General features: G+C 62.8%; 55 protein-coding genes and 1 tRNA gene (1 of these 56 running past the window's edge). 31 read left to right on the plus strand and 25 right to left on the minus strand.

Annotated elements, in window-relative coordinates; translation table 11 throughout:
* On the minus strand, positions 1–1,017 hold a 1,017-nt coding region (locus KF857_06175; protein ID MBX3111579.1), incomplete at its 3' end, for an alkaline phosphatase family protein.
* A gap of 71 nt (positions 1,018–1,088) precedes the next feature.
* Between KF857_06175 and KF857_06180 the strand changes: the two genes are divergently transcribed.
* Positions 1,089–3,563 carry a phospholipase C, phosphocholine-specific gene (locus KF857_06180; GenBank protein ID MBX3111580.1) on the plus strand — a complete coding sequence of 825 codons (2,475 nt, stop codon included), beginning with the start codon at positions 1,089–1,091 and terminating at the stop codon, positions 3,561–3,563.
* A 19-nt stretch (positions 3,564–3,582) separates the two neighbouring features.
* Here KF857_06180 and KF857_06185 read toward each other — a convergent pair whose 3' ends face one another.
* Genes KF857_06185 through KF857_06195 form a run of 3 tightly spaced genes read right to left on the minus strand, consistent with a single transcriptional unit; the run spans position 3,583 to position 6,368 of the window.
* Positions 3,583–3,999: a VOC family protein gene (locus KF857_06185; GenBank protein ID MBX3111581.1), complete on the minus strand. Its 417-nt coding sequence runs from the start codon at positions 3,997–3,999 to the stop codon at positions 3,583–3,585.
* 35 nt (positions 4,000–4,034) lie between these two features.
* On the minus strand, positions 4,035–4,433 hold the full coding sequence (locus KF857_06190; GenBank protein MBX3111582.1) for a helix-turn-helix transcriptional regulator: 399 nt from the start codon (positions 4,431–4,433) through the stop codon (positions 4,035–4,037).
* Between the two features lie 27 nt (positions 4,434–4,460).
* Complete coding sequence (locus tag KF857_06195; GenBank protein MBX3111583.1) at positions 4,461–6,368, minus strand: ATP-binding cassette domain-containing protein; 1,908 nt, start codon at positions 6,366–6,368, stop codon at positions 4,461–4,463.
* A 32-nt stretch (positions 6,369–6,400) separates the two neighbouring features.
* On the opposite strand from KF857_06195, the gene KF857_06200 reads away from it, so the two are divergent.
* The 3 genes from KF857_06200 to KF857_06210 all read left to right on the plus strand — a co-directional run bounded on the left by KF857_06200 (position 6,401) and on the right by KF857_06210 (position 9,016).
* Positions 6,401–7,300, plus strand: a complete 900-nt coding sequence (locus tag KF857_06200) for a DMT family transporter (protein MBX3111584.1) — start codon at positions 6,401–6,403, stop codon at positions 7,298–7,300.
* On the plus strand, positions 7,297–8,277 hold the full coding sequence (locus tag KF857_06205; protein ID MBX3111585.1) for a Gfo/Idh/MocA family oxidoreductase: 981 nt from the start codon (positions 7,297–7,299) through the stop codon (positions 8,275–8,277). The genes KF857_06200 and KF857_06205 overlap by 4 nt, the downstream gene beginning before the upstream one ends.
* A gap of 94 nt (positions 8,278–8,371) precedes the next feature.
* Positions 8,372–9,016, plus strand: coding sequence for a PEP-CTERM sorting domain-containing protein (locus KF857_06210; protein MBX3111586.1), 645 nt, complete (start codon positions 8,372–8,374; stop codon positions 9,014–9,016).
* A 240-nt stretch (positions 9,017–9,256) separates the two neighbouring features.
* On the opposite strand, the gene hppD is transcribed toward KF857_06210, so the two are convergent.
* Positions 9,257–10,345 carry a 4-hydroxyphenylpyruvate dioxygenase gene (hppD, locus tag KF857_06215; protein MBX3111587.1) on the minus strand — a complete coding sequence of 363 codons (1,089 nt, stop codon included), beginning with the start codon at positions 10,343–10,345 and terminating at the stop codon, positions 9,257–9,259.
* Positions 10,346–10,544: 199 nt separating this feature from the next.
* Here hppD and KF857_06220 point away from each other — a divergent pair.
* From KF857_06220 to KF857_06235, 4 genes are all read left to right on the plus strand, one after another.
* Positions 10,545–10,619 (plus strand) — tRNA-Thr (locus tag KF857_06220).
* Positions 10,620–11,516: 897 nt separating this feature from the next.
* Positions 11,517–11,858, plus strand: coding sequence for a hypothetical protein (locus KF857_06225; GenBank protein MBX3111588.1), 342 nt, complete (start codon positions 11,517–11,519; stop codon positions 11,856–11,858).
* 74 nt (positions 11,859–11,932) lie between these two features.
* Entirely contained in the window at positions 11,933–12,859 is a 927-nt protein-coding gene (locus KF857_06230; GenBank protein MBX3111589.1) for a hypothetical protein, read from the plus strand.
* Positions 12,856–13,284: a hypothetical protein gene (locus KF857_06235; protein MBX3111590.1), complete on the plus strand. Its 429-nt coding sequence runs from the start codon at positions 12,856–12,858 to the stop codon at positions 13,282–13,284. Before KF857_06230 ends, KF857_06235 begins: the two co-directional genes overlap by 4 nt.
* 94 nt (positions 13,285–13,378) lie before the next feature.
* Here KF857_06235 and KF857_06240 read toward each other — a convergent pair whose 3' ends face one another.
* Both KF857_06240 and KF857_06245 read right to left on the minus strand, forming a co-directional pair.
* Complete coding sequence (locus KF857_06240; GenBank protein ID MBX3111591.1) at positions 13,379–14,494, minus strand: glycosyltransferase family 4 protein; 1,116 nt, start codon at positions 14,492–14,494, stop codon at positions 13,379–13,381.
* Positions 14,452–15,180: a polysaccharide deacetylase family protein gene (locus KF857_06245; protein MBX3111592.1), complete on the minus strand. Its 729-nt coding sequence runs from the start codon at positions 15,178–15,180 to the stop codon at positions 14,452–14,454. Before KF857_06245 ends, KF857_06240 begins: the two co-directional genes overlap by 43 nt.
* 85 nt (positions 15,181–15,265) lie before the next feature.
* Here KF857_06245 and KF857_06250 point away from each other — a divergent pair, with 85 nt between their 5' ends.
* The 3 genes from KF857_06250 (at position 15,266) to KF857_06260 (ending at position 20,627) form a co-directional block, all read left to right on the plus strand.
* Entirely contained in the window at positions 15,266–16,279 is a 1,014-nt protein-coding gene (locus KF857_06250; protein ID MBX3111593.1) for a L,D-transpeptidase, read from the plus strand.
* 86 nt (positions 16,280–16,365) lie between these two features.
* The gene (locus KF857_06255; protein MBX3111594.1) at positions 16,366–19,662 is read left to right on the plus strand and encodes a PD40 domain-containing protein; all 3,297 of its coding nucleotides are present in this window, start codon (positions 16,366–16,368) and stop codon (positions 19,660–19,662) included.
* Positions 19,663–19,730: 68 nt separating this feature from the next.
* Positions 19,731–20,627, plus strand: a complete 897-nt coding sequence (locus KF857_06260) for a hypothetical protein (GenBank protein MBX3111595.1) — start codon at positions 19,731–19,733, stop codon at positions 20,625–20,627.
* 8 nt (positions 20,628–20,635) lie between these two features.
* Here the strand turns inward: KF857_06260 and KF857_06265 are convergent, their stop codons facing one another.
* Both KF857_06265 and KF857_06270 read right to left on the minus strand, forming a co-directional pair.
* Entirely contained in the window at positions 20,636–20,791 is a 156-nt protein-coding gene (locus KF857_06265) for a hypothetical protein (protein ID MBX3111596.1), read from the minus strand.
* Positions 20,792–20,911: 120 nt separating this feature from the next.
* A complete protein-coding gene (locus tag KF857_06270; protein ID MBX3111597.1) occupies positions 20,912–22,183 on the minus strand; it encodes a serine hydroxymethyltransferase in 1,272 nt (423 codons plus the stop codon).
* Positions 22,184–22,280: 97 nt separating this feature from the next.
* Here KF857_06270 and KF857_06275 point away from each other — a divergent pair, with 97 nt between their 5' ends.
* The 3 genes from KF857_06275 to secD all read left to right on the plus strand — a co-directional run bounded on the left by KF857_06275 (position 22,281) and on the right by secD (position 26,669).
* Positions 22,281–23,264: a sugar phosphate isomerase/epimerase gene (locus tag KF857_06275; GenBank protein ID MBX3111598.1), complete on the plus strand. Its 984-nt coding sequence runs from the start codon at positions 22,281–22,283 to the stop codon at positions 23,262–23,264.
* A gap of 103 nt (positions 23,265–23,367) precedes the next feature.
* On the plus strand, positions 23,368–24,069 hold the full coding sequence (locus KF857_06280; GenBank protein MBX3111599.1) for a hypothetical protein: 702 nt from the start codon (positions 23,368–23,370) through the stop codon (positions 24,067–24,069).
* A 71-nt stretch (positions 24,070–24,140) separates the two neighbouring features.
* On the plus strand, positions 24,141–26,669 hold the full coding sequence (gene secD / locus KF857_06285) for a protein translocase subunit SecD (protein MBX3111600.1): 2,529 nt from the start codon (positions 24,141–24,143) through the stop codon (positions 26,667–26,669).
* Between the two features lie 42 nt (positions 26,670–26,711).
* Here secD and ispH read toward each other — a convergent pair whose 3' ends face one another.
* Positions 26,712–27,659 carry a 4-hydroxy-3-methylbut-2-enyl diphosphate reductase gene (gene ispH, locus KF857_06290; GenBank protein MBX3111601.1) on the minus strand — a complete coding sequence of 316 codons (948 nt, stop codon included), beginning with the start codon at positions 27,657–27,659 and terminating at the stop codon, positions 26,712–26,714.
* A 14-nt stretch (positions 27,660–27,673) separates the two neighbouring features.
* Entirely contained in the window at positions 27,674–28,051 is a 378-nt protein-coding gene (gene folB / locus KF857_06295) for a dihydroneopterin aldolase (GenBank protein ID MBX3111602.1), read from the minus strand.
* 203 nt (positions 28,052–28,254) lie between these two features.
* Here folB and nusA point away from each other — a divergent pair, with 203 nt between their 5' ends.
* The 4 genes from nusA to KF857_06315 are packed head-to-tail and all read left to right on the plus strand — an operon-like array spanning position 28,255 to position 32,443.
* Entirely contained in the window at positions 28,255–29,304 is a 1,050-nt protein-coding gene (nusA, locus tag KF857_06300) for a transcription termination/antitermination protein NusA (protein ID MBX3111603.1), read from the plus strand.
* Positions 29,305–29,360: 56 nt separating this feature from the next.
* A complete protein-coding gene (locus KF857_06305) occupies positions 29,361–29,558 on the plus strand; it encodes a DUF448 domain-containing protein (protein ID MBX3111604.1) in 198 nt (65 codons plus the stop codon).
* An 11-nt stretch (positions 29,559–29,569) separates the two neighbouring features.
* Positions 29,570–31,522 (plus strand): translation initiation factor IF-2, encoded by a 1,953-nt coding sequence (gene infB, locus KF857_06310; protein MBX3111605.1) that lies wholly within the window; start codon positions 29,570–29,572, stop codon positions 31,520–31,522.
* 39 nt (positions 31,523–31,561) lie between these two features.
* Entirely contained in the window at positions 31,562–32,443 is an 882-nt protein-coding gene (locus KF857_06315) for a hypothetical protein (GenBank protein MBX3111606.1), read from the plus strand.
* Positions 32,444–32,513: 70 nt separating this feature from the next.
* Here KF857_06315 and KF857_06320 read toward each other — a convergent pair whose 3' ends face one another.
* Positions 32,514–32,963, minus strand: coding sequence for a hypothetical protein (locus tag KF857_06320; protein MBX3111607.1), 450 nt, complete (start codon positions 32,961–32,963; stop codon positions 32,514–32,516).
* 70 nt (positions 32,964–33,033) lie between these two features.
* Here KF857_06320 and ispG point away from each other — a divergent pair, with 70 nt between their 5' ends.
* A complete protein-coding gene (gene ispG / locus KF857_06325; protein ID MBX3111608.1) occupies positions 33,034–34,278 on the plus strand; it encodes a (E)-4-hydroxy-3-methylbut-2-enyl-diphosphate synthase in 1,245 nt (414 codons plus the stop codon).
* Positions 34,279–34,280: 2 nt separating this feature from the next.
* Here the strand turns inward: ispG and KF857_06330 are convergent, their stop codons facing one another.
* Entirely contained in the window at positions 34,281–34,721 is a 441-nt protein-coding gene (locus KF857_06330) for a cyclic nucleotide-binding domain-containing protein (protein MBX3111609.1), read from the minus strand.
* A 165-nt stretch (positions 34,722–34,886) separates the two neighbouring features.
* Between KF857_06330 and groES the strand changes: the two genes are divergently transcribed.
* Positions 34,887–35,177: a co-chaperone GroES gene (gene groES / locus KF857_06335; protein ID MBX3111610.1), complete on the plus strand. Its 291-nt coding sequence runs from the start codon at positions 34,887–34,889 to the stop codon at positions 35,175–35,177.
* Positions 35,178–35,232: 55 nt separating this feature from the next.
* Here the strand turns inward: groES and KF857_06340 are convergent, their stop codons facing one another.
* On the minus strand, positions 35,233–36,516 hold the full coding sequence (locus KF857_06340; GenBank protein ID MBX3111611.1) for a hypothetical protein: 1,284 nt from the start codon (positions 36,514–36,516) through the stop codon (positions 35,233–35,235).
* A 117-nt stretch (positions 36,517–36,633) separates the two neighbouring features.
* On the opposite strand from KF857_06340, the gene KF857_06345 reads away from it, so the two are divergent.
* A complete protein-coding gene (locus KF857_06345) occupies positions 36,634–37,335 on the plus strand; it encodes a PEP-CTERM sorting domain-containing protein (protein MBX3111612.1) in 702 nt (233 codons plus the stop codon).
* 48 nt (positions 37,336–37,383) lie between these two features.
* Here KF857_06345 and KF857_06350 read toward each other — a convergent pair whose 3' ends face one another.
* Positions 37,384–39,135: a hypothetical protein gene (locus tag KF857_06350; GenBank protein MBX3111613.1), complete on the minus strand. Its 1,752-nt coding sequence runs from the start codon at positions 39,133–39,135 to the stop codon at positions 37,384–37,386.
* Positions 39,136–39,366: 231 nt separating this feature from the next.
* Here KF857_06350 and groL point away from each other — a divergent pair, with 231 nt between their 5' ends.
* The 3 genes from groL to KF857_06365 all read left to right on the plus strand — a co-directional run bounded on the left by groL (position 39,367) and on the right by KF857_06365 (position 41,543).
* The gene (gene groL, locus KF857_06355; GenBank protein MBX3111614.1) at positions 39,367–40,995 is read left to right on the plus strand and encodes a chaperonin GroEL; all 1,629 of its coding nucleotides are present in this window, start codon (positions 39,367–39,369) and stop codon (positions 40,993–40,995) included.
* Between the two features lie 88 nt (positions 40,996–41,083).
* A complete protein-coding gene (locus KF857_06360) occupies positions 41,084–41,323 on the plus strand; it encodes a DUF4160 domain-containing protein (protein MBX3111615.1) in 240 nt (79 codons plus the stop codon).
* Complete coding sequence (locus KF857_06365; protein ID MBX3111616.1) at positions 41,301–41,543, plus strand: DUF2442 domain-containing protein; 243 nt, start codon at positions 41,301–41,303, stop codon at positions 41,541–41,543. The genes KF857_06360 and KF857_06365 overlap by 23 nt, the downstream gene beginning before the upstream one ends.
* Positions 41,544–41,618: 75 nt before the next feature.
* On the opposite strand, the gene KF857_06370 is transcribed toward KF857_06365, so the two are convergent.
* Positions 41,619–42,263 (minus strand): hypothetical protein, encoded by a 645-nt coding sequence (locus KF857_06370; protein ID MBX3111617.1) that lies wholly within the window; start codon positions 42,261–42,263, stop codon positions 41,619–41,621.
* Positions 42,264–43,244: 981 nt separating this feature from the next.
* On the opposite strand from KF857_06370, the gene KF857_06375 reads away from it, so the two are divergent.
* Complete coding sequence (locus tag KF857_06375) at positions 43,245–43,484, plus strand: hypothetical protein (protein ID MBX3111618.1); 240 nt, start codon at positions 43,245–43,247, stop codon at positions 43,482–43,484.
* A gap of 67 nt (positions 43,485–43,551) precedes the next feature.
* On the opposite strand, the gene KF857_06380 is transcribed toward KF857_06375, so the two are convergent.
* From KF857_06380 to KF857_06390, 3 genes are read right to left on the minus strand one after another with little or no spacing between them, the layout of a single operon-like run.
* On the minus strand, positions 43,552–43,770 hold the full coding sequence (locus tag KF857_06380; GenBank protein ID MBX3111619.1) for a type II toxin-antitoxin system HicB family antitoxin: 219 nt from the start codon (positions 43,768–43,770) through the stop codon (positions 43,552–43,554).
* A complete protein-coding gene (locus KF857_06385) occupies positions 43,767–43,964 on the minus strand; it encodes a type II toxin-antitoxin system HicA family toxin (GenBank protein ID MBX3111620.1) in 198 nt (65 codons plus the stop codon). Before KF857_06385 ends, KF857_06380 begins: the two co-directional genes overlap by 4 nt.
* A gap of 27 nt (positions 43,965–43,991) precedes the next feature.
* On the minus strand, positions 43,992–44,636 hold the full coding sequence (locus tag KF857_06390) for an alpha/beta fold hydrolase (protein ID MBX3111621.1): 645 nt from the start codon (positions 44,634–44,636) through the stop codon (positions 43,992–43,994).
* A gap of 87 nt (positions 44,637–44,723) precedes the next feature.
* Here KF857_06390 and KF857_06395 point away from each other — a divergent pair, with 87 nt between their 5' ends.
* Both KF857_06395 and KF857_06400 read left to right on the plus strand, forming a co-directional pair.
* Positions 44,724–45,116, plus strand: a complete 393-nt coding sequence (locus KF857_06395; GenBank protein ID MBX3111622.1) for a hypothetical protein — start codon at positions 44,724–44,726, stop codon at positions 45,114–45,116.
* 183 nt (positions 45,117–45,299) lie between these two features.
* Positions 45,300–45,908: a PEP-CTERM sorting domain-containing protein gene (locus KF857_06400; protein ID MBX3111623.1), complete on the plus strand. Its 609-nt coding sequence runs from the start codon at positions 45,300–45,302 to the stop codon at positions 45,906–45,908.
* Between the two features lie 72 nt (positions 45,909–45,980).
* On the opposite strand, the gene KF857_06405 is transcribed toward KF857_06400, so the two are convergent.
* The 4 genes from KF857_06405 to KF857_06420 form a co-directional block, all read right to left on the minus strand.
* Positions 45,981–46,748 carry a matrixin family metalloprotease gene (locus tag KF857_06405; protein ID MBX3111624.1) on the minus strand — a complete coding sequence of 256 codons (768 nt, stop codon included), beginning with the start codon at positions 46,746–46,748 and terminating at the stop codon, positions 45,981–45,983.
* A gap of 206 nt (positions 46,749–46,954) precedes the next feature.
* Complete coding sequence (locus tag KF857_06410) at positions 46,955–47,722, minus strand: matrixin family metalloprotease (protein ID MBX3111625.1); 768 nt, start codon at positions 47,720–47,722, stop codon at positions 46,955–46,957.
* 268 nt (positions 47,723–47,990) lie between these two features.
* The gene (locus KF857_06415; protein ID MBX3111626.1) at positions 47,991–48,773 is read right to left on the minus strand and encodes a matrixin family metalloprotease; all 783 of its coding nucleotides are present in this window, start codon (positions 48,771–48,773) and stop codon (positions 47,991–47,993) included.
* A 122-nt stretch (positions 48,774–48,895) separates the two neighbouring features.
* The gene (locus KF857_06420; GenBank protein ID MBX3111627.1) at positions 48,896–50,476 is read right to left on the minus strand and encodes a mechanosensitive ion channel family protein; all 1,581 of its coding nucleotides are present in this window, start codon (positions 50,474–50,476) and stop codon (positions 48,896–48,898) included.
* An 86-nt stretch (positions 50,477–50,562) separates the two neighbouring features.
* Between KF857_06420 and KF857_06425 the strand changes: the two genes are divergently transcribed.
* On the plus strand, positions 50,563–51,966 hold the full coding sequence (locus KF857_06425; protein MBX3111628.1) for a M20/M25/M40 family metallo-hydrolase: 1,404 nt from the start codon (positions 50,563–50,565) through the stop codon (positions 51,964–51,966).
* A gap of 78 nt (positions 51,967–52,044) precedes the next feature.
* Here the strand turns inward: KF857_06425 and KF857_06430 are convergent, their stop codons facing one another.
* Together KF857_06430 and KF857_06435 are read right to left on the minus strand one after the other, a co-directional pair.
* Entirely contained in the window at positions 52,045–52,380 is a 336-nt protein-coding gene (locus KF857_06430) for a hypothetical protein (protein MBX3111629.1), read from the minus strand.
* 162 nt (positions 52,381–52,542) lie between these two features.
* On the minus strand, positions 52,543–53,142 hold the full coding sequence (locus tag KF857_06435; GenBank protein MBX3111630.1) for a GNAT family N-acetyltransferase: 600 nt from the start codon (positions 53,140–53,142) through the stop codon (positions 52,543–52,545).
* A 63-nt stretch (positions 53,143–53,205) separates the two neighbouring features.
* Between KF857_06435 and KF857_06440 the strand changes: the two genes are divergently transcribed.
* The 3 genes from KF857_06440 to KF857_06450 form a co-directional block, all read left to right on the plus strand.
* Positions 53,206–54,681 carry a D-aminoacylase gene (locus KF857_06440; protein ID MBX3111631.1) on the plus strand — a complete coding sequence of 492 codons (1,476 nt, stop codon included), beginning with the start codon at positions 53,206–53,208 and terminating at the stop codon, positions 54,679–54,681.
* Between the two features lie 74 nt (positions 54,682–54,755).
* The gene (locus KF857_06445) at positions 54,756–55,370 is read left to right on the plus strand and encodes an outer membrane beta-barrel protein (protein ID MBX3111632.1); all 615 of its coding nucleotides are present in this window, start codon (positions 54,756–54,758) and stop codon (positions 55,368–55,370) included.
* A 274-nt stretch (positions 55,371–55,644) separates the two neighbouring features.
* Positions 55,645–56,078 carry the beginning of a hypothetical protein gene (locus KF857_06450; GenBank protein ID MBX3111633.1) on the plus strand. 721 nt of this gene lie beyond the right edge of the window, so only the first 434 of its 1,155 coding nucleotides appear in the window; the start codon lies at positions 55,645–55,647; the stop codon falls past the right edge of the window.

Below are 56,078 nucleotides of genomic sequence, written 5' to 3' on the forward strand. Positions count from 1 at the left end.
CACGATCGCGACATTGTCGATCCCGCCGGGGACTTGCTTGTCGAGCAAATTGAAGAGGCGGGAGAGACGCCGGTCGGTGACGGCCCAGATCTCCATGGCCTCGGGGCTGTTCGGGCCCCAACTGTGACCGACGTAGTCGTTCGAGGCGAGGTTCAAGACCAGCATGTCCGGTGTGGCGTGTTGGCCGAGCTTGTCGGCGACGACGGCCTTCTCCGTCAAGTCAAAGATGACGTTTTGTCCGTCGGCGCTCGCGACGACGCTGGTGTAGTACTTCTTCGACTTCTCGGTCGGGTGAGTGTGAGTGAACATTTTCGGGCCCTTCTCGTGGGGGGCGTTCCGAGCGTTGGCAAACGCCGACTCGGGAAGGGTGGGTTTCCAGTCCTTGCCTAAGAACGAGTCGATCTCGCGGCTCTTGTTGAACTCGTCCGCCCAAGCGGGGAGGCTCGGCGCAAAGTAGGTGCTGGTGACAAAGTTGCCGACCCCATAGTCGAACCAGACGACCTCGTCCGCGGCATGGCCGGCCATGAGGATCGAGGCACGGTCCTTGAAGGAGATCCCCACGACCTTACTGCGTCCGTTCGTCGCCATCTCCAACTCGTCTCCAACGGTCGTGACCTTGAGGGGGCGGGCGGTCTGGGCGGTCATCGTCCCGCCGACGGTTTGGTAGGCGTCGTCTTCGGTGCTGTAGTGCTCCTTGCCCTTCTCGCGGTCCCACCACTGGTTTCCGACGATGCCGTTGATGGCGGGGACCGACCCGGTGGTCAAGACGGAGTGCCCGACGGCGGTAAAGGTCGGCACGTGGTGGTGGTGGGCGTCGGTGTAGCGGACGCCGGTCTCGCTCAGCCACCGGATACCGCCGATCGTCGACCCCGACATCGGCGGCAGGTAGATGTCGGAAAAGCGGTCGATGTAGTCGGCGCGGCCCTGGTCGATAGAGATCACGACGACGAGCTTCGGCGCGTCTGTCGGCAAGACAAGGGGTTGGAGCAAGGCGAGAGCGGCGATACAGACACTCATGAGCGGCAGATTACTGCACCTTGACGTTATCGCGCGGACGCGTTCGTGGTACGGTCAGGGAAGGCTTGGCGATGGAAACGAGACGGGACTTACTCAAGAAAGCGGCGATGTTGACAGGGGCGGCGGCGTTCCGCTCGATGCCGGACTCGATCAAGCGGGCTCTGGCGATCAGCCCCGACCCAGGGACGACGTTCCTTGACGCGGAACACATCGTCATCTTGATGCAAGAAAACCGGTCGTTCGACCACAGTCTGGGGACACTCCGCGGCGTCCGTGGCTACAACGACCCGCGCGCCCATGTCCTGCCGAACGGTAACCCTGTCTGGCTGCAAACCAACGTCGACGGCGAGGTCTTTGCCCCGTTCCGGCTTGATATCAAGAAAACCAACGTCACCTGGATCGGCGGTCTGCCCCACACGTGGGGCAACCAGGTCGACGCGCGGAACGACGGGGCCTATGACAAGTGGCTGATCGCCAAGCCGTCGGGTTACAAGGGATATGCGAAGAAGCCGATGACCCTTGGCCACTACACCCGTGAAGACATCCCGTTCTACTACGCCTTGGCCGACGCGTTCACCGTCTGCGACCAACACTTCTGCTCCTCACTGACCGGTACGACGGCTAACCGGTTTTATCTGTGGAGCGGCACGGTAAGGGAGGCACCGCACCCGGACGCAAAGGCCCGGCTCTACAACGAAGAGATGGACCACGGACATTTGGTCGATTGGCCGACGTTCCCCGAGCGGCTGGAAGACGCGGGTGTCTCGTGGAAGTTCTATCAAAACGAGATCGACATCAGTACAGGCCTTACCGGAGAAGAGGGCTATTGGCTTGCCAATTTTGGCTGCAACCCCCTAGAGTATGCCGCCAAATACAACGTCCGGTTCTCCCGGCGTCACCGGCGACACCTTGCTGCCAGGGAGAAAGCCATTCCGGGAGAGATCGCTGACCTTGAAGCCAAGCCCACCAGATCTAAAGATGAAGAGGCGAAGCTCACCAAGCTCAAGAACGAACTGAAATCCACTAAGTCGGCCCTTGCGAAGTGGACGGAGGAGAACTGGCGCAAACTCTCTGACCGGGAGCGGAGTCTCCACGAGCGGGCCTTCGTTTGTAACGACGGCGACCCCAAGTTTCGGGAGCTCACGACCCTTACCTATGACGACGCCGGCACGGAGCGGACGATGAAGGTCCCGGGCGGAGACATCTTCCACCAGTTCCGCAAGGACGTCAATGAAGGCAGGCTCCCGACGGTCTCTTGGTTGGTCAGTCCCCAAAGCTTTTCTGACCACCCCTCGTCAGCATGGTTTGGCGCCTGGTACGTCTCTGAAGTCCTCGATATCTTGACGAAGAACCCGGAGGTTTGGAAGAAGACGATCTTCATCTTGACCTACGACGAGAACGACGGCTACTACGACCACGTCCCGCCGTTCGTCGCCCCGAACCCCTATAAGCCCGAGAGCGGCAAGGTGTCAGGGGGGATTGACGCCCGGGTGGAGTTTGTCAGCAAGGAACAAGACCTGAAGTTCCGACCCCGCTACAAACCGCGCGAGAGTTCGATCGGCCTGGGCTACCGAGTGCCCTTGATCGTCGCTTCACCATGGAGCCGGGGTGGTTGCGTGTGTTCCGAGGTCTTCGACCACACATCAGTCTTGCAATTTCTTGAGAGTTTCCTGACCAACAAGACCGGAAAGAAGGTCAGGGAGTCGAACATCAGCTCGTGGAGAAGGGCGGTCTGCGGGGACCTGACTTCCATCTTCCAAAGTTACGACGGGCAGGACATCGACCTGCCGACGTTTGTCGAACGAGACCCCTTTGTCGAAAGCATCCACCGCGCCCGCTTCAAGAGCCTGCCTACGAGCTTCAACAGCGTCAGCGCCGAAGACGCCGCCGAGATCAGGGCGGGCCGGAAGAAGGTGCCCAATGCCGGTTCCCAAGAGCCGGGCACCAAGCGCTCCTGCCCGTTGCCCTACGAACTCTACGTTGACGGCGGCCTCAGTAAGGACGGATCCCGGCTCGAGGTGCGGTTCCGCGTGGGCGACCGGCGCTTCGGCAAGCGCTCCGCCGGGTCACCGTTCAACGTCTACTCTTACCGGCGGACGGACGACATGCAGTTCCGGGCCTATGCGGTCGAGCCCGGGTCAGAGGTCTTCGACGTTTGGAACTTGACCGATTTCGCCGACGGGCTTTACAACGTCCGCGTGGACGGCCCCAACGGGTTCATGCGTGAGTTCCGGGGGCACATGGGCGAAGGGGAAGTGCAGGTGACCGCCACCTATCCCGACGGGGCACGGACCGTCGAACTCGCCCTGTGGAACCGCGGCACCCAAGGCCATCAGGTCGAGGTCCACGACAACGCCTATGGAGCCCAAACCAAAGTCATGCGACTTGACGCCGGTCAGAGTGTCAAGGTCCGGGTCGACGCTAGCGAGAGCAAGGGGTGGTACGACCTCAGCGTGAGGGTGGGTGGGTCGGCCACGTTCCTTCGGCGCTTGGCCGGGCGGGTCGAGACGGGCGCATGGAGCGTCACGGACCCGGCCATGGGATGAGGCCGGGTCTCGGTTTGGCTCAGTGCTCCTTCGGGGTGGTCAGGCTGAACCAGTTTCCAAAGGGGTCCGACATGATGGCCTCCGTGCCGTAGAACTGTTCTTCAGGCTCGCTCTTGAACTTGACGCCCTTGGCGCTGAGCTCGGCGAAGGTGGCGCGGCAGTCGTCAGTGTGGAAGACCCCGGCGCCCATGGCTCCCGACGCGACCAACTTCTTGAGCGCGGCCGCTTGCTCCTCGTCGAGGGACATACCGGCCTCAATCTTCATGATCGTGATCTCAAGGTCAGGTTGGCCCGATGGACTGACGGTCAGCCAGCGGAACCCGTTGTCCATGGTGGCGTCGGTGTTGACGGTGAACCCAAGTTTGTTGACATAGAAGTCATAGGCTTGGTCCATGTCGGTGACCCAGACCGGTGTGTGCGAGAGGCGGGTGATCATAGGCCCGATTATCGCCCTCGTCTACCGCCCCGTGGTTATCCAAAATTGCCAAATCGGAGAAAGCAGGCGGGGATGCGGCTCAGGTCGTCGGGCTTCCACCCCAGCCAAAAGCGCTGCTGGGCGGCCCGGTAGGCCAGGGGCGTGGAACCGTAACGGCTCCGAAACAGCCGGGTGAAACTCGGGACGCTGCCGTAGCCCACGCTGAGACACACGTCTTGGACGGACATCTCGGTGTGGGCGAGGAGCCTTCTAGCCTCGTTCAGGCGCATGGCCTCGACAAACTCGCGCGGAGTCAGTCCCCAGGCAAGGCGAAATTGGCGGAGAATGGCCGTTTCGGAATAGTGCCACTCGTCGCGCAACTGCCGCAACTCGACAGGACGGCGATAGTTCTCCGCCAAGAAGTCACGGACTTCACGGGCCAGTCTGGCAGCCACAAGTCGATTGTACAAGGGGAAGCCAGATCAGGGCCGGGGGCCCTGCAACGCGGCGAGTGCTTCGAGCCGCCGGGTCTGCTCTTCCCAGGCCGACATGCGCCCCGCGAGCTCCTCTTGGACTTGGCCGTGCCGACGGGTGAGCGCGAGGATGTCGGCGTTGGCGGGCAGGGAAGCAAGTTGGGACTCGACGTCTTCCAACTCCTTCTCGCTGGCCGACACCTGGTCAAGGAGGTCTTCTACCAGCTTGGTCAGGCGGCCGATCTCTTTGCTCAGTTCGCGGGGAGACAGGGCCGGTTCAGCTGGCGCCTCGACGTCCTTCGCCTTCGGCACCGGCGTGCCCGTCTCTTGCCGACGTTGCCAGTCGCGGTACTCGTTGTAGGAGCCTGGGTACTGGACAGGCCCGCTGCGGCGGACGTCAAGGATGTGGTCGGTGACTTGGCCAAGGAGCCAGCGGTCGTGGGAGACCAAGACCAGGGTGCCGGTGTACTCCTTGAGCACCTGGGCCAGGGCGTCACGCGACGCCATGTCCAGGTGGTTGGTGGGCTCGTCCAAGACAAGCAGGTTGGGGGACAGGTACGTCAGCAGGGCAAGGACGAGTTTGTTCTTCTCGCCCCCGCTGAGGGTGCCGACAGGCCGGTAGACGTCGTCACCGCCGATGAGGAACCGCCCGAGCAGGTCCCTGGCTTTGGCCGCCTCCAAGTTGGTCTCGTCGACGATGAACTCGAGAGGTGAGACTTCGGGGTCGACTTCGGCGGCGTCTTGGCTGAAGAATCCGGGCTCGACCCCAGAGCCGACCCTTGACTTGCCGCCGAGTGAGGGGATCTGGCCGAAGATTGTCTTGACGAGGGAGGACTTTCCGGCCCCGTTCTCGCCGATGACTCCCCAACGCTCGCCGTACCGGACCGTCCAGTCGAGTCCGTCGATCAGACTCAGGCCAGGGTAGCCGACTTGGAGGCGTTCGGTGACAAGGACGTTGTCGCCGCTGCGGCCGGTCTTTTTGAACCCGGCCTTCATGCCCTTGTCGTCCTTGGGGGCGGCGACCTTGGTCGCGACAAGTCGGTTCATGAGCTTGAGGCGCCCCCGGGCTTGGGCGGTGCGCTGGCTGTTCATGAACCGACGGACATACTCGTCGAGCTTGGCGATTTGATCGGCCTGCTTCTCGGCGAGCCGGGCAAGCCGGGCGTCTTCTTCTTCCCGGAGCCGGAGATATTGTCGGAAGTCGCCCGGATAGGACTTCAGCTTGCGGTCGCGGAGCTCGACGACGCGCTGGGCGGTGTTTTCCAGGAACGTCCGGTCGTGACTGATGAGGAGGACGGCGCCGTGGTAGCCACGTACCCAACCTTCGAGCCATTCGGTCGCCTGGAGGTCGAGGTGGTTGGTCGGCTCGTCGAGGATTAGGAGGTCTGGTTCTTCCAGGAGGAGCCGGGCGAGGGCCAGGCGGGTCCGTTCCCCCCCGCTCAATGCTGATGTCGGCCGGTCAAACTCGTCCTCCGTGAAGCCCATGCGCTTGAGCACGGCCCGGACGTCGCTCTCGACCGAGTAGCCTTCTGCCTCCAGGAAGTGTTCGTGAAGGAGCGCGTACTCCTCAAGGTCGTCTGGACTGGGGTCGCCTTGAAGCCGGGTGTCAAGTTCGGCGAGGCGGGCTTGCATCTCCCGCTTGTCATGCTGGCCGCTCTGGGCTTCTTCCAATAGCGTCGTGTTGGGGTTGACCTGGGCTTCCTGCCGCAGGTAGCCGACCTTGGCGCCCCGGGCGACAAGAACGGTGCCGGAGTCGGGCTCTTCGAGCCCGGCGATGATCTTGACGAGCGTCGTCTTGCCCGTGCCGTTGCGTCCGACGAGGGCTACCTTTTCCCGACGGTCGACCCGCAGGCTGACCCCTTCCAAGACGATGTCCACGCCGTAGAGCTTGCTGACGTTGCCGACGGTGAGGACCACGGGCTCAAGTGTACTGGGGCTAGAATCCTCGGGTGACTTGGCCCCGACGATGGCCCCACCCCGCCCTGGTCTTCGTCGTCCTCGCCTGGGGAGTCAACTTCAGCGTCATCCGGGAGTCCTACAAGTCCTTCACCCCCGAGGCCGTCGCCGTCCTGCGCTGGACGGGCATGGTGCCCTGGATGTTTGTCCTCGCCAAGCTGGGTAGGCAAGACCTTTCGATGGACCGTGCGCTGCGGTGGCGTGTGTGGCTGGCGGGCTTCTTGTCGAGCGGGGTCTATATGGCGGTGTTTGTCGCCGGAATGGCGCATACCAGCGCCACCCAAGGGTCGATCGCCTTGGCGACCGCGCCGATCTGGATCACCTGGTTTGCCATGGCCCTGAGGCAAGAGGCTTTCCGTTGGTCGGCGGTCTATGGGCCGCTCGTCGCGTTTGGCGGGGTGGTGCTGGTCATCAGCAAGTCAGGACCGGTCCAGGGCACGGTGCAAGGCACCCTGCTGTGCCTGCTCTCTGCCGTGATCTGGGCGGTGAGCGTCGTCTATCTGCGGCCGATCCTGCGCGAGGAACCCGCCCTCAAGGTCATGACGGTGTCCTTGCCCGCCGCGGGACTTGCTCTACTCCCCTATGGTGGCGCCGCCGTGCTGAGGGTCGACTGGGCGCATGTCGGAGCGGTGGGTTGGGCCTGCATGGCGTACCTGGTGCTCGTCGCCGGCTCCTCGGCGTACGTGGCCTACTACAAGGCCATCGAGGACCTCGGGCCGTCACGGGCCGGGACCACTCAGTTCCTCGTCCCGCCGACCGCCCTCGTGGTCGAGTCCTTGTTCCATTGGCGGGCACCGGTCTGGACTCAGGTCGTGGGTGTCGCCGTGGTGCTCTTCGGGGTCTGGCTGAGTACGAGGCAGCCTACGGCGAAGCCGGTAAGATGGACCCCATGAGAGTCGGCGTGGTCGGTGCGGGGGGGATGGGAGCCGTCCACTGCCGGCATTGGACGGCGGTGGACGGGGTTTCCCTCGTGGTCTACGACTTGGACAAGGACAAGCGCGACGCCCTCGCCCGGGCCAACGGCGCGTGTGCCGCCGCCGATCTTGAAGCCCTTGTCGACGACGCCGACATCGTGGACGTCTGCGTCCCGACCGACCTCCATGGGGACGTCGCCTGCCTGGCCTTGTCCAAGGGAAAGGCGACGCTGGTCGAGAAACCTTTGGCCCGGTCTCTCGAAGAGGCTGGTCGGATCGCCGCCGCGGCCAAGGCCTCCGGGGCTCCTCTCGGTGTCGGCCATGTCGCGCGCTACTTCCCCGAGCACGAAAGCATCAAGCACGCGATCGCGCGCGGCGTCGTCGGCAGGCCGGCGGCGGTTCGGGTCCGCCGGGGCGGCGGCCTGCCCCGCAATTACGACGGCTGGTTCAGCGACCCGAACCGGTCCGGCGGTGTGCTTCTCGACCTTGCCATCCACGATTTCGACTGGATCATCTGGGCGCTGGGCCCGGTGGACAGTGTTTACGCCCGGTCTGTCTCGCTGGGCAAGCCGGTGGCGGGTGCCGACATCAGGGGAGACTACGCCTTGGCGACGTTGCATTTGGCGAGCGGGGTTGTCGCCCACGTGGAGGCCACCTGGATGGACCCGGCCGGTGGACGTGCCACCGTGGAGGTCGCCGGCAGTGAAGGGGTGATCGAGTACGACTCGCGGAACTATCCCACCGTCCGCACGGCGACGGCCGACGGGGCCCGGGCCGAGGCTCCCCACGGGCCGGGAGCGGACCCCTACTTCCGCCAACTCAAGGCGTTCCATGACGCCGTCAAGGCGGGTGGCGCGTCACCAGTCGGCATTGACGACGGGATCGCCGCCCTCAAAGTGGCCCTTGCCGCCGTCGAGAGCGCAAGGACCCTGCAGACGGTCCGTATATCCGCCTGACTTCGACGGTATTGCTGACAGGATCTTCTGTCCGGGCCGTCACTGGCCCGAAAAGTGTCGTCACATCTCTGGCGAGTCCATCGCTGGAGTGCAAATGAAGAAAACCCTGCTACTGATCCCTCTTGCCGCCCTGGGCGGCTTTGCCCATGCGGGCATCAACGCTGTCACGGGCGCCGCGACCGTCGTCGCCGCCCCGGCGAGTGTCCTCGACGACGCGACCGAGAGCAACACCCAAGCGATCGTGTTTTCCGAGCGGACCAACGTCCAACTCGGCGCCGCTTTGGACGTCGACGCCGTCGCGTCCGGCCTCTACAACGGTGCGGGCGACCTGAGTGCGAACACCATTGCCGCGGGCACCTGGGTGAACAGCTACTTCCTGCACAGCGACCCGGTCAAGAATCCGGTCAAGACGTATGAAGGCAGCTTCACCTTCGACGAGAAGATCCTCGGCGTGGTCGCCACCCGCGCCCATCTGAACGCGAGTGACCCCGTCCTCGGCAACCCGGGAACCACGTATCCGACCGGTGCCCCCCTCCACAACGCCCGCGAGTACGAGCTCAGCGCCAACGAGTGGTTCAGCATCAGCCCGGACATGAAGACGATCACGTTCAAGGCGAACACGAGTACGGAAATGGACCAGCTCCGTGTCGTCACCGAGTCGGTGCCTGAGCCGGCCTCGATGGCCGTCCTCGGACTCGGCGTCGCCGGCCTTGTGCGCAAAGCCCGCCGCAAAGCCTAAGCCTTCTCGACCCGACCCACCGAGCCGCCGTATCTCCCGAGGGGAGGTGCGGCGGCAATCTTGTGGCCCCCGTATAAATGCGGGTTTCTTGGTTCAGTCCTTGGCGTCAGGTCCATTTTGTCGGATGATGACGGGGCGGGTGTTTGCCCGGTGGAACTATCTTCCTTGCCCTAGTCCTCAGTGGCCGCCGCACCTCCCGGGAGGGGGATGCGGCGGCCCACTTCTATATCGAAGGCTCCTTCAGAGGGTGCCGCGCAGCGCTTGTTCGCGTTCGATAGACTCGAACAGGGCCTTGAAGTTGCCCTTGCCAAAGCTCGTCGCGCCCTTGCGGTGGATGATCTCATAGAACAAGGTCGGTCGGTCCGTCACTGGCTTGGTGAAGATCTGGAGGAGGTACCCCTCGTCGTCGCGGTCGACGAGGATTCCCAGTTGGGCAAGCTCTTCGATGTCTTCGTCGATTTTGCCGACCCGGTCGGGCAGCATGTCGTAGTAGGACCGCGGCACAGCGAGGAACTGGACACCCCGGGCCATAAGGCGCGAGACGGTGTGGACGATGTCGTCCGTCCTCATCGCGACGTGCTGGCAACCGGGCCCGCCAAAGAACTCCAGATACTCGTCGATCTGGCTTTTCCTTTTGCCCGGAGCGGGCTCGTTGATGGGAAACTTGACCCGGCCGTTGCCGTTCGACATCACTTTGCTCATAAGTGAGGTGTAGTCCGTCGAAATGTCCTTGTCGTCGAAGCTGATGAGGTTTTTGAACCCCAGGACGTCCTCGTACCACTTGACCCAGGTGTTCATCTTGCCCAGCTCGACGTTGCCGACGCAGTGGTCGACTTCGATGAGGCCGATGGGGTCGCCCGGCTGGTCTTCGGCGCGAAAGCCCGGCAAGAAGGGGCCGGTGTAATGGTCGCGGTTGAGGAAGCTGTGCACGGTGTCGCCGTAGGTCTTGATCGCGGCGTGGCGGACGCGGCCGAAATCGTCTTCCAGGGTCTCGGGCTCGATGCTCACCTCCGCTCCGCGGGCGACCGCCGTTTTGAACGACCAGTCCACGTCATCGACTTCGAAGGCGATGTTCTGCACAAAGTCGCCGTGGCGGGCGATCTTCTCTGCCATCGGGTGGCCAGGCCGGAGGGGCGCGGAGAAGACCAACTTGAGGTCGTTCTGTCGGAGCATGTAATCGACCTGGTCGCGGTGTCCGGTCTCAAGGCCGCGGAACGCCTCGATGCTGAACCCGAAGGTGTGCTGGTAAAAGAAGGCCGACTGGCGGGCGTTGTTGACGAAATGCCGGATGTGGTCGACCTTTCGGATGGGGAAGTTATCGGTGCTCATCGTTGTGTCCTGCTGTTGCACGCCCCAATTTCGTCCTCGCGGGCGAGGTTGAATACGGTCGTTACGGGCAACGAAAAGCTCTCTTAAGATTATGACGTCGTCAAGGCCTGGTCTAGACTTGGTCCTTGCGCCACGGAAGCGGCGGGCAGGCTGGGTCCGTTGCAGACTCGGAGCCGTCTGACCCATAATCTCCGGGCAGGCCGATGTAGCTCAGTGGTAGAGCAGCTGTTTCGTAAACAGCAGGTCACCGGTTCGAATCCGGTCATCGGCTCCAGGAATTAGGTTCAAAAAGCTCCCAGCGGGGAGCTTTTCTGTGTCTGGAGAGGGTGCGTGTAGAGAATCATGTAGAGTTTCAAGTCGTTCGACAAACCCAAGACTCATCAGCCCCCGGAGCCGAGTGTTCACCCTAGTGGTTGAGCCGAAGTAGCGCTCGAGAATCTGGTCACGAGAGAGCACGTGGCTAAGGGCGAGGTCCCTGATCAGGGCGATGTCGCGCCTGGTCAGCTTCACAACCATCCCTCCAAGCTGTCATCGTCGGCGCGGTCTCTTTGATAGGAGCGGTCGGGCTTGCAGGCACGGTCACGCCGGTCGCTTTGAAAACCCGTGTCACGGGCAGCTTCCGAGGGCACGTACGGCGGAGTTAAGGTGTGGATTTGCCTGAGTAGCCGACGGGCGGCAGGCGACCTGTGCCCGACATCCTCGATGAGCGGCGCGTTGACCTCGATGTGGACCGGGCTCTGTCCTCGTCGCCAAAGAACGGCTTCTCCAACCGGCATTGAGGCCAGGTCGAACGCCCTTGGATCACCAGCTATATCGCGGTTCAGAAATCGCGTTACGACTGCCGTCAATGGTAATGTGCTCTCCACTGTTGTATATTCTCCTGATGGCCTGAGAACACAACGGAGCATGTCAACGGCGATAGGCGCCGACTGGGTGAATTTCTCGCATGAGAGATCCAATTACGATTTGAGAGGCAAACCTGTGACCCATGTTAATTTTGGTATGAAGGGTACGGTTGTGCAGAATGTACAGACAAATGTTAGTACATTCGACGCGGAGGGTAATGTCACTTCGCGGTTGGTGGATTCCAAGCCCGTGACTCTAACATATGGAGGTGAGGCGAAGATACTAACCGAATTTCATTACGGCCAGCAGCCTACGACCTTATCCTATGGATGGCGCCGGGAGGAAGGTGACCTCGATTTCGGGCGCTGTAGTGTCCACATTCCAGTATGACGTGTGTGGGCGACTGGCAACGATCTCCGTTGGCCCGGGCTACACAACATACAGTTATGATGCTCGCGGAAAGCTTGCCTCCAAGGTTGGCGGCGCTCTCAGAACGACTCTGACATGCAACGATCTTGGTGAGTCGCAGTTGACGATTGCGCCGGACGGAGCTCGGACGACCTATGTGTACAATGGTGATGGTCGTCGCGTAGCCCAGGCGCAACCAGGAGGCTCACTGACGACTTTAGTATACGTCGGTGATGACTTGATAGAGGAAATCAGCTGATGTCTACTGTGTCGTACTTGTACTCCGGACCTGGCCAGTTGGCCGGGCAAAACAGCGGTTCATCGACTTGGGCCGTGCAAGGCGACGGCGGCGGCTCGACAAGCCAGCTAGTGTCCCAAGGCGGCACGGTCACCGACACTTTCTCCTACACTGTCGCGGGCGATTTGCTTTCTCGGACGGGCACTACTGTCATCCCTTGGCAGTTTGGGGCGCAGGATGGGCTCTACACCCCTACTGACGACGACGCTTTGCCGACGGGCCTGTACGCCGGAGTGCTGACTGACGGTGGAGACGGCTGGGATCCGGACGCCGGTTCGTACGCTGTGACCCCAGAGCAGCTAAACGCGGCGATCGGGTTCATGTTCGGCGGGATCGTCGGTATTTTGCCGCGTAACAACTTTGTCGAGCGGTCACTTAATATAGATAAGTTGTCCGCATGCATCGGCTGTTGCGGCCTAAAGATGTTAGCGGATACGCCTGGTGCGAAAACTGTATCCTGGCTAGCAGCACTTTTTGGCGGATCGGTCAAATGTGACTCTTATGACGTCGACCTTGAACCATTGAAGCTCCAGACGCCTGCAAAAGTGTTGTGGAAGACTCTAAGTGAGAAGCTCAAAGTAAAGATTGGTGGCAGGTCATATACGCCGGACGATCTTCCTGACGCATTCAAGGATGCAGCACTAGAAGAGCTACGGTCTAGGCTTGATCCAGAGATTCAAAAGAGTCTGGAAGAATACGACAAATGGAACAAGGATGCAAAGAAGGTGCTCGGTGGGTGGGGTTGCATTGATCCTGGAGCGTGCATAAGTGGATGTGCCGTGGGGTTTCTTCTTCAGGAAGAGCAAAATAGGTCAATATATCCTTGGCAAACATGTGGCATCGGTACTGACTTACAGGGGTGCTATGAGTGCTGCGAGGAGAGAAGGATTGCAGGCAAAATGAGTGGAATTGGATTTAGCCGGTGCTATGTAGGCTGCAGAATGGCTGGTGAATCAGAATGAGAAGAGGGCTATTGCATGTTGCGGCTTTCATCGTTCTTCTTCTTCTTCTTTTTCTTGTGCCGTCCGGCTGCCGGGGAAGACGGGACGCTTATCTTGACGAGGTCTTGCATAAGTGGAGTTTGGCCAACATTAGAGATGTTGACTTACAGTTCCATCCAAAGCTAGAAATCGGCGCACCAGATTGTGTTGTGCTGAGGTCGCCTTATGACGCAGGAAAAGTATTAGAGAAATTTGAATCCTATGCTCGCGATTTGGGAGAACTTAAGCCTAAGTGGCGGATGAAGAAACTCGATATCGGTTACCAAGAAGAATTTCAAGTGGCGCGAGATAAGGCCTTGGTAGTGCTAGTCGCTCCTGACAGAGACTTGGAAAATGGAGGAAAGCCAACCGGGATGACTGTGATAACCTTGTTTCAACTGAAATAGGGTGCCGGAGTTCGTGTTTTTAGGGGACCCAAGTTCGAATCCGGTCATCGGCTCCAGTGCGCCGCACTAGGCGCAGCGACCCGGCCACTGTTTCTCAATGAGCCCGACGGGTCGCGAGCATCTGGTGGTAGACCCCTTCGGTTTTTGCCGCCATCCTTGGCGAACTGAACTCGTCGACGACCAGGCCGTAGGCCTGACGCCCGGTCTCGGCACGGAGCTCCGGCTGGCGGAGCAATTCGGCCGTACGGTCGGCCATCGAGACCGCCTCGCCCGGTGCGACCAAATAGCCCGTGCCTTCGCGGACGACTTCGGGCACGCCGCCGACATCGTTGGCGACCACGGGCACTCCGGCCGCCATCGCCTCGACCAAGGCGATTCCCATCGCCTCCTTCAGTGTCGGGAACACAAAAACGTCCAGCGCGGGCAAGAGGTCGCGCACGTCGGGCCGGTATCCAGCGAACAACACGTTGTCCTGCAGCCTGAGCGAGGCGGCCAAGTCTTCGTATTCGGCCCTCGACGACCCGTCACCAAAGACCACGAAGACGGCGGAAGGGATGTCGTCGACGACCCGACGGGCGGCATGGAGGGCTTGGTCGATCCCCTTGAGCGGGGTCAGGCGTGCGGTCGTGCCAAAGGTGGGGACGCCGGGCTTCAGCCCGAGGGCGGCCCGGGCCGCGGCCCTCACCTCCGGGGTCGGCATCGGCCCGACCGGGATACCGTTGTGCACCACCGACATCCGGGTCTCGCTGAGCCCTTGGGCGACAAGGTGCCGCCGGACTTCGCCGCTGACGGCGATAAGGTGGTCTGAGGCGACAAAGGACAGCTTTCCGCTCAGCCCATGGACAGTGGAGACGCTGGGCACCCGGGCCAGCTTGGCGGCCAGGCTACCGTTGGTCGCTGAGGTCGACAGGTGGCAATGGACGATGTCAAACCGTTCCTGCCGAAACCACCGCGCCATCCGCACGATGGCGAAAGGGTCGACCTTAAGGCGGACGGGGAACTCCTGGACGGGATAGCCCAGGGCCCGGACATGGTCACCAAGGCCACGTCCCCTGAAGGTCGCGAACGAGACGCCATGCCCGCGCAAGCCCAGTTCATGGCAGAGCGTCATCATGCTCGCCACCGCGCCATAGGTGGCGTTGCGGGCGGAGCAGACCTGGACTACTTTCAGCGTGCCGTCGAACGAAGGCGTTCGCGCATGAGCTTCCAAAAGAGGACCGGCGTGCTGGTGTCTCGTCGGACGTTGATCCTGCGCCATAGCATCCTGTCAGTCTGGCTGTCGTTCAGTCCTTTGGCCACCGTCGTGGCGCAGACGTATCCGGCTTGCTCGGCCGCGTCCCGCACCCTACGGTCGACAGCACCGTAAGGATAGCAAAATGACCGGACCTCGTGTCCGACCAGTGCCTCTAGGGTCTCCCGGCATCGCGTCAGTTCTGACCGTAAGTCGTCGTCATTGAGATTTGGGAGCCGGGCATGGGTCACCGAGTGCCCCCCGATCTCCATCCCCGCCCGGTCGGCGGCGACGACCTCTGCGGCCGACATAAGCGGCTCACGCACGTCGCCGTTCCGGTTGTCCCAATCGTTGTGGCCGCCGAGCAGGCCGGACACGATGAACAGGGTGCCGGGCCAACCCTGGGCGGCAAGGACAGGGACGACATCTTGCGCCCAGTGGGCGTAGCCGTCGTCGAAGGTGAAGACGACCGGCTTGGCAGGCAGGCCGGGGCCGCCGTTGAACGCGGCCAACACCTGGGCGGTGCTGACCGCCGTGTGTCCTGTTTTGGCTAGCGCGGTGACATGGCGGCGGAACCGCGCCGGGTGGACGTAGTGGTTCGGGACGGTCGTCCCCGCCGGGAGGGGGGCGATCCGGTGATACATCAGGATGGGGACGCGAGGCATTTGGATGGCCGAAGCCGCTTCATACCTGGGTCCCGGGGCCCTTTTCACGAAAGGCCCGGCCCGTGCGTCTCCATAATATATGTCTGTGAAGCTCTTACAGGCTTGTTTAGTGTTTGGGGTCTGCGCGATTGGCGCGGTCGTTTGGGGACAAGAAACCGGTCAAGCACAGGATCCGGGCAAAACCCAAGACCCGGCCCAGTCGACGCCAGAGAAGCCGCTTACGGAAAAGCCGAAAGTCGAGGTCACCCCTAAGCCGCTTGAAAAGTTTGAGGCGGTCACTTTCGCCGACAAAAAGGGCAAGGTCTATCTGGACCTCCACGAGGTCGCCAATTTCTTCAACCGTCCGCTTAGTTACGACGACGCGACGAAGTACACCACGATGGGCGGCGTCGAGGTCGACCGTTCCAAGCTGCGCCAACTGTACGACGGCACGTCACTCATCGACACCGCCGAGCTAGAGAAATACGGCATCGTCTACGCAGAGGGGGTGGACGGGGTCGCACGGGTGAGCGACGAGGCAGGCTCCTTACCGGTCGTCGTCCCGCCCAAGGCGGTCGAGGTGAGCGTCTCTCGGCAGACCTTGCGGGCCTGGCAGGGAAGCCGGCTGATCATGAAGACCAACGTCAGCACGGGAAAACCCGGCCACGACTCACCACTTGGTAGTTTCAAGACGGGCGGCAAGTACGCGATGAAACTCTCGACGCTCTACAACAACGCGGAGATGCCGTTCGCGGTGCAGGTGGTCGGGGACATTTTTGTCCACGGGTACACCAGCGTCCCGCACAATCCGGCGTCCCACGGCTGCATCCGCATGCCGCTGAGGCCCGAGAACGCGGCCCGGTTCTTTTTCAATTGGGTGGACCAAGGCGTGTCGGTCCGGATCCTGAAGGATTGGACCGAAGCCGCCCAGGAGCTGATCAAGTTGGAGCCAGGCGGGGAAGAAGAACTGGCCACGCCCGGGCACGTCAAGAACGTCCGGTCGGGTTCGGCCTACGGCGTCCGCAAACCGAAGCCCGCCCCGGCGAAGCCCAAGCCCGCCGCGCCGGTTTACGGGCCGCCGATCCCCACGACGCGAGGCGGCGGAAAGACCGGCCGTTGACGAACTAAGTTCCGGTCGGTCCTAATTTTTGCGATTCTGAAAACGCATGTTGCATGTTGGCCTGTATTAGGGCTAGGATGCCTCATATGCGCCTGATATCGCCCGTGGCTTTGCTGCTTGTCGCAGCGCCGGCGTTCGCATTGGACAGCGGCCCGCTCTTGATGCGGGAGCCGACTGTGAACGCCACCGACATCGTGTTTTCATTTTCTGGCGACCTTTGGCGCGTGCCGCGGTCGGGCGGCGTCGCCGTCCGTCTCACGTCTTCGACGGGGACGGAGTCGCACCCGTTCTTTTCGCCCGACGGCAAGTGGATCGCCTTCACCGGCCAGTACGACGGCAACGCCGATGTCTACGTCATGCCGTCCGAAGGCGGTTCGCCGAAGCGGTTGACCGCCCATCCGTCACCCGACGTGGTTTCGGGGTGGACTCCCGACGGAAAGTCTGTCGTGTACACGAGCACGATGTATTCGAACACCGATTACACTCGGATGTTCACCGTGCCGGTCGGCGGCGGATTCCCGACGCAACTGCCGTTCCCCGCCGGGCAGATGGGTGCGATCTCGCCCGACGGGAAGCAGATCGCCTATGTGCCCAATATCAAGTGGGAAGAGGCGTGGAAGCGCTACCGCGGCGGTCAGGCCTATCCGATTTGGCTCGGTCGTCTCAGCGACAGCAAGGTCACCAAGTTGCCTCGGAAGACCGAGAACATTTACAACCCGGCTTGGTTCGGCGACAAGATCTACTACCTCTCTGACGCCAAGGGCCCGGTCGGCCTGATGAGCTATGACCCGGCGAGCGGGCGGACTCAGGAAGAAGTGAAAGGCGAGGGATTCGACCTCAAGGCCGTGAGTGCCGGCCCAGACGTGATCGTCTACGAAAAGCTCGGCGGCATCTACCTTTACGACCCGGCAAAGAAGGAGTCGACCAAGGTCGACATTGATGTCCGCGGCGACTTTCCGGAGATGAGGCCTCAGTTCAAGAACCTCGCCCCCTACATCTCCGACGTCTCCATCTCGCCGACTGGCCAACGGCTCGTCGTCTCCGCCCGTGGCTACATCTTCACGGTGCCGGCGAGCAAGGGCGACTGGCGTATCGTGAACGAGGCCCAGGGGCTCCACCGGCGAGAGGGGTCTTGGTCGCCGGACGGCAAGACGATCGCCTACATCACCGACCCGCAGATCACCGAAGAACTCGAACTCTACGACGTCCAGACTGAGCAGACCCGCAAGCTTAAGCTTGGTGGCTTCACCAGCACGTTCAGCAACTTGTCTTGGTCGCCGGACAGCAAGCGGATCGCGTACCTCGACTACAACAAAAACATGTGGGTCACGGAGGTGGAGAGTGGCAAGACCGTCAAGATCGACCACACCACCTACAACGACCCGCAGTACACGACTAACCTGACCTGGTCGCCAGATTCGGCGTGGATCACCTACGCCCGCGACTTGGACAACCACCTGCACGCGGTGTTCCTCTATGAGGTCGCCACGGGCAAGGTCACCCAGGTCACCGACGGCATGGCCGACGCTTTCGAGCCTGCCTTTGACCGGTCGGGCAAGTACATCTTTTTCGCCGCGTCGACCCAGGTCGGTCAGGCGGCCAGTTGGCTCGACTTGACCAGCCTCAACCAGCCGAACATCCCGGCGTCGCTTTACATGGTGGTGCTTGACAAGGACGGTGGCGACCCGCTGGCCCCCGAGAGCGACGAGGAGCCAGTGAAGGAAGCCCCCAAGGAGGGTGGTGAGAAGCCTGCCGCCGCACCTCAGGGCGCTCCCCCAAAGGCGCGCACCTCGACCATCGACCTGGAAGGCATCCAAGACCGGATCGTCGCCCTTCCCGGCACCTTGACAGGGGTCAGCCGGATCGTCTCCGGCCCGGCAGGGACGTTCTTCGTGCTCGTCCCGGCCAAACGGGCCACGGGCATCTCGTTTGACGGTGCCCCGACGCTCCTCAAGTACACAATGCATGACCGGAAGTTGGCTCCGTTCGCGCAAGGTGTCCAACAAGTCAAGGTCTCGGCCGACGGCAACAAGCTTGTGCTTCTGGCCGGCGGTGTCTCCATCGTCCCGGCAGCCGCACCAGCCGCCGCCCCGGGCCAGGGTGCGGTGAACTTGGACGGACTGACCGCCAAGATCGACCCCAAGGTGGAGTGGGAGCACATGGTGCACGAAGCGTGGTACCACGAGAAGGTCCAACTCTATGACCCTGGAGTCCACGGCATCGACACCGAGGCGATGGCGAAGAAGTACAGCGCTTTTGTGCCGAACCTCACGTCGCGGGAAGACCTGAACTACCTCTTTGTCGACATGATGGGCGAGGTCAGTGTCGGGCACATGTTCCCGGGCGGCGGTGACTCGCCGGCCGGCCCCGCGCCCGTCCCGGGTGGTCTGCTGGGCGCCGACTACACGTTTGACAACGGCCACTACAAGATCGCCCGGGTCTACACCGGCGAGAATTGGAACGGCACCCTTCGGGGCCCGTTGGCCAAGGTCGGTGTCGACGCCAAGGCCGGCGAGTACATCCTCGCCATCGACGGCAAAGAACTCACCCAGGCAACCGACATCTATGTCGCCCTGGAGAACAAGGCGGGCAAGCAGGTCCAGGTGAAGATCGGGCCGAACGTGGACGGGACGGGTAGCCGGACCGTCACGGTGGTCCCGACGGCCAGCGAGACTGGTCTGCGCCAGTGGGCGTGGCGTGAGGACAACCGGCGTTACGTGCTGGAGAAGACCGGGGGCCGCGCGGGCTATGTCCACATTCCCGACACCCAGGCGGGCGCTTGGTCGCAGTTCACCCGCTTCTTCTATGCTCAGACTGACAAGGACGGCATGGTGGTTGACGAACGGTTCAACCACGGTGGCTTGATCGCCAACTTCCTTGTCGACGTGCTGGGCCAGAAACTGGACGCGGCCTACTACCCTCGGGCAGGCAAGCCGTGGCCGTCGCCGGGCGGCGCGATCTTCGGGCCGAAGGTGCTCCTCGCCAACGAGATGTCGGGAAGTGGCGGGGACATGTTCCCCTGGCTGTTCCGCCATCGGAAGATCGGGCCGATCATCGGCAAGCGGACATGGGGAGGCCTGATCGCGGCGTTCGGGTTCCAACTCGCCGACGGCGGGCAGGTCAACGCCCCGGACTGCTCGTTCTTCAACCCCCACACCGGAAAGTGGATGGTCGAGGGATGGGGTGTCGACCCCGACATCGACGTCGACCTTGACCCGTACCTGTGGCGGCAGGGCCGCGACAGCCAGCTGGACCGGGCGATCGAGGAGATCAACAAGGCCCTGCGCGACTACAAACCGATCCCGCTCACCAAGCCGGCCTATCGCGACAAGTCGAAAGTCAGCGACGACGGCCAAGGCAAGGCCCGCGAAGGCGGGGAGTAGGGGACGACGGGTGGCCCGCCGCAGGTGCGACGGGCCACATTTCCGATTTCCGACATAGAATGAGTGACATGGTCCAAGCCGCCGTTTCCGCGTTGCCGGGCCGGGCGGGCCTGCGGATGCTCGTGGCCGGCCAGGGCGGCCTTCTGGCCGCCGCGGACTTGAACGGAGGGCTCCGGCTCTATGCGGACCGCCAGGAAGTCTGGTGTCGAGAAGACCTCGACCGAGACGGCAAGACAAGCCAAGCGGCCCGGGTCACCGACATGGAGTTCGATTTGGACGGCCGCCTCTTGGTCGTTGTGGGCTCGCACGGGGTCATGTGCGTCGACACCTCAAATGGCGCGACCCGATGGCGGCAGAGAAGACGCTGGGAGTTCGGTCTGTTGGCCGACCTGCCCTTGACAGTCTGCATCGGGGCCGACGGCGACTTTGTCGTGTCATTTGCTTCCGGGCGTGTCGAGCGGCTCACGATGTTGGGCCGCAAGAAACGGCATTGGCATGACCACTCCGCGCCGCAGTCCATGTCGTTTGACCTTGAGAGCAAAACTCTCTTTGGCGCGGACGGGCAGGGAGTCCGGTCGTGGGACGCGTCTGTTTGGCCACCGGTGGAGCGTGCCGCCCTGGTGGGCCGCTGGGTGAAGGTCGTCGCGGTGCCCAAGCGTCCCTTCTTTGTCGCCCGCCGGCTCGATGCTACCGTGGCCTTGGACACCAAGTCGCTGGACGTCTTGTGGTCGGTACCTGGCCCGGTCGCCCATCCGGCGATGGCAGTGACGCCGTCTGGCGACTTTGTGGCCTGGATCGACTCCGACGCCGTCGTCGTCCACAACGCAACCGACGGCCGTCTCGTGGAGCGCAGAGTCACCCGTCACCGGCCCCTTTGTGTGGTCGCGGACGACGCGGGTTTTGTCGCTGGGCTGGCAGACGGAACTTTGGAAGAGTGGGCGCCGCCGGGCGACGGCGGCGCCTGACCGCCCGGTTACTTGTGGCTGACGCAGCAGCACTTGTAGTGCGGGGCGCCGCACATGCCGCACTTCTCGAACAGCGGAGAAGACAACTCCATCGGGATGGCCGCGCTGGCAAAGGCGGGGACGGCAATGAGGGCTACGGCGACGAGTTTGAACAGAGTTTTCATGTCTATCTCCTGCGCCACGGCCGGTCGGCCGTCGGCGGCTACATCAGATAATGCACCCGACGCCGTGGCGTTCGCTCCTTGACCCATAAAGGAATCAAGGTCCTTACAAGTGTCGTCCGGTCAGAACGTGTGGATCGGGAACCGAGACGCCAGGTCGACGACCTGTCTCTTTGCATCCTGGACGTTGGCCTCGTCGGCAGGGGCCCGTAGCACCTGGGCGATGAGCCGGGCGATCTCGGCCATTTCGGACTCGCCCATCCCTCGGGTGGTGACGGCAGGAGTGCCGAGGCGGACGCCGGAGGTCACGAAAGGCGACTCGGGGTCGTTGGGGATCGAGTTCTTGTTCGTCGTGATGTTGGCGTGTTCCAGTGCTTCTTGGGCGACCTTGCCGTTGACCCCGAACGGTCTGAGGTCGACCAGCATCATATGGCTGTCAGTCCCGCCGCTGACGACACGGAACCCTTGGTCGACCATCGCAGCACACAGGGCCTTGGCGTTCAGGGCCACCTGTTTCGCGTAAGCCTTGAACTCGGGGCGGAGAGCCTCGGCGAAGGCGACCGCCTTGGCCGCGACCACGTGCATGAGCGGGCCACCCTGGAGGCCGGGGAAGACGGTCTTGTTGATCTTCGTGATGAACTCTTTGTCACCCAGGACCATGCCCCCACGGGGCCCGCGGATGGATTTGTGGGTCGTCGAGGTGACGACTTGGGCATGCCCGAACGGTGACGGATAGCACCCGCCCGCGATGAGGCCGCTGTAATGTGACATGTCGCACATGTGCAGGGCACCGACCTCGTCGGCGATGCTCCGGATCCGGGCGAAATCAAACTCGCGGGAGTAGGCCGTCGCGCCGCTGACGATGACCTTGGGCCGATGTTCGACGGCGAGCCGGCGCATCTCGTCATAGTCGATCATCTCGCTGTCGTCACGCACGCCGTAGGGCACCACCGTGTAGAGCTGCCCGCTGAAGTTCACGGGCGACCCGTGGGTCAGGTGCCCGCCGTGGGCGAGGTTCATCGCCATGAGGGTGTCCCCAGGCTTCATGAAGGTGAAGTACACCGCCATGTTCGCGTTAGCCCCGCTGTGCGGCTGGACGTTGGCGGCTTCGCAGCCATAGAGTTCGCAGACACGTGAAATGGCGAGCCGCTCGACCTCGTCGGCGAAGTCGCATCCCCCGTAGTACCGCTTGCCCGGATACCCCTCGGCGTACTTGTCGGTCAGCACGCTGGCCATGGCCTCGCGCACCGCCGTGCTCGCGATGTTCTCGCTGGCGATCAGTTCGAGGTTGTGCTCCTGTCGCTCGACCTCGCGGCCAAGGATGGCCGCGACTTCAGGGTCGACCTCGGCGAGGGGGGCGCGGTGACGTCGGACGGTGTCAGACAGGCTGGGCATGTGCTTCGAGTATGCCCTGTCGGAGACCGGGCGGGGGGATCGTCCGTTATCCCTATGTCAGACCGTACTCGGGCTGTCCCCGTATAATCACACCGACATGAGGATCGGCCTTTTCCTTGCCCTTTTTGGCGACAAGAGCCTTGACGAAGCCCTCGACATCGCGGCCGGGCTCGGCCTGCAGGCCGTTGAACTTGGTGCCGGCGCGTACCCGGGCCGCCAGCACCTTGACGTGCCCCAGTTGCTCGCGAGCAAGTCGGACCGCGACGCCCTACTGAAGAAGATCGACAAGAAAGGCATGGTCCTGAGCGCGCTCAGTGTCCATGGCAACCCCATCCACCCGGTCAAAAGCGTCGCCGAAGACCACCACAACGCGTTTCGCGACGGTGTGAAGCTGGCCGGCCTGCTGGGCGTCCCCGTCGTCAACGGTTTCAGCGGTTGCCCCGGTGACGGCCCCCGGGCCAAGAACCCGAACTGGGTCACGTGCGCCTGGCCCGACGAGTTCCGCGACATCCTGGATTGGCAGTGGAAGCGGCGTGTCATCCCCTACTGGCGGGAACAGGCCGCCTACTTGAAGGAACACAACGTCAAGTTTGCGATCGAGATGCACCCAGGGTTCGTCTGCTACTCCAACGACACGTTGCTGAGGCTCCGACACGGGGTGGGCAAGAACGGTGACCAGATCGGCGCGAACTTCGACCCCAGCCACCTGTGGTGGCAGGGTATCGACCCGATCGCCGCTGTCCGTGAACTGGGAGAAGAAGGCGCCCTGTTCCACTGTCATGCCAAGGACACACGGATCGACCCCTACAACTCGTCGCGCAACGGCAACCTGGACACAAAGAGCTACGGCGACATCCTGGAGCGGTCGTGGGTGTTCCGCAGTGTCGGTTATGGGCACGGGGCCGACTGGTGGAAGGACTTCGTCAGCAACCTGCGCATGGTCGGCTACGACTACGTCTTGAGCATCGAGCACGAGGACGGCCTCATGTCGAGCATGGAAGGTCTGACCAAGGCCCTTGCCGTGTTGAAAGAGTCGGTCATCGCGGAGTCGGCCGGGCCGATGTTCTGGGCCCGCGACTGATCCCCACGTGTGGCGGTGGTGGGGACGCGACGCGGCCCACCACCGTCCTATCGGGTAAATCCTTTGTCTTGGTCGGACGTCTGAGTAGAGAGGTGGACGCGCGATGATAGCGGCAATAGCCGTACTGGCATTTCAACAGCCCAAGCTGGACTTTAACGAGATCGAGGTGCGGAAGCACGACGCCTTTGCCGCCCTCAAGTCGTTCAAAGGCCGGTACCGGATTGTCACCGTCCCCGCAAACGGTACGGCAATCGTCCAAGAAGTCATCTACGTCTTCAGCCCCACGGGCCGTCAAGTCCTCGTCACCGTCAATGAGAAGGCGGTCGTGGAGATGGGGTGGACGGCCAAGGAGACATGGCGCGTCGCCTATACCGACCGTAAGTACATGAGCCAAGCCGTCGAGGACGGACTGAAGCCCAAGCCGTTCAAGGCTTTAGCGGTCGAGAACGGCCAGGTCAATTTCGTCGTCGGCGAGGAGGGTATGCGCCTCAACGCCGAGCCCGTGCCCGTGGTAAACAGGATCGTCGACGACAAGGTGGACGGTGAGGTCATGACCAAGGTCAGCGCCTCATCGAAGAACGTCGTCACCGGTGGAGAGTTGCGCGTGGACCAGTGGTTTGCAAAGGGTGACTGGGTTGTCCGCCGGTTTGACATCTCTTCGCTACAGGACGGTGTGGTCACGATCAGTGTCCGGGGCACCCTGCAGGGCGCCGACTTCAAGGCGGCGACGCCGGTCGGGATCGGCAAGCTGCCGACCGACCAATTGAAGGGATTCACTCGAGAGAAGGGCCCCGGCGGCACCTGACCCGGCAGACGAAAGGCCGCATCGGTATAATCTGACCCCGGCCCTGACCGGCCCTTCGGAGGCTCCCGGCTTTGCATTCACGCAACCAGCTTTATCTTGTCTTGGTCGTCGTCCTGACCGCCCTGTCGGCGTTCGGCTTCTACAAGAGCAAGTTTTCATATGGACTTGACATTCAGGGTGGCGTCCGACTGACGTACCTGATGGACATGACGACGCTGAGCAAGGCCAACCAGGGCCGTGCCGCGTCCATGCAGTCCGACCTGACCAAGATCCTGGAGAACCGCGTCAACGGTTCCCTCGGCGTCGGTGAGGCGACCGTCCAGCCCAAGGGTGACGACCAACTGGTCATCGAGCTGCCCGGCTACACGGACATCGAGCGTGCCAAGCAGATCCTGAGCTCGACCGCGAAAATCCAGGTCTACCACGCAAAGAACGTCACCACGCCGGTGCGCCAATTGCGCTATGCGGAGGCCGGCCGTTCGAGCGAGGGTGGGCGCCCCGAAGTTGATTTCTACCGTACCGTCGACCCGAGCAAGACGATCAAGCCGGGAGACGACGAGTACAAGAAGATGATCGAGGGTTGGGACTTGATCCTCGAGGGTGAGGACGTCACCGGTGCCCAGCCCCTTATCGAGGGCAACAAGACGAAGCCGGAGTTCTTCTTTGGTGGACAAGGCGCGCGGAACCTGGAGACGTGGAGCCGCAAGTACGCCGGGCAGCAGGAGAACATCGCGTTCGTCTTGGACGGCGTCGTCCTCAACATCGCCCCGTTGGAAAAGAACGCCATCCTTTCGACGACGGCGTTCATTAACGGCGACTTCGACCCGAAATACGTCACCCAGCTTTGCGACCTGATCAAGTCGGGGTCGCTCCCCGTGGAGCTCAAGGAGCTGGCGAGCGAGCAGGTCGACCCGACGATCGGCAAGGGCGCGCTCCATCAGATGGTCACGGCGTCGGGCATCAGCATGGGTCTGATCGCGCTGTTCCTGATCGTCTACTACGGGTTCCCGGGTGTCGTCGCGACGATCGCCCTCGGTCTCTACACCCTGTTCACTTTGACTGTCTTGCGGCTGGCCAACGCGACATTCAGCCTTGCGGCGATCGCGGCGTTCGTCTTGTCGGTCGCCATGGCGGTCGATGCCAACATCTTGGTGTTTGAGCGGGTCAAGGAGGAAATGCGCAACGGCAAGAAGCTCTTGTCTGCCATCGACCTTGGCTTCAAGCGGGCCTTGACCGCGATCATCGACTCTAACATCTGTACCATCCTCACCTCGGTCGTCCTTTGGGTGCTGGGGCAGGGGACGGTGAAGGGCTTCGCCACCACGCTCATCCTTGGTGTCGTCATCTCCTTCTTCACCGCCATCACGGTGACGCGCTCCCTCCTGTTGGGGTGCATCTCGATGAACTGGTTCAACGACCCCAAGTACTTTGCCCTTGGGCGGAACTGGTTCGGTGAGGCCCTGGAGCAGGGAGCCCACTCGAAAACTCTCAACATCATCCCGCGGATGAAGCTCTACTTCGGCATCTCCGCCGTGTTGATCATCCCTGGCCTGATCTGCTTCGCCATGGGCGGTCTGAAGCCCAACGTCGAGTTCCAGGGCGGCTACGAGGCCCAGTTCGTCGGCACGGGCAGCGAGAACATCAACCAGATCCGTGACGGCCTGGAGAAGGCAGGGTTCAAGGGCGGGAACGTCAAGTCGGCGACCGTCAGCGGCAAAAAGGTGGTCTACATCACCCTTCCGCCGAGCAACGCTTTGCCGGTCGGTGACCCCGACGCGAAGAACAAAATCGCGAAGGCGGCCGGCCTGAACGTCGAAGGAAGCTCGCTGGCGATGGTCGGCCCGACGATCCAAAAGGAATCGATCCAGTCCGCCGTCCTTGGCGTGTTGATCAGTTCGGCGTTGATCGTCGTTTACTTAGGCCTGCGGTTCGGGTTTGCCCTCGGTGGCATGAAGAACGGCCTGAAGTTCGGCGGTTCGGCGGTGATCGCCTTGTTCCACGACGTCCTTTTTGTCGTCGGCAACGCCGCGGTCTGCGGCATGTTGTTCGGCTGGGAGGTGAGCTCGCTCTTTGTCACCGCCATGCTGACCGTCATCGGGTTCAGCGTCCACGACACCATCATCATCTTCGACCGTATCCGAGAGAACTTGGTGAAGCCGATCGCCGGAGAGACATTCCAGCATATTGTCGACAAGTCCATCACGCAGTCGATCGCCCGGTCGCTGAACACCTCGATGACGGCCATCGCGACCCTCGTGATCCTCACCGCGGTCGGCACGCCGACGCCGGAACTCAAGTTCATGTGCGTCACGATGCTGATGGGCATCATCACGGGCACCTATTCGTCCATCGCCAACGCTTCTCCGATCCTCTTCATCTGGGACAAGCTGGTTATCAAGCGGCGAGGCGAAGAGCACGGCCTCTTGGGCGAGGCGACGCGCGAAGCCAAGCAACGTGCCGCAATGGCGGTGAGTTACGCCACGGCGGGAGCGTCGAACGGGGCCACCGAAGCGGCCAAGGCCGAAGCCAAGTCCGGTTACGGCCAGGTGCGGCGGCGACGGTCGGTGGTCGACCAGGCGAGCCAGGAGATCGACGAGTGATCGCTCTGCCCGGCCACCGTCAGGTGGCCGGGCAGTTCTGTGTCAGGAGTTGGCCAGCGCCAGCCGGACGAGCTCGCGCGACGGCTTGAACTCCATCGTTTCGCGGACCGTCTCCAGGATCTCGACCGGCACGTGGTCCGCCCCTTGGCACAAACGGTCAAGCACCGCGTCCACGAGTGGCTCGGGAGTCGACGCCCCGCTTGTCACGCCGACGACTTTGCTTTCGTCTATCCACGACTGCTCGATTTCCTCGGGGGTCATGATCAAGTGGGCCCGGGCGCCCCGCGATGCGGCGACTTCGCGCAGACGGTTGGAGTTGGAGGACATCGTCGAGCCCACGACGAGGACGAGGTCGCACAGTTTGGCCATCTCCTTGACCGCGCCCTGACGGTTCGTCGTCGCGTAGCAGATGTCTTCCTTCTGGGGGAGCTCCATGTGAGGGAAGCGGCGCTTGAGGACGTCGATCGTCGCCGTCACCTCGTCGACGCTCAGGGTCGTCTGAGTCACCACGGCAAGGCGGTCGTGGGGTGGGAGTTCGACCTGCTCGGCCTCTTCGGGAGTTTCGACAAGCACCATCCGGCCTGGTGCCTCGCCCATCGTGCCCTCTGCCTCCACGTGGCCACGGTGCCCGATGTAGACCATCAAGAACCCTTTGTCGGCAAACCGCCTCGCTTCGTTGTGGACTTTGGTGACGAGCGGGCACGTGGCGTCGACGATGGTCAGGCCGCGCTCCGCCGCTGCGGCTCTCACCGCCGGCGAAACGCCGTGAGCAGAGAAGACGACGACCGCCCCCTCCGGGATGTCGGCGATGTCCTCGACAAAGACGGCCCCGCGTGCCTCGAACGACCGCACGACATGCTCGTTGTGCACGATGGCGTGGCGGACGTACACCGGTGCGCCGTGGATGCGGAGGGCGAGGTCCACGACTTCTACCGCATAGGCGACCCCGGCGCAAAAACCTCGGGGGGCGGCGAGGATGATCTTCTCCATCGTCTGCCTTGATTCTACGCTCCCGACCGGCCATGGTCCCGACAGCGGGTCGTGGCGACGCTGAACGACTGCATGACGTGGTCGGTGGGAGGCAGGAGCTTGGAAACTTCAAGGCTGACGTCGACCACGGTGGGGAATTGGTCGAGCACAGCGTCAGCGCACAATGTGGCGAGCCGTTCTACGGTGAGGCAGGAGTTCTGGTCGGAAACCTCTCTGACGAGGGTGGCGACTGAGACGTAGTCGACCGTGTCCTCCATGCGGTCCGTCGATGTCGCTTGGGTGTCGAGCGACAAGCGGACGTCGGCGCGGTACCGGCAACCGACCACCCGCTCTTCGGCAGACGCCCCGTGTTTGCCGTGGAACTCCAGGCCGGTGATGGTGAGGGTGACCATGCCCATAGGGAGCCAGTTTGGCGTGATTTCACCAACCTACGCAGGCCGGGGGTGGTCCTTCTTTTCACCCTTTCGAGGTCGGGCTGTGCTAAAATCACTCGAACAACCAGGCAAGCCTCGGGAGATCGGGTGGGGTGGCCGTCGGGCCTCCCTTTTTTGTTCCCCAAGGCATGTCGGCCAACAGGAGATAAGCGATGGATATCATGCAACAACTGCAACAGATCGCCACGGAAAGGGAACTTCCCGTCGACGAACTCAAGCTGGAATTGGAGCAGGCTCTGGCCGTCGCCTACAAGAAGTACAAAGGGGTCGCCGGTGATGTGACCGTGCGCCTGGACAAGACCGTCAACACCGGCGCGGTGATCGAAAAGGAGGTCGTCGGCGAGGTTTTGGAGCCGAGCTTCCAGATGAGCCTTGACGTCGCCCGCAAGCACCGGCCGGAAGCCCAGATCGGCGACTTCGTCGCGGTCGAGATCGACACCCAGACATTTGGCCGGATCGCGGCGACGACGTTCAAGCAGGTCTTGCAGCAGAAGTTCCATGAGGCGGAGCGGCGCAAGATGCACGACCAGTTCAGCGAACTCGTCGGAGAGGTCGTCAGCGGCCAAGTCAGCCGAAGGGAAGAGTCGAGCGTCCTTGTCCAGGTGAACCGGATGGAAGTCGAGTTGCCGAAGCGCGAGCAGGTCGGCACTGACGACTACCGGCCGAACGAGCGTCTGCGCCTCTACATTCTGCGGATCGAGGACACGAGCCGGGGTTGGAAGGTCATCGCCAGCCGGAGCCACCCGAACTTGCTCCGCAAGCTCTTGGAACTCGAGGTCCCCGAGATCGCGGACGGCGTGGTGGAGATCATGTCCGTCGCCCGGGAGCCGGGCCAGCGCAGCAAGGTGGCGGTCATCAGCCACGACGAGCGTGTGGACGCGGTGGGCTCGTGCGTCGGCCCGCGCGGCAGCCGGATCCAGGTGATCATGGACGAGCTCAGACCGGAGAAGATCGACATTGTGCCGTGGGCCGAAGAGCCGCGCCAGTTCATCATCAACGCCCTGAGCCCGGCCAAGGTGAACAGCATCAAGATGAACATGGAGGAGCGGTCGGCCTATGTCATCGTGCCAGACACCCAGTTGTCGTTGGCGATCGGCCGTGGTGGACAGAACGTCCGCCTTGCCGCGCGGTTGACGGATTGGAAGATCGACATCCGCAGTGAGCAGCAGGCCCAGGAAGAGCGGAAGGGCCCGGCGGAGGACAAGTCTTAACCGCCGCTCCGGTCCGGTCGTGTGTCGTCTGTCGGGCGAAGCGTGCCCAGACTGAACTGTTGCGGTTGCGGTTGGCACCGGGAAGGGAGCCCACACTCGGCCCCGCCCCGGGTCGGTCGGCATATTGCTGTGACACGCCAGAGTGCCGAGAGGGCCTGACCGCCCGCGGAAGACTGGCCAGGGCGTGGCGCCGCCCCGTGGACGAAGGCCTTCTCAGGGCCGTGCGCCAGGTGATGGAATGTCAGCAGAGGTAAAACAACGGTCCATGCATGTGAAGCTCGCCGAAGTCGCCAAGGCTCTGGGCTCGACGCCCGACGCCGTGGAGACGGCGCTCGCCGGTGTCGGCATCGAGGTCACGAACGGGCAGTTCGAGGCCGATGACGACGTCATCGAGTTGGTCGGTGAGGAAACCGGCGCGACGCCGTCGCACGTCGCCGCCGGCAAGGCCTTGTTGCGTGGCGGTGGCAAAACGGTCACCCTTCCCCACGGCAGGACTCCCCGCGACATCGCCGCCGCCGTCGGCGTGCCCGACAAAGAGGTCCTCACCACCCTGATCAAGGTCTTCAAGCAGATGAAGACTTTGACCATGGTCTTGGAAGACGACCTCACGGAGAAGCTGTGCAAGGAGTTCGGCTTTGAGGTCGTCTGGGAAAGTGCCCAAGCCCAAACAAAGCCAGTCGCCCCGGCCAAGGCGCCAGCGAAGTCGGGCGGCAAGACGGCGAGGCCGCCGGTCGTCACGATCATGGGCCACGTCGACCATGGCAAGACGTCCTTACTCGACTACATCCGCAAGTCGAACGTCGTGGCCAAGGAGCACGGCGGCATCACCCAGCATATCGGTGCCTACCAGGTGAACTTGCCGGAGGGCACCATCACCTTCTTGGACACGCCGGGCCACGCGGCGTTCACCGCGATGCGGGCCCGCGGAGCCCAGGTCACCGACATCGCGATCCTCGTGGTCGCGGCGGACGACGGCATCATGCCGCAGACGATCGAGGCCATCGCCCACGCCAAGAACGCGGAAGTCCCGATCATCGTCGCCGTCAACAAGATCGACAAGGCCGGGGCCAACCCTGACCGGGTGCTTCAGCAACTCACCCAGCATGACTTGATCCCCGAAGCTTACGGCGGCCAGGTGATCACGGCCAATGTCTCGGCGGTCACCGGCGAGGGGGTGCCCCAATTACTGGAGCTCATCCTGCTCCAGGCCGAGGTCCTGGAACTGGACGCCGACCCCAAGGGTGCCTTCGAGGGCGTCGTCATCGAAGCGAAGTTGGAAAAGGGGCGGGGCCCGGTCGCCACGGTGCTGGTGCAGGAAGGCACCCTGCATATCGGCGACATCGTGACCGTCGGCGAGACGTACGGCAAGATCAAGGCGATGACCGACTGGGCGGGAGCCCGGTTGACCGCCGCCGGGCCGTCGACGCCGGTCGAAATTTTGGGCCTTGACGCCGTGCCGCCGGCTGGTGAAAAGGTCGAACTCGCCGAAAACGAGCGGGCCGGGCGTGAATTGGCCGAGTCTCGCGCGCAAGCCGCCCGACTGCGTTCACTGGCGCCGGTCAAGCGCAAGGTCACGCTTAAGGAGATCCGCCAACACCTCGACGCCGAAGAGACGAAGGACCTCAACCTGATCGTCCGGGCTGACGTCCAGGGTTCGGTGGAGGCGGTCCGCGGCCTCCTCGAAAAGCTTGAGAACCCAGAAGTCGAGGTGAAGGTCAAGCACGCGGGAGTCGGCCCGATCACCGAGAGTGACGTCCTCCTCGCCAGCGCGTCGGACGCGATCATCGTCGGATTCAACGTCAAGCCCGAGCCCAAGGCCAAGAGCGAGGCCGAAAGGCAGAAGGTCGAGGTCCGCACCTACACGATCATCTACGAGTTGATCGAAGACATCGAAGCGGCCCTGAAGGGCATGCTCGCCCCCAAGTTCGAGGAGGAGTACCAGGGCACCGTCGAGATCCGCGCGGTGTTCAAGCTCTCCCGGTCAGGCAAGGTCGCCGGAAGCCACTGCACCGACGGCAAGATCACCCGCAACAGCAAGGTGCGCGTCCGTCGGGCCAAAGAGGTCGTCTTCGAGGGCGAACTTGACTCGCTCAAGAACGTCAAGCAAGACGTCCGCGAGATCATCGCCGGCCAAGACTGCGGCATCAAGTTCCAAGGCTGGGAAGACTTCTTGGAAGGCGACGAAATCGAAGCGTACGAACTCGTCCAAGTGAACTGATTGGAAACCAGATACCCTACATTAAGGTAGGTGAGATATATGGACGCGATCGAAGCGGTTTACGAAGGCCAGATCACGATCAAGTCGGCGGCATGCCAGACGGCCGCCACAGTCCAGTCTTGGGGATTGTCACCCGATGGCAATGTCGTCCGCGCGACGCTCACTGTCTACCGCAGTGCCTCGGGCGACCAGGAGATGTACACGTGTCGTCAGGGTCAGACCGAGAACTTCAGGATTCTGTCGGAGCCCGATGACATCGCCATCGTCACCGGAGGCGGTCAGCACGTCACGTTGATGCCTCATGACGCGGTGGTGAGCTTGGGGTACTTGGGGATTCTCTTGCCCGAAGACGTATCGAGGCTCGTCGTCCGCGTGCCGAAGAAGTCAGAACCGGTCGAGGATGTTTGTGGTGGTCGTGAGGGGTGCGTGGTCCGGTGTCTCGATCGTGCGTCTGGTACCCATGACACCGTCGCAGTGACAGACAGTGGCCGTTCCTATCTGAAGACAGTTGCCAAGCGCCCCCAGGCCCGCTGGGAGCTGCAGGGCTCGTCCGGCGGCTATCCCCAGAACATCAGCTTCTGGTCGTACAACTACGATGGTAGCGTCATGGCCGAGGCCCGTTGGGTTCTGAAGGGCTGGAAAGCAGTGCCCAACCAGGAACTGCGGCGAGACTCGTTCATCAGTGCTGGAGCGAGTGAAGTCATCATGAAAGATGGCACGGGTCTCGGCGGCAAATACGATCCGGGCCGAAAGGACACCTGGAAGTTTTACCGGGACCAACTGGCCATGCATGGCGTGCCAAAGGAGCCGGCTCACCCGCCCTACGCAGCCATTGGCCTGTCTATCCTAGTGGTATGCCTCGTCGCCGTCGCCACGTGGATCAGACTCGGGACTAGGTGGAAAGGCGCCGCCCAGCGGTAAGCAACCTTGGGCGCGGCACCGCTTTGCCAACCTACGGAACTATTCGATACCGAACCGGCAGGCCGTTCGCTCAGCCCTTGTGGGGGACGAGCGTGGTGACCACGCCGTCGGGGGTGGTCAACTCCATGCTCCCGCTGTCCCGGTAGGCCAAGGTAGCGGTCCGCGACTGGCCGATCTGTTGGACGATCTGCTTCTTGACCATTTCGAACCCGGCCTTGATCAGATCCGGGGCGCTGTCGTCCAGCTTGATGTCGGTCATCGTCGTCGTGAAAGTCTTGCCGTCCGTCTTCCAGGTCCCCGTCGCGTTCATTTTGAACTCGGGAAGGTTGATCAGGCCGGTCTGCTGGCCCGGGACGGTGATGACCCAGGTGGCCGTGTTGTCGGCCTTGATGTCGACGACGGCAGGGTACTTCTTGCCTTGGGCGTCGATGCTCATGTCCCACTTGCCCACCGGGGTCCGATGGGCGCAACCAGCCAAGAGCAGAGCGGGCACCGCGACGAGGAGGAAGGACGGCTTCATAGGCAAAGTATAGCGAGTCCTCATCTTGGCGTCCCGGCAGAGGCACCGACCAAGTCCTAAAATAGACGGGATGGGTATCTCGCCGAGCATCACCCGACGCAAGACCAAGCCCTGTCGGGTCGGGTCGGTGACGATGGGGAACGGACACCCGGTCGTCGTGCAGTCGATGATTACCGAGGAGACGCGCAACGTCGAGGCGTGCGTCGAGCAGATCATCGCCCTCCACCAGGCGGGAAGTGAGATCGTCCGCGTCACGACGCCCACCCTTGGCGAGGCCCAGTGCCTGGAAGCAATCAAGGCCAAGGTCACGGAGCAGTACCGGGACGTGCCGATGACGGCCGACGTCCACCACCAAGGCAGCGCGATCGCCGTTGAAGCGGCCAAGTACGTCGACGAGATCCGGGTGAACCCCGGCCTCTTCGTTTTCAAGCGGCACGGGTCGCGTGTCGGTCTCGATATCCGAGGCCGCCAAGAAGAGAAGGGCGTCGACGAATTGCGGGCCGAGATGGCATACGACCCCGCGGAGTGGAAGGAAGAACTCGACGCCATCGAAGAAAGCTTCGTGCCGGTGATCGAGGCGTGCAAGGCCCGTGACCGGGCGATGCGCGTGGGCGTGAACCACGGTTCGCTCAGTGAACGGTTGTTGGTCACGTACGGCGACACCCCGGAAGGCCTCGTCGAAAGCGCCCTTGAGTACCTCCGCCTTTGCGAAAAGCATGGCTATTTCAACCTCAACATCAGCGCCAAGGCCAGCCGGGTGCCGGTCATGGTCGCCGCCAACCGCCTGATGGCCCAACGCCTGGACGCCGAAGGCATGAACTACCCCCTGCACTTGGGGGTCACCGAGGCTGGAGACGGCCAGTACGCCCGGGTCAAGAGCACGGCAGGGATCGCGACGCTTCTCATGGAGGGCATCGGCGACACGATCCGGGTCAGCCTAGCGGAGGACCCGGTGAACGAGATCCCAGTCTGTTACGAGATTCTCCAGTCCTTAGGCTTGCGTAAGACCCAGGTCGAATACATCGCGTGCCCGAGTTGTGGTCGTACAAAATTTGACTTGCCGACCGTGCTCAACGAGGTCCGCACCGCCACCCGTCACCTGGTCGGGCTCGACATTGCGGTCATGGGGTGTATCGTCAACGGCCCTGGGGAGATGGCTGACGCCGACTACGGCTATGTAGGTGCGGCAGGAGGGAAGATCACGCTCTACCGTAAGCGCGACGTCGTCAAGAACGGCATCCCCCAGGAACAGGGCGTCGAAGAACTGGTCGGGCTCCTCAAGGCGGACGGGGTCTGGAAGGACCCCGCACCGTAGCTTCAGTTCTTGACGGCCATGTCGACCTGGACGTTGGCGGCCCGCAACCGCCCGCACAGGATCTTGGCGATGTTGAGCAGGACGACCTTGGCGATGACGGGCTCTTCTTCCATCACCGTCCACAATTCGGAACTGCGGATCACGGCGGCCCGGCAGTTGCCGACCGCGACGACGGTGGCGCTGCGCGGCATGTCGTCGACCAGGGAGATCTCGCCGATCACCGCCCCCGGCCCGGCCTCGCTGATCATCTCGCCGCTGAACGTGTTGATGCGCGCCTTGCCGTCAAGGATGATCATCACGTCCGAGTCCTTGGCGAACTGGCGCACCATCGTGTCGCCGCCGTTGAAGGTCTTCTCCTCAGCAAGCAGACTCACCCGGTCAATCTGCGAGCCGGTCAAGCCGCTCCAGAGGTAGCTGCTACGAAATGCCGAAGCCAGGTCCATCGGAGTCATGCCCTAGTCTAGCAAGACACGCGCGGTCCCCGTCAATCGCGCGAGATGGTCGGGCTGGAACTCTCGTCCTATTCCCGCCGTCCCGGGGCGGGTGATGAGGCAAAATGAGCCCGCAGGGGCAACGCCCTTTCATTTTTCAACCGGAGAACAACCCAGATGTCCAGTATCAAGCCTCTTGGCGACAAGATCGTCGTCCAACTCGTCGAAGCCGAGGAGAAGACGGCCGGCGGCATCCTCCTTCCCGACAGTGCCAAGAAGAAGCCGACCGAAGGCAAGGTCGTCGCCGTCGGCGAGGGGCGTGTCCTGGAAAGCGGCGAACGCAACAAGCTCACCGTCAAGCCGGGTGACCGGGTGCTCTTCAGCAAGTACGGGGGCAACGAGGTGACGGTCGGCGTCGAGGAATACACGATCCTCGACGAAGACCAGGTTTACGCCGTCATCAAGTAAACAGTCCGCCCACGGGCGCCGCCATTGATCATGGCCGCGCCCGTCTTATGTTGCGTCAAGCAAGAAGGCCAAAGGTTCGCGCCCGCATCGCCTTCAGCCTTGGGGTCAGCATGCCGCCTCCGGCCGCCCGTGTCCGCTCGGCTGTCGCCCAGAGTTTGCGCGCCAAGAGGTGTTGCCCCATCATCGCACGGGTCTCTGCCAGGGCCTCGTTGGCGTAGACGACGCCAAGCTCTTGCCCTCGGGCCGCTTCTTCAGCCCGGTATTGTTCAAGCGTCGAGACGGCACCGGCAAAGTCTCCCGCATGCCTTTGACACAGCGCCGAGGCGAGTAGGCAGTTGCCCTTGCTGACGGTGTCCAGGCCGCTGACCCGTAGCGAGGCCGCCCGCTCTTGGCACTCCTCTGAAAGCGCAAACCGGCCGCTTTCTGCTGCGAAGACGGCGTAGTTCGACCAGTAATGCGACTGGTCCGACCGGCTGGCACTGTAGATGACCTTGGCCGCCTTCTCAAACTCCGCGTAGGTGTCGTCGATCTCCATGTCGTTCCACAGGCAACACGCCATGGCGTTCGCAGCGAAGAGACGTCCCGCGTGGGACCGGTCGGAGCCGACGACCTCCGGGAGCCATTGTCGTGCCGTCGCCATGTCCCCCATCTCGACGTAAGTGAAGAGGAGCCAAGCCGCCGCGTTCGACATCAGGGCGTGACGCCGGTTCTGCCCGGCATGCCGGTACACGCGGGTGTGGGCGGCGATCGCCTTGTTGAAGAGCGCCGTCTTGTGGAAATAGCGTCCGTAAAAGGCGAGGTGTTCATAGGCCCCTGCCTCCTTCATCGATGTGGGGGTCGCGGCCTTAAGGAGGTCATAGAGGTCTGGCAAGTTGAGGTTGATGGCGATCTCACGTCCACCGAGCAACAGGCCTCGGGCCACCTCCTTGTCGAGGGTCGCCATATGCATCACCAGGTCTTTGAAGCTTCCCGTGTTGACCGGCTTGTCGTCTTGCTTGAGGACGTAGGTTCCCGGTTCGACTTCTTGGGACTCGACCTCCCAGAGGTCAGGACTGAGCCCGATGGACTTCGCGTCGGAGACCACCGCTTCAGCCCCGAGCCACTGCTTCAGGCGATGGACTGTCTGCCTGAGGGCGTTAAATGCGGCCCGCTCGCTCGCCTCCGGATAGAGTCGGGCGGCGACGGCCCGCCTCTCAAGCCGGGCAGGAAACTTTTCGGCAAGGTAGTAGAGGAGCTGTTCGGTGGCTCGGGTCGGGGGATGGAGAAGCTCTTCACCACCACGCCACGCGCGCCGGTCGTGTCCCAGTTTAATGACGTAGCCTGGTAATCCTACTGGCATTGGAGGATGCCTCCCTCATGTAACGCGTTTCGTAACGCAGGTTAGTGTATCAAACGAAGAACATGGGGCGACAAGTTTCCCCTGGCCTGTTTCGTTGCCTTTCTACCAAGTGACAATATGAACAAACACAGACTGACCCTTGTCATCGCTGCCCTAGCGGGCACTTCGATGTCCTACGCTGGCTACGTAGTCAACTCATTCAGTGCGCCAGGTTGGGGCGGTTCGGACGCCTCCGTCGGCGTGAGTGGGTACACGATCGAAGACTTCGAAGACCTCACCCTCGCCAGCGGACTACAGGTCGGCGTCGTCTCGCCCAACGGGAACTACGGCCCCTCATCGAGCCTCCTCAACACGTTCAAGCCGTCCGACGACCTGTTTGGCACCGCGTTCACGCTCGGTGGCGGAGGTGTCTGGGACGGCGAGCACGGCATCATCAACACGAGGACGAACCAGACGTTCAGCTACAGCGACTCGGGGAGTTGGGGTGACCTCACCTTCTACTTTTCTTCCGGCATGTCCAGCGTCGGGTTTAGCGTCCAACAAATGGACCGCGATGCTCTGATCATGGTGAACGGCACGAGCATCGGCGCCGTGTCGACTCTTGCCACAAACTTTACGGGCGGCAACGGCCGTCAGGGCTACCTGCGCGTCGACGCGGTCGGCGGCGACACGATCTCGTCCATCGGCCTGAAAGATCCCATAGGCGGCGACGGCTACATGTTCGACCACCTCGCCTACCAGAGCGTCCCCGAACCGGTTTCCCTCGTTGCTCTTGGCGGTGGGCTTGCCATTCTGGCCCGCCGCAGAAAGGGCGCCTGACTTACCGTCCTGGCGGCCGGAAGGAGAGGGCCGGCCGCCACCTCTTTGTCAGCGGGTTTTGTCCGCCGGGGTAATCGTCAGCGAGTACCGCACCTTCGTCCCGACGGCTTGGATGACGACGACATAGGTCGTCGGCTTGTCGACGATCAAGAGGCCATAGGCGAGGTTTTCGCTCACGTATTTGAGTGGCAGGCCGACCTCACGTCCCTCAGAGTCCAGGGCCCTCAGGCGCGGGGCAGAGTCCTTCGTCACCCACTTCAGGAGGAGCGGTTCGTTTGGCTGGGCCGTGAACTTCCACACTTGCACCCCGCCACCCTCGATGTCGCCTGCCGCCGGCTTCTGGGCACTGAACTCGGCGGGAGGAAGGAGCCGACGCGTGACGGTGTAGTCTCCGGTGCCGCCGTCGCCGAACGCAGAGACCTGCACAAGGTTCTCGCCCGGTCTCCGCAAGATCAGAGTCGCGGCCGTGCCGGTCTGGTCGACACGGGGCATGTCGGTGGTCAAAGGGACCATGTCCGGGTCTAGGACGGTGGCCATTTGGACGAAGGACTGGCTGTCGGTCGCGAGGGAGACAACGTCGCCGACTTCACCGGTAAAGCTCCAAAAGTCCGCGTCGCCTGCCCTCAACTTTCCTGACGCCGCTTTCCCCTGGGGTAGGGCCAGGGCCGCCGGCCCGACACGGAACGTGTATGGCTTGCCATCGACGCGGAGCGGGCGCGTCACCGCCCACAACGTGGTGTCGCGAGAAACCTTGAGATTGGCGACCCGACTGTCACGGACGCGGCCACGCAGACTCTGGAACTGGGGGCCCGAATCCGCCTTGGGATCGGGCACGTCCGGATAGAAGGGGCTCCAATCTTGGTTCTTCGGGTCGACCGGGGGGAGCTTCGGCATCGGTTGAATGACCATCGGGGAGTCAGGCCGCAGTTCGGGGGTCGTCACCTTGAGCACTTCTCCCTTCTTGGCGGTGAACTGCCAAATGTCGACCTTGGCCTGGCCCACCGACGCCGTGACTGCCCGGCCGGTGTCACTCACCACCCGCGGGGTGTATTCGTCGACACCGATCCGTACTCGGCCATGGTCGAGCTGATAGTCACAGAAGTAGTAATAGTCGCCGTCCACCGCGGCCATCAAGACACTCTGGTCGGCCCCACGACGAAAGGGCCGCATCAGGTCGATGTCGGGCAGGCCGCAGGGGGAGACGACCCCGGCCAAGCCAAAGTCCATCGTCGGCTTGCCGTCAGCCGGGCTGTTGTACGCCTCGACGACCTGACCGCGCTTGAGGCTGATCCGGAGCAGCACGGGCAGGTCGCCTTTCACGTCGGCTTCGGTCGTGTGGCCGGGAGAGACGTCGATGGTGTCGAACACCTTGAACCGCATCGCGTACTGGCCGCCAGACTTGTCGCGGAACGACCGCCCGTGCAGGCTGTAGTCTCCCTTTGCCGGACAGCGCCACAGGAGGAGCGGCCTCTGGTCACCGGGATAGCGGTCGTCGTTGCTGGCCAGGACTTTGCCGGCGCCGTCGACGATCTCAAGGGCCGGATCAAAGGCGACGCTGCTCGCCTCCGCGATGACCACCTGGCCCGCCTCAAGTTTGAGGGGCCAGTCTGTGTGGTCGCCGGGGGTCAGGATGTGCGCGTGTTCGGGGCCGTTCAAGTACCGCCCGATCTGGCCGTTGAGTACGGCCGTGCTGCGGACGACGCCGTCCTGGCCCTGGGCACCTCCACCCGCTTGCCCACCCTGGGCCAGCCCCGACGTGGCCACCAACGCGCTGGCAGCAACGGCAATCAATCGCTTCATCGTCATGTCACCCTCTGAACCGGTCTGACGCGGTCGGGGCGACGATGTTACATCGCGCCGGACACGAGTCAAACAGGTTTTGCCGCACCGGAGCATGCGCGCCAGCCCTGCGTTAGCACTCTTGGCCTATGATTGCCAATTTCCCTTGACCCCGTCGCCCCGTCAGACGTATCCTGACAAGCAACCGGGCCGCCCTCGGCCCCGACAACACGCGAGAGGACTAAAACACCCATGCCAGCCAAGAATCTCATTTTCGACGAGACCGCCCGAAGGGCGCTCGAGCGCGGCGTCAACAAGGTCGCCGACGCGGTCAAGGTCACCCTTGGCCCCAAGGGACGCAACGTCGTCCTCGACAAAAAGTGGGGAAGCCCGACGATCACCAAGGACGGCGTCACCGTCGCCAAGGAAGTCGAACTCGAAGACCCCTACGAGAACATGGGCGCCCAGCTCTGCAAAGAAGTCGCCAGCAAGACCAACGACGTCGCGGGTGACGGCACCACCACGGCCACCGTCTTGGCCCAGTCCATCGTCAACGAAGGCCTTCGCTACGTCGCCGCCGGCGGTAACCCCATCGCCGTGAAGCGCGGCATCGACAAGGCGGTCGAGGCCGTCATCGACGCCATCAAGAAGGAAGCCAAGCCCGTCAAGGACAAGGAACAGGTCGAGTTCGTCGCCACCATCGCCGGGAACGACGGCGAGATCGGCCAGCAGGTCAGCGACGCGATGGACAAGGTCGGCAAGGACGGCGTCATCACCGTCGAGGAGAGCAAGGGCCGCGAGACCACCGTCGAGATCGTCGAGGGCATGCAGTTCGACCGCGGCTACATCAGCCCGTACTTCGTCACCGACCCCGAGCGCATGGAGACCGTCCTGGAGAACCCGCTGGTCCTGATCCACGAAAAGAAGATCAGCAGCGCCCAAGATCTCCTGCCCTTCCTCGAAAAGGCCGCCCAGGCCCGCAAGCCCATCCTGATCATCGCCGAGGACCTCGAGGCCGACGCCCTCGCCACGGTCGTCCTCAACAAGATCCGCGGCGTCCTCCAGATCGCCGCCGTCAAGGCCCCCGGGTTCGGTGAGCGCCGCAAGGCCATGCTCGAAGACATCGCCGTCCTCACCAAGGGCACCTTCATCAGCGAAGACCTCGGCACCAAGCTCGAGAACGTCGCCCTCGACATGCTCGGCACGGCGAAGAAGGTCGTGATCACGAAGGAAGACACCACGATCATCGAGGGCGCGGGCACCAAGGCCGACGTCATGGGCCGCATCGGCCAGATCAAGGCCCAGATCGAGACCACCGAGAGCAACTACGACCGCGAGAAGCTCCAGGAGCGCCTCGCCAAGCTCAGCGGCGGTGTCGCCGTGATCAAGGTCGGCGCCTCCACCGAGACCGAGCTGAAGGAAAAGAAGCACCGCTACGAGGACGCCCTTTCGGCCACCCGCGCGGCGGTCGAGGAAGGCATCGTCCCCGGCGGCGGCGTCACCCTGCTCCGCGCCGCGGCCGGTCTGGAGAAGCTGAAGGCCGAAGGCGACGAGCTGACCGGTGTCAACATCGTCAAGCGCGCCCTCGAGGCTCCGCTCCGCCAGATCGCCGAGAACGCGGGCCACGAGGGCAGCGTCGTCGTCGAGCAGATCCGGAACGCGAAGGCCGGGTTCGGCCTCAACGCCGCCACCGGTGAGATCGTCGACCTCGTCAAGGCCGGCATCGTCGACCCCGCCAAGGTCACCCGCTCGACGATCCAGAACGCCGCGTCGATCGCGGGCCTGGTCCTGACGACCGAGGCCCTCGTCGTCGAGAAGCCCGAGCCCAAGAAGGCCGCCCCCGCGCCGCACTCCCACGGCATGGACGGCATGGACTTCTAAGGCGAAGCACGACCCTTCAAAAAGTTGGCCCCGGTGGACTTTGTCCGCTGGGGCCGTTTCATGTCTTCCTTCGGGCCATGATAGAGCGATGCCGACGGTGTTTCGCTTCGGGCCGTATCGGTTCTTCTTCTTCAGCAACGAGGGTACAGAACCGCCACACATCCACGTCGAGGCGGCGGGCAAGTATGCGAAGTTCTGGATCAAGCCCGTCGTCTTCGAGAGGTCGGTGGGCTTTCGGGCGCATGATCTGGCCGAGGTCCGTCGTATCATTGAAAGCAACGAGGCCTTGATCGAGGCAAAATGGCATGAGCACTTCGGAAGCGCGTAGGCTACAAGCTCTGGCGACAAACGTCGCCTTCACGGAGCACGAGATTGTCGTGTCTCTGGCCGACGGACGGGTCGTCTCGGTGCCGCTCGAGTGGTTCCCCCGGCTCAGCCAAGCTACTCCAGAAGCCCGCGCCAACTGGCGCTTGATCGGCGGCGGTGTCGGCCTGCACTGGGAAGACCTCGACGAAGACATCTCCGTCGAGGGCCTTCTGGCTGCCTAACGCCAGACGCCGCAAAATCGGCCCCGGTGGTAGTACCGCCAGGGCCTTTGCATTGCAGAGCACCAAAGGGAAGGGCTACGCCACCTTCAGCGCGACGTCCCCGTCGCCGCCGTCTTCCCACAGCGCGAAAGGCACGCTCGCCGGCGACATCAGGTTCCGCCGCACCGCCGTCACCCGGAAGCCCACGTACGACCCCGGCACCGCCTGATAGGTGGCCTTCGTCTTCGTCGTGGTGCTGCCGAGCGTCCACGGCCCGGCCGGGTCGGACCGAGTCTCCAGCAGGAACGTCGTGCCGCTGATGTTGCCGTTGCGCTTCCATTTCAGGCTGACGAGCCCGTTGCCGTCCGCGCTGCCGACCAGGTCCAGCGGCTGGGTCGGGGCGGTCTTGCTGCCCGGAGTCTTGTGGTGGGGCAGCATCAGCGCGTCCAGCAGGTTGTCCGGCACCGCCGCGTTGGCGCGGAACAGCTTCGCGTACTTGCTGACCGTCGCCTTGCTCGCCTTCTTCTGGATGTCCTTCGCCTCGACGCTGTCCCTCGCCGCGGCCTTGGCGGTGGTGGCGTCGTTGAGGGCCGCCGTGAAGGTCGTGCTCGCCGCCGCGATCGCGGTCATGTCGGCGGGGGTGAGCCCCAACAAGGCGGTGTTCGCGGCGCAAACCGTGTTGAAGTTGGCGAGGGCGGTGTTGAGATCGCCGTCGGCGGTGATTTCGGTGATGAACGCCATGAGTGTGTTCCTCTGCGGCCACGCCCGGTCCCCGTCCGCGGCGGCCCGTTTCCGACCCCCGCGACCCGATGTGGGCCCGGCCTCTACTCTGGTCGTTCCACAAAACGCCCCGTTTCTTCCAAGAACGGGCCCGTTTGTTCTCTGAATGGGCCCGTTTGTTATTTGAACGGGCCCGTTTACTCGTTGAATGGGCCCGTTTGTTCTTTGAATGGGCCCGTTTGCTCTTCGGATGGGCCCGTTTGTTCTTTGAATGGGCCCGTTTGTTCTTTGAATGGGCCCGTTTGTTCTCTGAATGGGCCCGTTTGTTCTCTGAACGGGCCCGTTTGTTCTCTGAATGGGCCCGTTCATTCTTCGGATGGGCCCGTTTGTTCTCTGAATGGGCCCGTTTGTTCTTCGGATGGGCCCGTTTACTCTTTGAATGGGCCCGTTTAACTCTTTGGATGGGCCCGTTTAACTCTTTGGATGGGCCCGTTTAGTTCTTTGAACGGGTCTACTCTTTGAATGGCACCGTTAATTCTTCGGAGTGCCCAAGGTTAGAATGTCCTGGAAGTGTTATCTCTCTAACTCGTATATATAAGTAGTACTGTGAAATATCTTGCGAACAAAAGTCACAATCATATTTCATGGACTACAAGAAGAGAAATGAAAAAGCATATTATATGCCTACTGCAGAATGCAGCGGCAAATGCAATGATTGATATCATCGCACACGTAGTTTCAGAGAAAATTGTATCATATGTATCATTTTCCACTTGTCAAGTTCTTTTTGTTCTAAAATTTCTAATAGATTTGGTAAGAGAATATTTTAGGTTAAAGAGTAATGACGATGATAGTCCTAAGGATGATGATGTCGAAGGCCCCTAGCTTGGCCGTGTGACCCGACCGTCCGGATGGGTGCCACTGGTGCTAACCAGTGCGATTCGCCGGGCGGCCACTTAGGGGCAGGCGGTGAGCGCCGTACAATCAACCTGAGGCACGGGCATGCGGGACTTTGAGTTCAGGCAGAGACAAGCGGCGAAGCGGAAGATCTGGGCCAAGCAGATCGTCTCCCGCTGGCGCGACCCCGAGAGCCCGGAGGTGCGCCGCGAAGTCGGGCGCATCGCCACGACGCACACCTTCTGCGGTTGCATGACGTGCCGTTGGCCGAAGATCGGGGACGTGCCGACCCCACAACGCAGGCGGTCCGTCGATGCTGACAGCGACGCGTGTCTTGACGATTGACAAGGGTCGCCAACGTAAAGCGGCTGGGTGCATGGCCGTCGGCCGAAGCCGGCCCGTCGCGGCGCGGCTAGCCGGCGATCTTGACGTATTCCAAGGCCGTCCCCGGCTTGGGCACTGGGCTGCCGTCGGCGCGGGCCGACTCAATCCACACCTCGATGGCCTCGCGGATGTGCTCGATCGCTTCGTCGCGCGTGACGCCCCAGCTGGAGCACCCGGGCAGATCCGGAGCATAAACGGAATACCTTCCGTCATCTTCCTGTTCAAGCACGATGGGATATGCGATCATTTCTTCAGGCCGGACTTCTTGAGTATATCATTCAAAGTTCCTTTTGGCAGATCGCCCGCATGCATCGGAACGACCACCCGCCCCGGCTTCGACGCATGCTTGTAGACGGCGTGGACCCCTTCTGCCGATCCAGAAACCACCCGGCGGCATCCATCTGCGAGACCACCTCCTTCGCCGTCATGGCTCCAGAGCATAACTCGCCGCCAAAGCGAGGGTCAGACCTAAGGCAGCCACGATTCCAGCGCCGCCGAGATGTCCGCCTCGACGTCCCGGCGTGTCCGGCCCGACGATTTCTTGACCGCGTAGCTGTGGTCGGCGCCTTCGATCCAGTTCAGCCGCCAAACCGCCGGTGACAGCGTCGCGACGGTCGCGTCCATGATCTCCCGGGTGCAAAAGTCGTCCGCGGTGCCGTTGAGCTGCAGCGTCGGGGTTTGGACCAGGCGGAGGTGGTCTTTGCGCAGCTTTTCCAGCTGTCCCGGCGGGTGCAGGGGGTAGCCGAAGAGCAGCAGACCGTCCGCGGTGCGCCCCTCCGCCTCGACCATCGACGCCACACGCCCGCCCATCGAGTGGCCGCCGATGACGAGCCTTTCGGGCTTCAGCTCTTCGCGGACCGAGGCGACGACGGCGCGGTAGGTCTCCATGAGGACGGGCATCCGGTCGGGCATGCCCTTGCCCAGGGCGCGGTAGAGGAAATTGAACCGCACCACCGAGGCCCCCGCCCCGCGCACCAGCCCGGCCAGCCACTCCATGGTCTTGTTCTCCATGTGGCTGCCCGCGCCGTGGGCGAGGACGACGACCGTGGGGCGGACGTCGTCGTCCGCCAGCACCGGCACTTCGGCGTCGCGCAGGGGCACCGTCCATCGCATGGTCTCGATGGTTGAAGATACCGCTCACTTGAGGAAGTCGGCGACGCCCCCGGTTTGTGGCGTAGGCGGCTGGGGTAGGGTGCGGGGATGGACCAGGACAAGACGGTGACCCTGCGGATCGTGCTCAAGGCCCCGACGGTCGGGGCGTTCGGCGGGGTGCAGACGGGCTCGGGGTCCGCCGGCACGGTGAAGACCTGGCGGCAGATGGAAGCGGCGGAAGAAGAGTTCACCGTCGAGGTAACGGCCAAGGGCGGGCGCCTGCCGCTGGGCGGACCGGCCGTCCAAAAAGACGCCAAGGGACGGTTCGTCTACATTGTTTGGCGCGGGGGCGAGATCAGCCGGCGGGCCAAGGTCTATATTGAGTCGGTCACGCAGGCGATGGTCGACACTGGCCGGCCTCTCACCGTCGTCCTGCCCGGCCAGGCCCGCGACGGTTTCCCTTGTTGCGCCACGGTCAAGCCTCTGACAGATTGGCAATAGCAGGCCGCGCCCGCCGTGCAAAAAGTACCTGCGCCCGTGAGTCTCCTGCGTGGCACACGTAATTGTGCTGAATACTCATCATGGTCGGTTGAATCAATGCGACTGGTCGGCCTTCGCGCCGCCGTTGAATTGTCGCTGGGCGGTGGCGTCCACCGGTCAGCCGGCTTGAAGAGAGGTCCTGATATGAAGCTGAAACTTGTAACCCTCGCTCTGGCGGTGGCTGCCGCCGGAACTTCCTTTGCCACCCAACTCGTGACCAACGGCGACTTTGAAGCTGGCTCTGCGGGCTGGACCGAGTCGTCGGGTGGTGGGTTCGTCATCATCGGCGACTGGAGCGGTTCGGTGGTCGATGGTGCCGGTGACCTTGGCCCGCCGACGATGACCGCCTGGCTGGGCGGCTATGAGAGCGCCGACGACAGCGTCACCCAGTCCATCTCGACCGTGTCAGGCGGGACGGCGACGCTCGACTTTGACTACTACTTTGCCAATGAAGACGTGGCGGGCTTCGATTTCCTCACCGTCTCTCTGGGCGGGGTGCAGTTGGGCGAGTACGACCTTGGCAATGATGACGCTGTCGCTCTGAACGGCCCGATCCACATCACCCTCGACGTCAGTTCGATGATGGACGGGTCAGCTCAAGACCTGGCGTTCCGGGTCACGACCGACTCGTCGCTGAACAGCTCGGCGTTTATCGACAACGTCTCGTTGGTGGCGGACTCGGTGCCCGAGCCGGCGACAATGGCCGTCCTCGCCCTGGGTGTCGGAGCCCTCGTCCGACGACGCAAGGCCTAAGACGCGGTACGCCGAAGTCCAAGCGGGGCCCGGGCACGAGGAGTGCCGGGGCCCCGTTTTTGTCGGGCCGGACTAGCGGACGACTTTGCGCCGGCGGGCCAGCACCGCCGCGCCCAGTCCGAGGACGGCCATTGTCGCGGGTTCGGGCACGGCGCCATAGATGTATTGGGCGCCCGCGACGTCGTCGTGGGTCAGGTTGCGGCGGGAGCCAGCGTACACGGGTTCCATGACCGAACCCTTCACGTCGGAGTGGTCCAACCCGATCGCGTGTCCGATCTCGTGGAGGAGGACAGTGTAGAGGTCGAAGTCATGGTCGGCGGTGGTGTCGTCCGCCTCGTCGACGAAGTCCCAATGGTCCGCGACGTGGACGTCGCCTCCGATCGTCCCGCCTGTACCAGAGAAGGCCTCGGTGTTTGGCCGAAAGGCATGGGCGAGCGCGAGTCCCTCGAAGTAGACCAAGGATCCGAAGCGTATGTCCCCGAGGTGGGCACCGGACGCCTGGGACCCGCCGCCGGTGACGCCCCCGTCAGCGACACGGGTCGCGGTGAGGCCACAGACGGCGGTCCACTTTGCCAAGGCTGATGCGATCATCGCTTCTTCGTCACCGGAAGTCAGCGCGTAAAAGTCAGTTGTCGCACCACCATTGTGGTGGTCAAACTGGGCGACGCGGAGACCGACACCCATGACCGACCACGTGACGTCGCCCGGGGTGCCGTGCTCGGTCGCCATTGATTCGGCGGCGTTGCCGCCGACGTCCCACTTCGTCGATAGGAGGGCGAAGGCGTTTGCCTGGGCGGCGGCAAAGAAGATGGCGGCAGGCCAGTAATGTCGAAGCCTCATTGTTGCTCCATATTCAAGAAGTCCAAAATGGTCACACGAAAAGTGTACATCAACAGTGCGTAAAGTGTAGAGGCGATGTGAGTGTCTGTCCGTCTATTCCGGTTAGGGCGTGACACAGTGTTCCACAAGTGATGCACCACGACGGACAGAGAAACTGGCTTGGTCAAGAGTGTTGACCAAGCCAGATGTCGGGTTGAGTCGGTGCCTTAGCGGCTGGCCTTGCGGCGTCGGATCAGGGCGGCGGCGCCCAGTCCGAGGACGGTCATCGTCGCGGGCTCGGGCACCGCGCCATAGATGTATTGGGCACCGGCGATGTCGTCGGCGGTGAGGTCGCGGCGGGAACCTTCATAGACCGGTTCCATGACGGAGCCGTCGACTCCGGAGTGGCCGAGGCCAATGGCGTGACCGATTTCGTGAAGGAGGACGGTGTAAAGGTCAAAGTCATTGTCGGCGGCACTGTCGTTGGCCTCGTCCACCCAGTTCCAATCGCTGGCGACGTGGGTGTCGCCACCGATCGTCCCGCCCGCGCCGAAGTAGGCTTCGGTGCCTGGCTGCCACGCGTGAGCGAGCACGCCGCTGGAGAAGTTGTCGATGACGCCGATGCGGATGTCGCCGAGGTGGGCGCCGGACGCCTGAGAGCCGCCGCCCGTGACGCCGCCGTCAGCGACGTGGACCGCCGTGAGGTTGCAGACCGCCGTCCACTTGGCGAAGATCGAGGTGATCATCGCTTCCTCGTCGCCGGAAGTCAAGGCGCTGAAATCGCCCGTCGTCGCGCCGCCGTGGTCTTCGAATCCGGTGACGCCGAGCCCGGAACCCATGATCGACCAAGTCACATAGCCCGCGGTGCCGTGGTTGGTGGCCATCGTTTCGGCGGCATTGCCTCCGACGTCCCATTTGCTGGACATGAGGGTATAGGCGTTGGCGTGAGCGGCGACAACAAGGATGCCGACAGGCAAGAGGTATCGTAGTTTCATCTGTTCTCCACGAGCCAAGCCGGCCTGGCATGGCACAGTGTCAAGTATCTCTCAAGTTTCAGTCCATGAAGACTTGAATTGTCAATAACTGGTAAGTGTGTGGCTAGTGTTATTACGAGGTGTTTTGAGGAGTCGGTAGGCCTTGTCACGTCAACAACTATTCCTAACACCCACTTTTTGAAAAATGTGCGTCGGCAAGGTGAAGGGTCCTGGCCCCGCCAAGCATCTTGACGGGGCCAGGACCCTTGCACAGTATTCCCGACCGCGCTTAGCGGTTGGCTTTCCGGCGTCGGACCAGGGCCGCGGCACCGAGTCCAAGGATGGTCATCGTCGCGGGTTCGGGGACCGCACCATAGATGTACTGGGCACCGGCGATGTCGTCGGCGGTGAGAACCCGTCGCGAACCGGTGTAGTCAGGGTCCATCACCGTCCCGACCACGTCCGAGTCCTCAAGGCCGATCGCGTGCCCGACTTCGTGAAGAATGATCGTGTAGAGGTCGTAATCATCGTCGACCGCACTGTCGTTGGGGTCGTCGACCCAGTTCAAGCCACTTACAATGTGGATGTCGCCACCGATGGTGCCTCCCAGGCCAAACGTGGCCTCGGTGGATGGCATGTAGCAGTGCCCGAACTGGCTATAGTGGAAGTAGTCGATGGTGCCGATACGGATGTCGCCGAGATGACCCCCGTCCGCCTCCGCTGCTCCACCGGCGACGCCGCCGTCGGCCACGTGGGCGGTTGTAAATCCGCAGACCGCCGACCATTGGGCGAACGCCGACGCGATCATCGCCTCTTCGTCGCTGGACGTCAGTGTGCTGAAGTCTCCGGTCGTGTGACCCGTATGGTCGTCGTCGTATCCGACGATGTCCAGGCCGGCGCCCATCACCGACCAGGTCGCAAAGCCTGGGGTACCGTGGCTGATCGACATCGATTCGGCGTTGTTGCCCCCTGCACCCCACTTACTGGGAAACGTGTTAAAGGCGTGGGCCTGAGCAGTGACAAGGAGGATGCCCGCAGGCAAGAGGGATCGAATATTCAACTTGTTCTCCATAGACCAAACCTTGCTGGTCGGTGTGCTGTCAAGTATTTATCAATTGCCTACATAAAGAAACGTCAAACAGTAAAACCTGGTAAGTATTGTCGATCTCGAGTGGACCAGACGACGTAGAGGCGTCACACCGAGGCAGTGGTACTGGGGGCGGCGAACTTGACCCCGAGGTCCTCGGCCGCCGCCAGCACTTGGGTGATGATCTCCGACCGCGTCCGCAACTCGTCGGTCCATGTCGGCACGTCCAAGTAGCACTGGATGATGATGTGGAGACCGGTCGGCCCGAAGTCGTTGAGATAGGAGACGTCTGACTCGGCGACGGTGGCCCGCTCTGCGTGGAGGATGTCGCGGATGCGGGCGGCAAAAGTGTCCAATGCGCCCGGTGGGGTGCCGTATTCCACCCTTAGCACGGTGCGAAACCGCCGCTTCCGGCGCTTACCGAAGTTCTCGACGCTGGTCGTCACCAAGGTGCTGTTGGGCATGACGATCAACGAGTCCTCGAAGGTGCGGACCCGCGTCGAACGCAAGCGGATGTCTTCGACGACCCCCTCGACATCGCCGACCTTCACCCAGTCGCCGATCTTGAACGGGCGTTCGACGAGCACCATGACCGAGCCGAAGAGGTTCTCGACGCTGTCCTTTGCCGCCAGGGCCAACATGACGCCGCCAATGCCCAGGGTAGCGAGGAAAGCGGTCACATTGACACCGACCTGGGCGAGGAGCGTGAGGCCGGCGACAAGGATGATGACCGCCATGCCAAGCCGGGAAATCACCGGGACGACGATGTCGACCTCGCCGTCGTTTCGGGCGGCGTGACGGCTCACGACGACCTTCAGCGCGCCGTCCCACACCGCGCCGACGAAGAGCACTGCGGCGGCGTATTGGGCGAGCAAGGCGATGAACGCGGTCGCCCCAGAAAGCCCGCCGGGCAGGCCGAGGTAGGGCGTCAAACCGGCGAACACCGAAGCGAAGAGAAAGACGCCGACGGCCGATCCCGCGCGCTGGATCTCCCGGTAGCGCCCGTCCGACTTTTTGAGGCGCAGGATGACCCTACCCAGAAGCTGGGCGAGTCCCTTCGCGACGAGGGCCAGGAAGGCGCCCATCACGAGCATGATCGTGAGCAAGATCCATTTCCACCGGGCGACACCCAAGAAGTCGGAGTGGAGTTCGGCGGGCATGGCGTCGCCAAACCACTTCGCGGGGTCGAACTTTTGCTCCCCGGGGTCCATGAGTCCGCGGATCACCGGTTTGGACTTGACTTGGTTCCACACCTCGTCGAGGCGACTCAGCGTGGTCGGGGTGAAGCGGAACGCGCCGTCCGGGCTCTTGTCGACGACCACCTCGCCGACAAGGTCACCGTTCCGGCGGTGGATGGGTACCGTGTACGGCTTTGAGTCGGGGAGGTTGGGGACCTTCTGGACGTCGATGTAGAGTTCCCGGTTGAGGATGGCCAGGAGCTTGTTGGCGAGCTGCGGGCCCTTGGTCGGGCGTTCGATGACCGGCACGCCGGTGAGGTCCAGGGTCGCCACCGCGGCCATGACGTCGCCTTCGTTCATGCCGTCGAAGAATGTCCGGAGGGTCGCCCGGGGCGAAGCCAAGGTGTCAGGGACCGCCGGACGCCCGGAGCTTGTGGCGGGGAACTGCGCCGCCGCCAACGACGTGGCGAGGGTCAAGAGTAACGCCCACCGTCCCCGCTGGCCCGTCATGCCCCCGGATCTTACCAAGGGTCCGGCTGTCACCCCGAAAGAAAATGTTGTCCCATTGGTCGATGGTCCGGTAAAACGCAGGGGTTGTGTGGAAACGGACTCTGCTTCTCGTAAGCGGTGTCGCCCTCGTGGCCGCCGCAAACGCTCAGGGTGACCCCCAGACGGTCGCCAAGATCATCGCCGAAGGGAAGGGTGCCAACAAGGCCCGGTTCATCCTTGAACGGATCACGATTGACTTTGGGTCGCGCCTGACCTCGTCGTCGTACCTGCACCAGGCCCAACTATGGGCGGTCGACCAGTTTAAGTCCTTTGGGTGCAGCAACGTGCACATGGAGAAGTGGGGTGAGTACCCGGTCGGCTTCGACCGCGCCCGGGGCGGTTTTGTTTCCCGCATGACTTCGCCGGTCGTCCGAGAACTGCAGTTCACGACGCCGAGCTGGACACCTGGCACGGACGGCCTGGCCAAGGGACAGGCGGTCTTGGAGCCGGCGACGAAGGCGGAGTTCGACAAGATCAAGGGGTCGCTGAAGGGCAAGTGGCTGGTCCGTCGCGCCCAGACCGAGATGAAGGCGGACGAGCGGCTGGAACTCTTCAAAGAAGCGGGGAAGGCCGGTGCGCTTGGCGTCGTCCAAGGGGCGCGGAGCGAGCTTGTCGTCACCAGCGGTCGCTACAAGTTTGAGTGGGACGACCGCCCGACCCAAACCCACATCACCGTCCGCAAGAGCGACTATGACGCGATCGTCGAGGGTCTTGCCAAGGGGAAGGTAGAGCTAGAATTCAATATCCCGCAAAAGATGTACAAGGGCCCCGTGCCCAATTACAACGTCATCGCGGAGATCAAGGGCACCGAGAAGCCCGACGAAGTCGTCATTGTAAGTGGTCACTATGACAGTTGGGACGGTCCGGGGAGCCAGGGCGCGCTCGACAATGGCACCGGGTCAAGCGTCACCTTGGAGGCGGCGCGGTTGCTCCTCGCAGTGGGCGCTAAACCCAAGCGCACGATCCGCTTCATCTTGTGGAGCGGTGAGGAGCAGGGCCTCTTTGGCTCTCGCGGCTATGTCAAGGACCACGAGAAGGAAATGGACAAGATCAGCGCCTGCCTCGTCGATGACGGCGGAACGAACTACTGGGGCGGGTTTGTCGGCCTGGCGACCCAGCAGGCGATGTTCCAGCCTTCGATCGACGCCCTCAATGCGGCGTTTCCCGAGTTACCCATGAAGTTCGTCACCCAGGCGCGGATGCCGCGAGGCGGAGGAAGCGACCACGCGAGCTTCAACGCCGTCGGCGTCCCCGGGTTCTTCACTCTTGAGACGGGGGTCAGCGACTACACCTACGTCCACCACACCCAGCACGACAAGTTGGAAGCGGCGATCAACGCTTACCTGATCCAGTCCAGCACGGCCGCGGCGGTCACCGCGTACAACCTGGCTTGTGCGGACACGATGATGCCGCGCGGGCCGAAGCCGGCCGCACCGAGCAGCGGAAGATAGCCGCCCGCAAAGCTAAAGAGAGCAGGCTGCCCGCTTGATGCGGGCAGCCTGCTCTTGACTTAACTGCTTAGGCCGTGCTTACCAGCGGCCACCGCCGCCATAGCCGCCACGGCCACCACCGCCACCGTAGCCGCCTCGACCGCCGCCGTAGCCACCACGACCACCGCCGCCGCCACCGGAGCGCTCTTCGCGCGGGCGGGCTTCGTTGACGGTGATCTTGCGACCATTCCAGTCGGAGTTGTGCTTGTCGGCCACGGCAGCTTCAAAGTGGTCGGCGTCAACGTCGACGAAGCCAAAGCCTCGGCCTTCGATCACGCGGGGGTTGGTCGCGCCATATTCGCTGAACTGCGCGGCGAGCTGCTGCTCGTTGACAGAATACGGCAAGTTGCCGACATAAAGGGTTTTGGTAGCCATTGCTTTTGATGCCTTCTCCGCCTTGGAAAAGGGTTCCGTATCTCTAGGCCAGGGGGATCATCTTGCAGGAACGGCCGTTAGGGACAGTCGACAGGAAGACACCAGACAAGGAGGCGTAACAGGGCCATTATGGTCCACTTCCTCCGTTACCGTAGAAAATACCTACCACGCGGGTCGGTGCATCGCCCAGACGTCGACGCCGTCGAAGTGGGCCGTCGCGACGACCCTGAAGCCTTGACGCTCATACCAGGCGACGTTGGACTCGACCTCAGTCTCGAGGCAGAGCCCGACGCAACCGGGCCGGGACCGGGCGAACCCCATGGCTGCGGCCAGCAAGTCTGCCCCGTACCCACGGCCTTGGTAGGCAGGGTCGACGCCGAGCATTGAGACATACACATGGGGCGTGGGGAAGGGGAGAGGATCGACCGTGGCAAAGAACATCTCAAAGAACGCCCGTGTCTCGGGGCCAGCTTCACGGAGGAATCGCTCAAAGGAGTCCACGGCCTCCGACGACCTTTCAATTTCGGGCAGGTTCAGCATGGCGACGCCGACGGCGGCACTGTCCTCTTCGGCCACAAAGACGGGGACTCCCGCCCTGACCCGACGCTCCACCGATTCACGCATCATGCGGTCGACCCACGACTCATACCGCCCCGGGGAATGCGCGAACGCCCGGCGGGGGATGATGTAGTCGTAGAACGACTTGGCGATGGGCGCGGCGACGACTGATGGGTCGTCATCGGCGGTGACAAGACGGACCATGGCAGGAGCACGCTACCTGGACCCGACAACATATGAGCCCATGCGCCAGCGTAGGATGAAGAAGTGATCGCCGCCGCCTGCCTTGTCCTTGCCGTGCTCCAACCTGCGATCGTGGTGCAGGGCGGTGTCGTGTACGACGGCACGGGAGCGCCAGGGCGTGTCGCCGACGTCCGGGTCGAAGGCGGGCGGGTGCGCGCGGTCGGCACCGACTTGGCACGGCCGGGAGACGAGGTCATCGACGCCCGGGGCATGGCCGTGGCCCCGGGGTTCATCGACTCGCACAGCCATGCTGACGAAGGGGTCTTCGAGGACCCTGACGCTGAGACCCAGATCCGTCAGGGCGTCACGACCGCCGTGGTCGGGGAGGACGGCGGGTCTGCGTATCCCGTCCGAGACTTCTTCAGGCGGCTCGAACTCGAGCCGGTCGCGCTGAACTTCGCCAGCTTTGTCGGCCACGGCACCGTCCGTGGCCTTGTCGTCGGACCGGACGACCGTCCCTCCACCGCGAACGAAAGGCTGAGGATGGCTGAGATGGTCGCCGCGGAGATGCGCGACGGGGCACTTGGGCTCTCCAGCGGGCTCGAGTATCAGCCGGGCCGGTACGCCGACACCAAGGAGTTGGTCGAGCTCGCCCAGGCCGCCGGAAGATCCGGAGGCATGTACATCAGCCACGTGCGGAACGAAGATGTGGCCGCGTTCAAGGCGTTTGAGGAACTGGTCGAGGTGGCCCGGCGCGCCCACGTGCCTGCCCAGATCAACCACATCAAGCTAGGGGCCGCGTCGGTCTGGGGCCGGGCCAAAGACGTCCTTAAGCTCATGGACAAAGCGGAGCAGGAGGGCTTGGACATCACCGCCGACGTCTACCCCTACCTGTACTGGCAATCGACTGTCCGGGTCATCATCGCCACCGAGCAGTTCGACGACCGTAAGCAATGGGAAGCTGGCCTCCAGATGATCGGCGGCCCCGAACACGTCCTCCTCACAAGGTATTCGCCTGACCCGTCCTGGGAAGGCAAGACCATCGCCGCCCTCTCGCGTCAGACGGGTAAGGACGCCGTGACCTTGATCCAGCAGATCATCCATGAGTGCTATGACAAGGGCAAAGACGGTCGGGAAAGTGTCGTCGTGACCGCGATGTCGGAAGACGACTTGCAGACGTTCCTGCGAGACCCCCGCGTCTCGATCTGCAGTGACGGCGGGCTCCACGGTTCGCACCCGCGCGGAGCGGGGACCTTTCCACGGGTTTTGGGGGTCTATGTCCGGGAGAAGGGAGTCCTCACCCTTCCGGAGGCGGTCCGCAAGATGACGTCGATGCCGGCCAAGCGGTTCGGACTCAGGGACAGGGGCCGCTTGGCCACCGGTTATTGGGCCGACATCGTGGTCTTCGATCCCAAGACCATTTTGGACAAGGCCACGACGACTTCGCCCCAGGCCAAGCCGGTAGGCATCGACACGGTCTTGGTCAACGGAGTGAAGGTCTTGTCTCGCGGCGCACTCACTCACGCGCGTCCCGGTTTGCCTTTGCGTCGGCCAAGGTGACTGATTCGCGGTGGTGACCTTTTCTTTTGGATGACTCCGCTGGTAAAACCGGCCCGAGGATCAGCATGACTTCAATGAACCTGCGGCTTGCCGCATTGACCCTTTGTGCCGTTCTTGCCACCACTGCACTTGCTGCCGACAAGGAGAATCCGTTTTCCGCCCGCGCCGGGTTGTTTTGGCCGATGTCGAGCCACACCCGGAGTGAGACAAAGACCCTGGGCTTTGGCCTGGGAGTCAGCTACCAGCTCCCCAACCTCAACATGGGCGCGTACAACAACGCCAACTGGGGCCTTGACCTTGACGGAATGTGGGTCGGGAGTGGCGGCAACAAGATCGAGGCGTATGACCTGATGTTGGTCGGCCGCTGGATGAACACGAACCTGCACGCGGGCCAGATGTCGTTCTACTACGGTGCCGGTGTCGGACTCTCCCGGATGAGGGGCGAGAGCACGACCACGACCACCAGTGGCGGCGGTGGTGGCGGTGGCGGCGGTGAATTGGTGAGCAGCCGCGAGCCGGTCGTGACGACGACGACGAACTCGGAGTCCAAGACGTCCCTTGCCGGCAAGATCCTCATCGGCACGATGCTGAGCAAGCAGGCGTTCGCCGAGCTGGCCTTCCGTATCGCGCCGAGCGTCAACGGTATCAACACCAACGGCCTTTCCCTGCAGATCGGTTACAAGTTCTAAAGGTCAGTCTCGGTCGCTAAGCGCTGGTCAAGACAAGTGTCTTGGCCAGCGTTGCTTGCTTTTCCAAGGCAAGGATTTGTCGCATGAAGCCCGCCTGACCCAGCCCTTCTCAAGATTTGGTCGCCTTGTCGCATGAGCAAACCAGAACATCTTGCCCGAGGTGGGTTGGCCGTCACCATTTCGGGCTCCAGACCAGGTAAACCACGGGTGACAGCGCAGAGGCTGATGAAACATGTTGACTGGAGCGATTCTCAGCGTGGCCCTTGGAGGGGTCATGGTTGACGGCACATTCGGCGACGACGTCGCCTTCCTCAAAAAGCACGCGGACCCGGTGGTCCTCCGCAACGGCACAGGCTCGGTGGTGGTCGTGCCCAAGTACCAGGGCCGCGTCATGACCAGTTCGAGCAACGGTGACGCCGGCACCGGCTACGGCTGGATCAACTACGAGCTGATCGAAAGTGGCGAGGTTAAGAAGAACTTCAACCCGATCGGCGGGGAAGAGCGGTTTTGGCTCGGCCCCGAAGGCGGGCAGTTCTCCCTCTTCTTCAAGAAGGGTGACCCGTTCGAGTTCAACAATTGGCAGGTCCCCGCCGCCATCGACACGGAGCCGTACCGCGTCGTCAGCAAGACGACCTCGTCGATCACCCTGACCCACACGGCGACGTTCACGAACTACTCGGGCACGCAACTGAAGGTGGGGGTCAAGCG

This window comes from Fimbriimonadaceae bacterium (genome assembly GCA_019638795.1).
GTDB lineage: Bacteria > Armatimonadota > Fimbriimonadia > Fimbriimonadales > Fimbriimonadaceae > JAHBTB01.

What these genes read in the sequence shown, in the direction of transcription:
- KF857_06405 (MBX3111624.1), bottom strand. Translation starts at nt 46,748, where the DNA reads ATGAGGCTTCGACATTACTGGCCTGCCGCCATCTTCTTTGCCGCCGCC.
- folB (MBX3111602.1), bottom strand. Translation starts at nt 28,051, where the DNA reads ATGGTCACCCTCACCATCACCGGCCTGGAGTTCCACGGCAAACACGGG.
- KF857_06345 (MBX3111612.1), top strand. Translation starts at nt 36,634, where the DNA reads ATGAACAAACACAGACTGACCCTTGTCATCGCTGCCCTAGCGGGCACT.
- KF857_06385 (MBX3111620.1), bottom strand. Translation starts at nt 43,964, where the DNA reads ATGCTCTGGAGCCATGACGGCGAAGGAGGTGGTCTCGCAGATGGATGC.
- KF857_06370 (MBX3111617.1), bottom strand. Translation starts at nt 42,263, where the DNA reads ATGGCGTTCATCACCGAAATCACCGCCGACGGCGATCTCAACACCGCC.
- KF857_06180 (MBX3111580.1), top strand. Translation starts at nt 1,089, where the DNA reads ATGGAAACGAGACGGGACTTACTCAAGAAAGCGGCGATGTTGACAGGG.
- KF857_06280 (MBX3111599.1), top strand. Translation starts at nt 23,368, where the DNA reads ATGATAGCGGCAATAGCCGTACTGGCATTTCAACAGCCCAAGCTGGAC.
- KF857_06265 (MBX3111596.1), bottom strand. Translation starts at nt 20,791, where the DNA reads ATGAAAACTCTGTTCAAACTCGTCGCCGTAGCCCTCATTGCCGTCCCC.
- KF857_06320 (MBX3111607.1), bottom strand. Translation starts at nt 32,963, where the DNA reads ATGAAGCCGTCCTTCCTCCTCGTCGCGGTGCCCGCTCTGCTCTTGGCT.
- KF857_06350 (MBX3111613.1), bottom strand. Translation starts at nt 39,135, where the DNA reads ATGAAGCGATTGATTGCCGTTGCTGCCAGCGCGTTGGTGGCCACGTCG.
- KF857_06390 (MBX3111621.1), bottom strand. Translation starts at nt 44,636, where the DNA reads ATGCGATGGACGGTGCCCCTGCGCGACGCCGAAGTGCCGGTGCTGGCG.
- KF857_06315 (MBX3111606.1), top strand. Translation starts at nt 31,562, where the DNA reads ATGGACGCGATCGAAGCGGTTTACGAAGGCCAGATCACGATCAAGTCG.
- KF857_06225 (MBX3111588.1), top strand. Translation starts at nt 11,517, where the DNA reads ATGGATGGCGCCGGGAGGAAGGTGACCTCGATTTCGGGCGCTGTAGTG.
- KF857_06205 (MBX3111585.1), top strand. Translation starts at nt 7,297, where the DNA reads ATGAGAGTCGGCGTGGTCGGTGCGGGGGGGATGGGAGCCGTCCACTGC.
- KF857_06400 (MBX3111623.1), top strand. Translation starts at nt 45,300, where the DNA reads ATGAAGCTGAAACTTGTAACCCTCGCTCTGGCGGTGGCTGCCGCCGGA.
- KF857_06430 (MBX3111629.1), bottom strand. Translation starts at nt 52,380, where the DNA reads ATGGCTACCAAAACCCTTTATGTCGGCAACTTGCCGTATTCTGTCAAC.
- groL (MBX3111614.1), top strand. Translation starts at nt 39,367, where the DNA reads ATGCCAGCCAAGAATCTCATTTTCGACGAGACCGCCCGAAGGGCGCTC.
- KF857_06270 (MBX3111597.1), bottom strand. Translation starts at nt 22,183, where the DNA reads ATGCCCAGCCTGTCTGACACCGTCCGACGTCACCGCGCCCCCCTCGCC.
- KF857_06445 (MBX3111632.1), top strand. Translation starts at nt 54,756, where the DNA reads ATGAACCTGCGGCTTGCCGCATTGACCCTTTGTGCCGTTCTTGCCACC.
- KF857_06235 (MBX3111590.1), top strand. Translation starts at nt 12,856, where the DNA reads ATGAGAAGAGGGCTATTGCATGTTGCGGCTTTCATCGTTCTTCTTCTT.
- ispH (MBX3111601.1), bottom strand. Translation starts at nt 27,659, where the DNA reads ATGGAGAAGATCATCCTCGCCGCCCCCCGAGGTTTTTGCGCCGGGGTC.
- KF857_06365 (MBX3111616.1), top strand. Translation starts at nt 41,301, where the DNA reads ATGAGCACTTCGGAAGCGCGTAGGCTACAAGCTCTGGCGACAAACGTC.
- KF857_06275 (MBX3111598.1), top strand. Translation starts at nt 22,281, where the DNA reads ATGAGGATCGGCCTTTTCCTTGCCCTTTTTGGCGACAAGAGCCTTGAC.
- nusA (MBX3111603.1), top strand. Translation starts at nt 28,255, where the DNA reads ATGCAACAACTGCAACAGATCGCCACGGAAAGGGAACTTCCCGTCGAC.
- KF857_06245 (MBX3111592.1), bottom strand. Translation starts at nt 15,180, where the DNA reads ATGCCTCGCGTCCCCATCCTGATGTATCACCGGATCGCCCCCCTCCCG.
- infB (MBX3111605.1), top strand. Translation starts at nt 29,570, where the DNA reads ATGCATGTGAAGCTCGCCGAAGTCGCCAAGGCTCTGGGCTCGACGCCC.
- KF857_06380 (MBX3111619.1), bottom strand. Translation starts at nt 43,770, where the DNA reads ATGATCGCATATCCCATCGTGCTTGAACAGGAAGATGACGGAAGGTAT.
- KF857_06360 (MBX3111615.1), top strand. Translation starts at nt 41,084, where the DNA reads ATGCCGACGGTGTTTCGCTTCGGGCCGTATCGGTTCTTCTTCTTCAGC.
- KF857_06395 (MBX3111622.1), top strand. Translation starts at nt 44,724, where the DNA reads ATGGACCAGGACAAGACGGTGACCCTGCGGATCGTGCTCAAGGCCCCG.
- KF857_06340 (MBX3111611.1), bottom strand. Translation starts at nt 36,516, where the DNA reads ATGCCAGTAGGATTACCAGGCTACGTCATTAAACTGGGACACGACCGG.
- KF857_06375 (MBX3111618.1), top strand. Translation starts at nt 43,245, where the DNA reads ATGCGGGACTTTGAGTTCAGGCAGAGACAAGCGGCGAAGCGGAAGATC.
- KF857_06330 (MBX3111609.1), bottom strand. Translation starts at nt 34,721, where the DNA reads ATGGACCTGGCTTCGGCATTTCGTAGCAGCTACCTCTGGAGCGGCTTG.
- KF857_06255 (MBX3111594.1), top strand. Translation starts at nt 16,366, where the DNA reads ATGCGCCTGATATCGCCCGTGGCTTTGCTGCTTGTCGCAGCGCCGGCG.
- KF857_06435 (MBX3111630.1), bottom strand. Translation starts at nt 53,142, where the DNA reads ATGGTCCGTCTTGTCACCGCCGATGACGACCCATCAGTCGTCGCCGCG.
- KF857_06420 (MBX3111627.1), bottom strand. Translation starts at nt 50,476, where the DNA reads ATGACGGGCCAGCGGGGACGGTGGGCGTTACTCTTGACCCTCGCCACG.
- hppD (MBX3111587.1), bottom strand. Translation starts at nt 10,345, where the DNA reads ATGAGCACCGATAACTTCCCCATCCGAAAGGTCGACCACATCCGGCAT.
- ispG (MBX3111608.1), top strand. Translation starts at nt 33,034, where the DNA reads ATGGGTATCTCGCCGAGCATCACCCGACGCAAGACCAAGCCCTGTCGG.
- KF857_06415 (MBX3111626.1), bottom strand. Translation starts at nt 48,773, where the DNA reads ATGGAGAACAAGTTGAATATTCGATCCCTCTTGCCTGCGGGCATCCTC.
- KF857_06210 (MBX3111586.1), top strand. Translation starts at nt 8,372, where the DNA reads ATGAAGAAAACCCTGCTACTGATCCCTCTTGCCGCCCTGGGCGGCTTT.
- KF857_06260 (MBX3111595.1), top strand. Translation starts at nt 19,731, where the DNA reads ATGGTCCAAGCCGCCGTTTCCGCGTTGCCGGGCCGGGCGGGCCTGCGG.
- KF857_06410 (MBX3111625.1), bottom strand. Translation starts at nt 47,722, where the DNA reads ATGAAACTACGATACCTCTTGCCTGTCGGCATCCTTGTTGTCGCCGCT.
- groES (MBX3111610.1), top strand. Translation starts at nt 34,887, where the DNA reads ATGTCCAGTATCAAGCCTCTTGGCGACAAGATCGTCGTCCAACTCGTC.
- KF857_06185 (MBX3111581.1), bottom strand. Translation starts at nt 3,999, where the DNA reads ATGATCACCCGCCTCTCGCACACACCGGTCTGGGTCACCGACATGGAC.